Origin of the sequence: Kingella sp. (in: b-proteobacteria) (genome assembly GCF_030527935.1) — a bacterium.
Lineage (GTDB): Bacteria > Pseudomonadota > Gammaproteobacteria > Burkholderiales > Neisseriaceae > Kingella_B.
In genome coordinates, this window is sequence record NZ_JAUMZV010000007.1 from 1 (window position 1) to 56350 (window position 56350).

General features: G+C 53.8%; 52 protein-coding genes, 3 tRNA genes and 2 pseudogenes (1 of these 57 cut by a window edge). 29 read left to right on the top strand and 28 right to left on the bottom strand.

Translation table 11 applies throughout. From position 1 onward, the window contains the following. Window positions 1-184: 184 nt before the first annotated feature. Both dnaE and Q4A85_RS03395 read left to right on the top strand, forming a co-directional pair. Entirely contained in the window at window positions 185-3655 is a 3471-nt protein-coding gene (gene dnaE, locus Q4A85_RS03390; protein WP_303107756.1) for a DNA polymerase III subunit alpha, read from the top strand. A 288-nt stretch (window positions 3656-3943) separates the two neighbouring features. Next, window positions 3944-4408 carry a Fur family transcriptional regulator gene (locus Q4A85_RS03395; protein ID WP_303107757.1) on the top strand — a complete coding sequence of 155 codons (465 nt, stop codon included), beginning with the start codon at window positions 3944-3946 and terminating at the stop codon, window positions 4406-4408. Window positions 4409-4482: 74 nt separating this feature from the next. Here the strand turns inward: Q4A85_RS03395 and Q4A85_RS03400 are convergent, their stop codons facing one another. Beyond that, window positions 4483-4665 carry a hypothetical protein gene (locus Q4A85_RS03400; protein ID WP_303107758.1) on the bottom strand — a complete coding sequence of 61 codons (183 nt, stop codon included), beginning with the start codon at window positions 4663-4665 and terminating at the stop codon, window positions 4483-4485. Window positions 4666-4809: 144 nt separating this feature from the next. Here Q4A85_RS03400 and Q4A85_RS03405 point away from each other — a divergent pair, with 144 nt between their 5' ends. The 4 genes from Q4A85_RS03405 to Q4A85_RS03420 all read left to right on the top strand — a co-directional run bounded on the left by Q4A85_RS03405 (window position 4810) and on the right by Q4A85_RS03420 (window position 8642). Further along, a complete protein-coding gene (locus tag Q4A85_RS03405; RefSeq protein WP_303107759.1) occupies window positions 4810-5535 on the top strand; it encodes a metal ABC transporter ATP-binding protein in 726 nt (241 codons plus the stop codon). 148 nt (window positions 5536-5683) lie between these two features. Continuing rightward, window positions 5684-6565: a metal ABC transporter permease gene (locus Q4A85_RS03410; protein ID WP_303107760.1), complete on the top strand. Its 882-nt coding sequence runs from the start codon at window positions 5684-5686 to the stop codon at window positions 6563-6565. 22 nt (window positions 6566-6587) lie between these two features. Further along, window positions 6588-6746 (top strand): hypothetical protein, encoded by a 159-nt coding sequence (locus tag Q4A85_RS03415; RefSeq protein WP_303107761.1) that lies wholly within the window; start codon window positions 6588-6590, stop codon window positions 6744-6746. A gap of 252 nt (window positions 6747-6998) precedes the next feature. Beyond that, window positions 6999-8642, top strand: a complete 1644-nt coding sequence (locus tag Q4A85_RS03420) for a multidrug ABC transporter permease/ATP-binding protein (RefSeq protein WP_303107762.1) — start codon at window positions 6999-7001, stop codon at window positions 8640-8642. Between the two features lie 92 nt (window positions 8643-8734). On the opposite strand, the gene infB is transcribed toward Q4A85_RS03420, so the two are convergent. From infB to rimP, 3 genes are read right to left on the bottom strand one after another with little or no spacing between them, the layout of a single operon-like run. After that, window positions 8735-11662, bottom strand: coding sequence for a translation initiation factor IF-2 (gene infB, locus Q4A85_RS03425; protein WP_303107763.1), 2928 nt, complete (start codon window positions 11660-11662; stop codon window positions 8735-8737). A 12-nt stretch (window positions 11663-11674) separates the two neighbouring features. After that, the gene (nusA, locus tag Q4A85_RS03430; protein WP_303107764.1) at window positions 11675-13177 is read right to left on the bottom strand and encodes a transcription termination factor NusA; all 1503 of its coding nucleotides are present in this window, start codon (window positions 13175-13177) and stop codon (window positions 11675-11677) included. 17 nt (window positions 13178-13194) lie between these two features. Continuing rightward, on the bottom strand, window positions 13195-13632 hold the full coding sequence (gene rimP / locus Q4A85_RS03435) for a ribosome maturation factor RimP (RefSeq protein WP_303107765.1): 438 nt from the start codon (window positions 13630-13632) through the stop codon (window positions 13195-13197). Between the two features lie 313 nt (window positions 13633-13945). Between rimP and Q4A85_RS03440 the strand changes: the two genes are divergently transcribed. Next, entirely contained in the window at window positions 13946-14509 is a 564-nt protein-coding gene (locus tag Q4A85_RS03440) for a carbonic anhydrase (protein WP_303107766.1), read from the top strand. After that, a complete protein-coding gene (nadD, locus tag Q4A85_RS03445) occupies window positions 14506-15126 on the top strand; it encodes a nicotinate-nucleotide adenylyltransferase (protein WP_303107767.1) in 621 nt (206 codons plus the stop codon). The genes Q4A85_RS03440 and nadD overlap by 4 nt, the downstream gene beginning before the upstream one ends. 28 nt (window positions 15127-15154) lie before the next feature. Here nadD and Q4A85_RS03450 read toward each other — a convergent pair whose 3' ends face one another. After that, complete coding sequence (locus tag Q4A85_RS03450; RefSeq protein ID WP_303107768.1) at window positions 15155-15364, bottom strand: hypothetical protein; 210 nt, start codon at window positions 15362-15364, stop codon at window positions 15155-15157. A 109-nt stretch (window positions 15365-15473) separates the two neighbouring features. On the opposite strand from Q4A85_RS03450, the gene metE reads away from it, so the two are divergent. Further along, window positions 15474-17753 carry a 5-methyltetrahydropteroyltriglutamate--homocysteine S-methyltransferase gene (metE, locus tag Q4A85_RS03455; protein WP_303107769.1) on the top strand — a complete coding sequence of 760 codons (2280 nt, stop codon included), beginning with the start codon at window positions 15474-15476 and terminating at the stop codon, window positions 17751-17753. Between the two features lie 366 nt (window positions 17754-18119). Beyond that, window positions 18120-18968: a methylenetetrahydrofolate reductase [NAD(P)H] gene (metF, locus tag Q4A85_RS03460; RefSeq protein ID WP_303107817.1), complete on the top strand. Its 849-nt coding sequence runs from the start codon at window positions 18120-18122 to the stop codon at window positions 18966-18968. Window positions 18969-19170: 202 nt separating this feature from the next. Here the strand turns inward: metF and Q4A85_RS03465 are convergent, their stop codons facing one another. The 3 genes from Q4A85_RS03465 to Q4A85_RS03475 form a co-directional block, all read right to left on the bottom strand. After that, window positions 19171-19620 (bottom strand): PACE efflux transporter, encoded by a 450-nt coding sequence (locus tag Q4A85_RS03465; protein WP_303107770.1) that lies wholly within the window; start codon window positions 19618-19620, stop codon window positions 19171-19173. Further along, on the bottom strand, window positions 19613-21211 hold the full coding sequence (locus Q4A85_RS03470) for a peptide chain release factor 3 (RefSeq protein ID WP_303107771.1): 1599 nt from the start codon (window positions 21209-21211) through the stop codon (window positions 19613-19615). The genes Q4A85_RS03465 and Q4A85_RS03470 overlap by 8 nt, the downstream gene beginning before the upstream one ends. A gap of 342 nt (window positions 21212-21553) precedes the next feature. Continuing rightward, window positions 21554-22258 (bottom strand): hypothetical protein, encoded by a 705-nt coding sequence (locus Q4A85_RS03475; RefSeq protein ID WP_303107772.1) that lies wholly within the window; start codon window positions 22256-22258, stop codon window positions 21554-21556. An 11-nt stretch (window positions 22259-22269) separates the two neighbouring features. Between Q4A85_RS03475 and Q4A85_RS03480 the strand changes: the two genes are divergently transcribed. Continuing rightward, window positions 22270-22401, top strand: coding sequence for a hypothetical protein (locus tag Q4A85_RS03480; RefSeq protein ID WP_303107773.1), 132 nt, complete (start codon window positions 22270-22272; stop codon window positions 22399-22401). Window positions 22402-22508: 107 nt separating this feature from the next. After that, window positions 22509-23912, top strand: coding sequence for a DEAD/DEAH box helicase (locus tag Q4A85_RS03485; protein ID WP_303107774.1), 1404 nt, complete (start codon window positions 22509-22511; stop codon window positions 23910-23912). Between the two features lie 99 nt (window positions 23913-24011). Here Q4A85_RS03485 and Q4A85_RS03490 read toward each other — a convergent pair whose 3' ends face one another. The 6 genes and pseudogenes from Q4A85_RS03490 to tpiA all read right to left on the bottom strand — a co-directional run bounded on the left by Q4A85_RS03490 (window position 24012) and on the right by tpiA (window position 26894). Continuing rightward, entirely contained in the window at window positions 24012-24491 is a 480-nt protein-coding gene (locus Q4A85_RS03490) for a DUF523 domain-containing protein (RefSeq protein ID WP_303107775.1), read from the bottom strand. Continuing rightward, entirely contained in the window at window positions 24491-24961 is a 471-nt protein-coding gene (locus Q4A85_RS03495; protein WP_303107776.1) for a hypothetical protein, read from the bottom strand. The genes Q4A85_RS03490 and Q4A85_RS03495 overlap by 1 nt, the downstream gene beginning before the upstream one ends. 5 nt (window positions 24962-24966) lie before the next feature. Then, the gene (locus Q4A85_RS03500) at window positions 24967-25326 is read right to left on the bottom strand and encodes a hypothetical protein (RefSeq protein WP_303107777.1); all 360 of its coding nucleotides are present in this window, start codon (window positions 25324-25326) and stop codon (window positions 24967-24969) included. An 85-nt stretch (window positions 25327-25411) separates the two neighbouring features. Next, a tRNA-Leu gene (locus tag Q4A85_RS03505) sits at window positions 25412-25497 on the bottom strand. A 334-nt stretch (window positions 25498-25831) separates the two neighbouring features. Beyond that, window positions 25832-26113: pseudogene (gene secG, locus Q4A85_RS03510) on the bottom strand (preprotein translocase subunit SecG); the annotation flags it as partial. 4 nt (window positions 26114-26117) lie between these two features. Beyond that, window positions 26118-26894, bottom strand: a complete 777-nt coding sequence (gene tpiA / locus Q4A85_RS03515; protein WP_303107778.1) for a triose-phosphate isomerase — start codon at window positions 26892-26894, stop codon at window positions 26118-26120. 411 nt (window positions 26895-27305) lie between these two features. Here tpiA and dnaK point away from each other — a divergent pair, with 411 nt between their 5' ends. Continuing rightward, window positions 27306-29231, top strand: a complete 1926-nt coding sequence (dnaK, locus tag Q4A85_RS03520) for a molecular chaperone DnaK (protein WP_303107779.1) — start codon at window positions 27306-27308, stop codon at window positions 29229-29231. A 156-nt stretch (window positions 29232-29387) separates the two neighbouring features. Here the strand turns inward: dnaK and Q4A85_RS03525 are convergent, their stop codons facing one another. Then, on the bottom strand, window positions 29388-30491 hold the full coding sequence (locus tag Q4A85_RS03525; RefSeq protein WP_303107780.1) for an FUSC family protein: 1104 nt from the start codon (window positions 30489-30491) through the stop codon (window positions 29388-29390). 67 nt (window positions 30492-30558) lie between these two features. Between Q4A85_RS03525 and orn the strand changes: the two genes are divergently transcribed. Next, window positions 30559-31131 carry an oligoribonuclease gene (orn, locus tag Q4A85_RS03530; RefSeq protein ID WP_303107781.1) on the top strand — a complete coding sequence of 191 codons (573 nt, stop codon included), beginning with the start codon at window positions 30559-30561 and terminating at the stop codon, window positions 31129-31131. 7 nt (window positions 31132-31138) lie between these two features. Further along, a complete protein-coding gene (locus Q4A85_RS03535) occupies window positions 31139-31588 on the top strand; it encodes a chorismate--pyruvate lyase (protein WP_303107782.1) in 450 nt (149 codons plus the stop codon). A gap of 491 nt (window positions 31589-32079) precedes the next feature. Here Q4A85_RS03535 and Q4A85_RS03540 read toward each other — a convergent pair whose 3' ends face one another. After that, on the bottom strand, window positions 32080-33021 hold the full coding sequence (locus tag Q4A85_RS03540; protein WP_303107783.1) for a metal ABC transporter solute-binding protein, Zn/Mn family: 942 nt from the start codon (window positions 33019-33021) through the stop codon (window positions 32080-32082). Window positions 33022-33402: 381 nt separating this feature from the next. Between Q4A85_RS03540 and miaA the strand changes: the two genes are divergently transcribed. Then, the gene (gene miaA / locus Q4A85_RS03545) at window positions 33403-34356 is read left to right on the top strand and encodes a tRNA (adenosine(37)-N6)-dimethylallyltransferase MiaA (RefSeq protein ID WP_303107818.1); all 954 of its coding nucleotides are present in this window, start codon (window positions 33403-33405) and stop codon (window positions 34354-34356) included. Window positions 34357-34451: 95 nt separating this feature from the next. After that, window positions 34452-34970, top strand: coding sequence for an RDD family protein (locus Q4A85_RS03550; protein ID WP_303107784.1), 519 nt, complete (start codon window positions 34452-34454; stop codon window positions 34968-34970). 87 nt (window positions 34971-35057) lie between these two features. Here Q4A85_RS03550 and Q4A85_RS03555 read toward each other — a convergent pair whose 3' ends face one another. The 3 genes from Q4A85_RS03555 to Q4A85_RS03565 all read right to left on the bottom strand — a co-directional run bounded on the left by Q4A85_RS03555 (window position 35058) and on the right by Q4A85_RS03565 (window position 37043). Beyond that, window positions 35058-35303 carry a BolA family protein gene (locus Q4A85_RS03555; RefSeq protein WP_303107785.1) on the bottom strand — a complete coding sequence of 82 codons (246 nt, stop codon included), beginning with the start codon at window positions 35301-35303 and terminating at the stop codon, window positions 35058-35060. A gap of 276 nt (window positions 35304-35579) precedes the next feature. Further along, a complete protein-coding gene (mltG, locus tag Q4A85_RS03560; RefSeq protein WP_303107819.1) occupies window positions 35580-36578 on the bottom strand; it encodes an endolytic transglycosylase MltG in 999 nt (332 codons plus the stop codon). A 261-nt stretch (window positions 36579-36839) separates the two neighbouring features. After that, window positions 36840-37043, bottom strand: coding sequence for a cold-shock protein (locus Q4A85_RS03565; RefSeq protein ID WP_003793400.1), 204 nt, complete (start codon window positions 37041-37043; stop codon window positions 36840-36842). A 200-nt stretch (window positions 37044-37243) separates the two neighbouring features. Between Q4A85_RS03565 and clpS the strand changes: the two genes are divergently transcribed. The 4 genes from clpS (at window position 37244) to Q4A85_RS03585 (ending at window position 40598) form a co-directional block, all read left to right on the top strand. Then, on the top strand, window positions 37244-37549 hold the full coding sequence (gene clpS, locus Q4A85_RS03570) for an ATP-dependent Clp protease adapter ClpS (protein ID WP_303107786.1): 306 nt from the start codon (window positions 37244-37246) through the stop codon (window positions 37547-37549). Further along, window positions 37546-39819, top strand: a complete 2274-nt coding sequence (gene clpA, locus Q4A85_RS03575) for an ATP-dependent Clp protease ATP-binding subunit ClpA (protein WP_303107787.1) — start codon at window positions 37546-37548, stop codon at window positions 39817-39819. The genes clpS and clpA overlap by 4 nt, the downstream gene beginning before the upstream one ends. Window positions 39820-39972: 153 nt before the next feature. After that, window positions 39973-40107, top strand: coding sequence for a hypothetical protein (locus tag Q4A85_RS03580; RefSeq protein WP_303107788.1), 135 nt, complete (start codon window positions 39973-39975; stop codon window positions 40105-40107). Between the two features lie 44 nt (window positions 40108-40151). Continuing rightward, window positions 40152-40598 carry a CopD family copper resistance protein gene (locus tag Q4A85_RS03585; RefSeq protein WP_303107789.1) on the top strand — a complete coding sequence of 149 codons (447 nt, stop codon included), beginning with the start codon at window positions 40152-40154 and terminating at the stop codon, window positions 40596-40598. Between the two features lie 606 nt (window positions 40599-41204). Here the strand turns inward: Q4A85_RS03585 and Q4A85_RS03590 are convergent. Then, window positions 41205-41280, bottom strand: a tRNA-Ala gene (locus Q4A85_RS03590). A 45-nt stretch (window positions 41281-41325) separates the two neighbouring features. Beyond that, window positions 41326-41402: transfer RNA gene (locus Q4A85_RS03595), tRNA-Met, on the bottom strand. Window positions 41403-41642: 240 nt separating this feature from the next. Here Q4A85_RS03595 and Q4A85_RS03600 point away from each other — a divergent pair. Then, entirely contained in the window at window positions 41643-43025 is a 1383-nt protein-coding gene (locus tag Q4A85_RS03600) for a Na+/H+ antiporter family protein (RefSeq protein ID WP_303107790.1), read from the top strand. On the opposite strand, the gene Q4A85_RS03605 is transcribed toward Q4A85_RS03600, so the two are convergent. Further along, on the bottom strand, window positions 42991-43143 hold the full coding sequence (locus Q4A85_RS03605; RefSeq protein WP_303107791.1) for a hypothetical protein: 153 nt from the start codon (window positions 43141-43143) through the stop codon (window positions 42991-42993). The genes Q4A85_RS03600 and Q4A85_RS03605 overlap by 35 nt on opposite strands. On the opposite strand from Q4A85_RS03605, the gene Q4A85_RS03610 reads away from it, so the two are divergent. Continuing rightward, window positions 43143-43367 (top strand): SlyX family protein, encoded by a 225-nt coding sequence (locus tag Q4A85_RS03610; protein ID WP_303107792.1) that lies wholly within the window; start codon window positions 43143-43145, stop codon window positions 43365-43367. The two genes, Q4A85_RS03605 and Q4A85_RS03610, sit on opposite strands and share 1 nt — an antisense overlap. 52 nt (window positions 43368-43419) lie before the next feature. Here the strand turns inward: Q4A85_RS03610 and Q4A85_RS03615 are convergent, their stop codons facing one another. After that, window positions 43420-43578 (bottom strand): hypothetical protein, encoded by a 159-nt coding sequence (locus Q4A85_RS03615; protein WP_303107793.1) that lies wholly within the window; start codon window positions 43576-43578, stop codon window positions 43420-43422. Window positions 43579-43733: 155 nt separating this feature from the next. On the opposite strand from Q4A85_RS03615, the gene Q4A85_RS03620 reads away from it, so the two are divergent. The 5 genes and pseudogenes from Q4A85_RS03620 (at window position 43734) to Q4A85_RS03640 (ending at window position 51196) form a co-directional block, all read left to right on the top strand. Beyond that, entirely contained in the window at window positions 43734-45653 is a 1920-nt protein-coding gene (locus tag Q4A85_RS03620) for an autotransporter assembly complex family protein (RefSeq protein WP_303107820.1), read from the top strand. Window positions 45654-45775: 122 nt separating this feature from the next. Then, a complete protein-coding gene (locus tag Q4A85_RS03625; protein ID WP_303107794.1) occupies window positions 45776-49663 on the top strand; it encodes a translocation/assembly module TamB domain-containing protein in 3888 nt (1295 codons plus the stop codon). Window positions 49664-49842: 179 nt separating this feature from the next. Beyond that, a complete protein-coding gene (locus tag Q4A85_RS03630) occupies window positions 49843-50118 on the top strand; it encodes a hypothetical protein (protein WP_303107795.1) in 276 nt (91 codons plus the stop codon). A gap of 292 nt (window positions 50119-50410) precedes the next feature. Continuing rightward, window positions 50411-50600 (top strand): annotated as a pseudogene (gene arfA, locus Q4A85_RS03635) (alternative ribosome rescue factor ArfA). Window positions 50601-50857: 257 nt separating this feature from the next. Beyond that, entirely contained in the window at window positions 50858-51196 is a 339-nt protein-coding gene (locus tag Q4A85_RS03640; RefSeq protein ID WP_303107796.1) for a hypothetical protein, read from the top strand. A gap of 67 nt (window positions 51197-51263) precedes the next feature. Here the strand turns inward: Q4A85_RS03640 and Q4A85_RS03645 are convergent, their stop codons facing one another. The 5 genes from Q4A85_RS03645 to Q4A85_RS03665 all read right to left on the bottom strand — a co-directional run bounded on the left by Q4A85_RS03645 (window position 51264) and on the right by Q4A85_RS03665 (window position 54755). After that, window positions 51264-51647, bottom strand: a complete 384-nt coding sequence (locus Q4A85_RS03645; protein WP_303107797.1) for an adhesin — start codon at window positions 51645-51647, stop codon at window positions 51264-51266. 346 nt (window positions 51648-51993) lie between these two features. Then, window positions 51994-52593, bottom strand: coding sequence for a hypothetical protein (locus Q4A85_RS03650; RefSeq protein ID WP_303107798.1), 600 nt, complete (start codon window positions 52591-52593; stop codon window positions 51994-51996). Between the two features lie 51 nt (window positions 52594-52644). After that, a complete protein-coding gene (locus tag Q4A85_RS03655; protein ID WP_303107799.1) occupies window positions 52645-53274 on the bottom strand; it encodes a nucleoside triphosphate pyrophosphatase in 630 nt (209 codons plus the stop codon). Window positions 53275-53359: 85 nt separating this feature from the next. Next, on the bottom strand, window positions 53360-53998 hold the full coding sequence (locus Q4A85_RS03660) for a DedA family protein (protein WP_303107800.1): 639 nt from the start codon (window positions 53996-53998) through the stop codon (window positions 53360-53362). 82 nt (window positions 53999-54080) lie between these two features. Then, complete coding sequence (locus Q4A85_RS03665) at window positions 54081-54755, bottom strand: trimeric intracellular cation channel family protein (RefSeq protein WP_303107801.1); 675 nt, start codon at window positions 54753-54755, stop codon at window positions 54081-54083. Between the two features lie 372 nt (window positions 54756-55127). On the opposite strand from Q4A85_RS03665, the gene Q4A85_RS03670 reads away from it, so the two are divergent. Then, a protein-coding gene (locus tag Q4A85_RS03670) for an MFS transporter (protein ID WP_303107802.1) crosses the window boundary here: on the top strand, window positions 55128-56350 show its 5' portion. Its footprint extends 190 nt past the window's final position; 1223 of the gene's 1413 nt are visible here — the first part of the coding sequence; it begins with the start codon at window positions 55128-55130; the stop codon falls past the right edge of the window.

Below are 56350 nucleotides of genomic sequence, written 5' to 3' on the forward strand. Positions count from 1 at the left end.
ATTTCCATTTTAAAACAATTGGTAAGAAGTAATTTATCCTAGTTATCTAGGACAGTCCCTTTTATAAAACACAAAAAACCATTCCCCCCAAAGGCAGCCTGAAAACCCACCCCCCATTTTCAGGCTGCCCCTTTATTCACATGATAAAATCCCACTCATCGCAACCCATCCCCGCAGCCCCATCATGACCTCCATCCCCCTACGCGCCCATTCCGAATTTTCCATCACCGACAGCATTATCCGCATTGGCGAGTATGTCGCCGCCGCACGCGCCGCGCATTATCCCGCGCTCGCGCTCACCGACCTGATGAACACCTTTGGGCTGCTCAAATTCTACAAAGCCTGTCGCAAAGCAGGCATCAAGCCCATTTGCGGCGCAGACGTGCGCATAGAAAACACCGAGCAGCCTGAAAAGCCCCACCGTGCCGTGCTGCTGATACGCAACGAGCAAGGCTACATCCGCCTGAACGAACTGCTCACCGCCGCCTTTGAAGCCGACGACCGCAACAAACACACCCCGCAAATCAACCAAGCATGGCTTGCCCAAGGCGACAACAGCGGCTTGCTGTGCCTATCGGGTGCGCACATGGGCGAAGTGGGCAGCCATTTAATGCTGGGCAACGAAGACAAAGCCCGCGCCGCCGCGCAAAAATACGCAGCATGGTTTCCCAACGCCTTTTATTTGGAACTGCAACGCCTGCCCGAAAAGCCCGACTGGGAAACCAGCGTTTCAGGCAGCCTGAAAATCGCCCAAGCCCTACAACTGCCCGTGGTTGCCACCCATCCCACCCAATTTTTGCAACAAGGCGACTACAAAGCCCACGATGCCCGCGTGTGCATCGCAGGCGGCTGGACGCTCATTGACCCCAAACGCCCGCACGACTTCACCCCCAGCCAGCATTTTCTCGCCCCTGCCGATTTCGCCACCCGCTTCGCCGACATCCCTGAAGCCCTAGCCAACAGCCAAGAAATCGCCAAACGATGCAACCTCACGCTCACGCTGGGCAAAAACTTTCTGCCGCTGTTCCCCACGCCCGATGGCATGGATTTAAACGACTACCTGCGCCATCTTGCCAACGAAGGGCTGCAAGAACGCCTAGCCGTGCTGTATCCCAACGCAGCCGAGCGCGCCCAAAGGCAGCCTGAATACCAAGCGCGGCTGGATTTTGAGCTAGACATCATCATCAAAATGCAGTTCCCTGGGTATTTTCTCATCGTGCAAGACTTCATCAACTGGGCAAAAAACCACGGCTGCCCTGTTGGGCCGGGGCGCGGCTCAGGCGCAGGCTCGCTGGTGGCGTATTCGCTCAAAATCACCGACCTAGACCCCTTAAAATACGCGCTGCTGTTTGAGCGGTTTCTCAACCCAGAGCGCGTGTCCATGCCCGACTTTGATATTGACTTCTGCCAAGCCAATCGCGGGCGCGTGATTGAATATGTGCGCGAAAAATACGGCAAACAAGCCGTGAGCCAAATCGTAACCTTTGGCGCGATGTCGTCCAAAGCAGTGGTACGCGATGTGGGGCGCGTGCTGCAACTGCCGTTTGCCCTGTGCGACCGCTTGTCCAAACTTATCCCGCTGGAAGCCAACAAGCCGCTGCATCTGAAAGACGCGCTCGCCGCCGAGCCCGAAATTGAACAAATCATCCGCGAAGAAGAAGCCGATGAGCTGCTCAATCTTGCCATGAAGCTGGAAGATTTAACCCGCAATTTGGGGATGCACGCGGGCGGTGTGTTGATTGCGCCGAGCAAAATTTCCGATTTTTGCGGCGTGTATCAAGCCGATGAAAACGCATCGCCCGTGTCTATGTTTGACAAGGGCGATGTGGAAGAAATTGGGCTGGTGAAGTTTGACTTTTTGGGGCTGCGCAACTTAACCATTATTGAAATGGCGCAAAACTTCATCCGCCAAACCACAGGCGAGCAAGTGGATGTGAACAACATTCCGCTGGACGACCAAACCGCTTATAAAATCTTCCGCGATGCCAACACCACCGCCGTGTTCCAGTTTGAATCCAGCGGCATGAAAAAAATGCTGGCGCAAGCCAACACCACCAATTTGGAAGAAATCATCGCCTTTGTGTCGCTGTATCGCCCCGGTCCCATGGATTTGATTCCTGACTTTATTGAACGGATGAAAGGTGCGAAGTTTGAATACATGCACCCGCTTCTGGAACCTGTGTTAGAGCCAACCTACGGCATCATGGTGTATCAAGAGCAAGTGATGCAGGCAGCGCAAGTCATCGGCGGCTACTCGCTGGGCGGCGCGGATTTGCTGCGCCGCGCGATGGGCAAGAAAAAGCCCGAAGAGATGGTAAAACACCGCGAAATTTTTGCCGAAGGCGCAGCAGAACAAGGCATCAGCCGCGAAAAAGCCGATGAAATTTTTGACTACATGGAAAAATTTGCGGGCTACGGCTTCAACAAATCGCACGCGGCGGCATATGCCTATGTGTCGTATCAAACCGCGTGGCTCAAAGCGCATTACCCCGCCGAATTTATGGCGGCAACCATGTCATCCGAATTAGACAACACCGACCAGCTCAAAGTGTTTTTTGATGACGCGCAAAGCAAGCTCAACGGCATCCGCTTTTTGCCACCCGATGTAAACGAATCGTTTTACCGCTTTATCCCCAACGCGCAAAAACAAATCCGCTACGCGTTGGGCGCAATCAAAGGCACAGGTGAAGCGGCGGTCAACGCCATTGTTGCCGCGCGAGAAAGCGGCGGCAAGTTCACCGATTTATTTGATTTTTGCGAACGCGTGGGCAAGCAACACGCCAATCGCCGCGTGCTGGAAGCCCTGATTCGCGGTGGCGCGTTTGACAGCATAGAGCCCAACCGCGCCATGCTGCTGGGCAATATTGACCTTGCCATCGCCCAAGCCGAGCAAAAAGCCGACAACGCCAACCAAGGCGGCTTGTTTGACATGGTGGAAGACGCGCTGGCGGATGTGCCGCTGCAATACATTGAGCCGTGGAACGAAGCCACCAAGCTCGCCGAAGAAAAGCAAGCCATTGGTTTTTATTTAAGCGGGCATCCGTTTGCGCCCTATGCCAGCGAAGTGCGTGCCTTTGCGCCCACGCCATTAGGCAGCCTGAAAGCCAAAGACGGCACGCAACGGCTGGCAGGCTTTGCCACATCCATCCGCAGCATCATGACCAAAAACGGCAAAATGATTGCCCTGCTGCTGGAAGACGACACCGCCAAGCAAGAAGTCATCATCCGCAGCGATTTGCTGGACGGCATCCCCAAAGAAACGCTAAAAGCCGACCAAATCCTGATTTGCGATTGCAGCGTGCGCGAAGACCGCTTTAACCCCGATGGCGGCTTGCGCATCAATGTAGCCAACATCGGCAGCGAAGAGCAAAAACAAGCAGGCATCCACAGGCTCAACGAAGCCCGCTCGCGCTTTGCCATCAGCCTAACGCTCAACCTGCGCCCCGAACACGACATCGCCGCCCTTGCCCAACTGCTGCGCCCGCACACGCAAGCCACAGGCAACAAAATCCCGCTTATCTTTACCTACGCCAACGACCGCGCCCACGGCACATTGCTGCCCAACGCCCAATGGCGGCTGGTGTTGAGCAACGAATTGCTGGATGGCTTGGTGGCAATGCTGGGCGAACGCGCCGTAGCAACACGGTTTAGGTAGAGCAGGGTAGGGCGCAAGCGGTTTCAGGCTGCCTATGTTGCTACCTGTTTGCCTAATAAAGGCAGCCTGAAAACGAGTGGACGGTGTTCTAAAAAGTATGCTGACGTTATTGTTGCGGACAGCAAGCCATTCAGTCATCTGTTCCTTCCCCCGCTGGCGGGAAAAGGCTAGGATGGGGTGGCAGGTTAAACAGCCCCCCGCCATAACTTCACTCACGCCGTTATTTAAACATCCCCCCCACATTCTTAGCGTACAATCCCCGTAACGCTCCCCAAACGAAAGACAGCCATGAACATCAAACAAAACATACTCGCCCAATGCCGCGCCCAAAATGTTCAAGTAACCCCGCTGCGCGAACACGTTTTAGACATCGTATTGCAGCTAGACGGCGTGATTAAAGCCTACATCGTGCTGGCGCAAATGCAGCGCGAAAGCGACAACGTGCTCGCCCCGCCCACTGCCTACCGCGCCCTAGACTTCTGGGCAGAGCAAGGCGTGCTGCACAAAATCCCCGCCGTAAACGGCTACATCCTATGCAGCCATGTGCAACACGAATGCAACAGCCATTGCCACAGCGATGCCCACAGCCACAACAGCAGCTTTATTCTTGTGTGCACCCAATGCGGCACGGTGGACGAACAAAGCCTGAACCGCGAATGGCAAGCCCTGCACCAAGCCGTAGAACAAACAGGCTTCGCGCTCAACGAAGAACACGTTGTGCTTACAGGCGTATGCGGCAAATGCCGCGCGTAATCGTTTGCGCCACGATGCTAAACCCATTTTCAGGCTGCCTTTGCGATGCCCAAAGGCAGTTTGAAACGTTTGCGCTACGGCAATGGAAAGAGTGGGTATGGCGGCGATACGCCATGTTCTGTTTCAGGCTGCACCAATGCTTGGGGCAGCCTGAAAAGCATATCGCGTTGGGTGCTTTCAGGCTGCCTAAAAGCGTGCATCACCAACACGCCTGCGCGTCCACATTTCTTAACACACGCGCCCTGCTTGTTATACAATATCGTCCTTTTTCTCAGGCAGCCTGAAAGCGTGTTTATGAAATCTCCCTTTTCCTTGCTGCTCGCCAGCTTATCGCAACGCCTTGCCATCGCCGCCGCTGTGCTGCTGGTGGTGTGTGGCGTGTATTTTTGGGCGGTGGCGGCATGAGCATTGTTATCCAAAATTTGACTGTGAGCTATCAGGCGCGCCCTGCAGTGCATCATGTGGACATGACGTTTGCCAAGGGCTGTATGTATGCCATTTTTGGCCCGAACGGGGCGGGCAAATCTACGCTGCTCAAAGCGGTGATGGGGCTGCTGAAACATTCGGGCAGCGTGGCGTGGCAAGACTTGTCGCGCTGCGATATTGCTTATCTGCCGCAGCAGTCGGATATTGACCGCAGCCAGCCTTTGACGGTGTTTGAGTTGGCGGCGATGGGGCTGTGGTATGAAATCGGCTTTTTTGGGCGGCTAACGGCGGTGCAGCGCGAGCGGGTGTATCACGCGCTGGCGCGGGTGGAGATGGCGGATTTTGCGCAACGCCAAATCAGCGCGTTGTCCAATGGGCAGTTTCAGCGGGTGTTGTTTGCGCGTATGCTGGTGCAAAACGCGCAATTTTTGCTGTTGGATGAGCCGTTTAACGCGGTGGATGCCAAAACCACTTACGCGCTGCTGGATTGGCTGCGCCAAGAAAATCAAGCGGGGCGGGCGGTGATTGCGGTGTTGCATGATTATGAGCAGGTGCGGGCGTATTTTCCGCATACGTTTTTGCTGGCGCGGGAAAAGGTGGCGGATGGCAAGACCGAAGCGGTGCTGACCGATGAGCTGTTGCTGCGTGCCAATGCGTTGGCGCAAAAGGCGGAAGATGAAGCGCAATGGTGCGAAGTGTAGGCAGCCTGAAAACTGCATCGCCCTGTTTTACTCATATCCCCCAAGGCAGCCTGAAACGACCTTCCCCTGTTTACATAAATAAAATCCCCACCGCCCTATCCTTTTTCAGGCTGCCTAACATCCCAACCACTCCACCCCATCCCCAACCATGACCGACCTATTCATCACCCCGTTTACCGAATTTGCCTTTATGCGCTACGCCCTAGCGTCTGTTGTGTTCCTTGCCTTATCCGCTGCGCCTGTGGGCGTGTTTTTGGTGATGCGCCGCATGAGCCTGATTGGCGACGCGCTGAGCCACGCTGTGCTGCCAGGGGCGGCGGTTGGCTACATGATTGCGGGGCTCAGCCTGCCTGCGATGGGGCTGGGCGGCTTTATTGCGGGGATGCTGATGGCGTTTTTCGCGGGCATTGTGAGCCGCTTCACCGAGCTTAAAGAAGATGCCAACTTTGCCGCGTTCTACCTAACCAGCCTTGCCATCGGCGTGCTGCTGGTGAGCTTGGGCAACAACAGCGTGGAGCTGCTGCATTTGCTGTTTGGCTCGGTGCTGGCGGTGGATTTGGGCTCGCTGCGGCTGATGGGCGGCGTGGCAAGCTGCACCATCATCGCGCTGGCGGTAATGTTTCGCCCCTTGCTGCTGGAAAGCATAGACCCGCTGTTTCTGCGCTCGGTAAACGGACGCGGCGGCTTGTGGCACGTCGCCTTTTTGATTTTGGTGGTGATGAATTTGGTGGCGGGCTTTCAGGCATTGGGCACGCTGATGTCGGTGGGCTTGATGATGCTGCCCGCCATCGCCGCACGGCTGTGGGTGAAAAGCATCGGCGCGTTGATGCTGGTTTCCGCCATCAGCGCGTTGCTGTGCGGCTATGCGGGGCTGTTGCTGTCGTACCACCATCCCGCCAACCTGCCATCGGGCCCAACAATTATCCTGTTCTGCGGCGTGTGGTATCTCATCTCCGTGCTGTTTGGCACGCAAAGCGGGATTGTGGTCAAACTGCTGCGCAAGCGGCATCATGTGATTCATGTGAAATGATTTTTGGCTTTTCAGGCTGCCTATGTTCCCCCCGCATAGGCAGCCTGAAAAGCCAAAAACGCATCCAAACCACTCGGGCGATTTTCTTACCCATATTATTCAAGCTATTTCCCACCATCCCATTATGTCCAACGACCAACTAAGAACCTGTATTCACTATTTCCATAGGCAGATTTTATGACATAAAAGCGCGGATACAAGGCAAAAAGCACAGCAAGGTTGGACACCTTGCGAGCATTTTTAACGCAGTAGCCGCGTTTTTAGGGCATAAAAGATGCCTATGAGAATAGTGAATACAGGTTCTAACAATCTGTTCCTGAAACTACGGCGGCGTATCGCTCTCTTATTGAAATCAGAACCCCCAAAGGCAGCCTGAAACCCGTTTTTCCACTACAATCCCGCCATCTCCGCACCATCACACCATAAGAAAATCATGGATTTAATCAAACTCATCTACACCCGGCACCGCCGCCCGTTTTTGCAGATGCTTGCGCTGACTACCCTTTCTGGCGCGCTGGGCGTCGGTATTTTGTCCTATCTCAACAGCCAGCTCTTGCAGGGCAAGGGCGGCGGGCTACTGCCGTTTCTGCTGCTGGTTGCGCTGTATTTTGCCGCCGCCAATTTCGCCCAAGTCCAGCTGGCCAGAATCGGGCAGAATTTCGTGTTCCAAATGCAGACGCAGCTGGTCAAACGCATCATGGATTCGCACGAAGAGCAAATCCAGCTGATTGGCAAACCCAAAATTCTCGCCAGCCTGAGCAGCGACATCCGCAATCTGTCCTTCTCGTTCACGCGGCTGCCCGAATTGGTGCAGGGCGCGCTGTTTGTGCTGGCGTGTTGTGTTTACATGATGGTGCTGTCGGCCAAGCTGTTTGCCGTTACGCTCGCCATGATGCTGCTGATGGTGGCGGGCACGCATTTTGTGGTACAGCGGCAATACGCCAGCTTCCGCCAGATGCGCCACAGCGAAGACGAAATCCAACGCCACTACGAAACCAGCCTGAACGGCCACAAAGAACTCGCGCTCAACCGCCACCGCGCCGAACGTTTTTATCAACAAGAAGTCCTGCCCGCCGCCGCCGAACGCCGCGACACCCATATCCGCGCCGATGCCTACAACGCCATCTCAGGCAATTGGGGCAACAGCATCATGCTCACCACCATCGGCATCATCTACTACCTTGCCAACTACCACGGCTGGGCGAGCCCCACCGATGCCGCCGTTATCAGCATGACCCTGCTGTTTATGCGCGCCCCCATCAACGCCACCGTCAGCGCCTATCCCGTGCTGATGCAGAGCAAAGTCGCCCTGCAAGCCCTTGCCGATTTGGGTCTTGCCGACTACACCACCACCTTCCACAGCCCTTTCAGGCTGCCTGAAAACTGGCAGACTATCCGCCTGGAAAATGTAACCTACGCCTACCCGCAGCAAGGCGGGCAAACCTTCGCGCTGCAACCCGTCAACCTTACCATCCATCGCGGCGAAACCCTGTTTCTGATTGGCGGCAACGGCTCGGGCAAATCCACCCTATCCATGCTAATCGCAGGGCTGTACGCCCCCGCAACGGGCAAAATCTTCGTGGACGACACCGAAATCACCGCCGAAAACCGCCCCGCCTACCGCCAACTGTTCGCCAGCGTGTTCACCGACTTCCACATCTTCGAGCAACTGGTGGACGGCATCGGCGCAGACGTTGCCCAAGCCCAGATAGACCACTGGCTCGCCCATCTGCAACTGGACGAAAAAGTCAAAATAGAGCACAACCGCATCCTGAACCGCAAACTGTCGCAAGGGCAGAAAAAACGGCTCGGACTGCTCGCCGCCGCGCTGGAAAACCGCAGCATCATCATTCTCGACGAATGGGCCGCCGACCAAGACCCGCAGTTTCGCCGCATCTTTTACGAACAACTGCTGCCCCTGCTCAAACAAAGCGGCAGCACCGTCTTTGCCATCAGTCACGACGACAAATACTTCCACCACGCCGAACGGATTATCTCCATGAAACAAGGCGTATTGAGTGAATACGACAGCGAAACGGCGAAAACCGTGGCGGACGAGCACAGCAGGGCGCAATGACAAGGCAGCCTGAAAACGAGCGAAGCGCGTTTCAGCGAAGCTAAAACGGTTTCCCCATTTTCAGGCTGCCTATTTCAATCAACAAGCGGTATTTACAGCGTGCGTGCCACTTCAATCACATCAAAGCATTCCAACACATCGCCTTCGGCAATGTCGTCATAGCCTTTAATCATCAAGCCGCATTCAAAGCCCATGCGCACTTCTTTCACATCGTCTTTGAAGCGTTTGAGCGACGACAATTCGCCCGTGTGGATGACCACATTATTGCGGATGATGCGCACATGGCTGTCGCGTTTGACCACGCCATCGGTAACCATGCAGCCCGCGATGTTGCCCACTTTGGACACGGTAATCACTTGGCGGATTTCCACCGTGCCTGTTTGCTGTTCTTTCTCTTCGGGGGCGAGCATACCGCTCATCGCGGCTTTCACATCGTCAATCGCGTCATAAATAATGTTGTAGTAGCGGATTTCCACGTCTTCGTTTTCGGCGAGCTTGCGGGCTGAACCATCGGCGCGCACGTTAAAGCCGATAATCAACGCGCCCGAAGCAATCGCCAAGTTCACATCGCTTTCTGAAATGCCGCCCACGCCGCTGTGCAACACGCTCACTTTCACTTCATCGGTGGACAATTTTTGCAAGCTGCCCGCCAAGGCTTCGTAAGAACCTTGCACGTCTGCTTTGATGATGACCGCCAAATTTTGCGCCGCGCCTTCGCCCATGTTGTTGAACATATTTTCCAGTTTGGCGGCTTGTTGCTTGGCAAGGCGCACATCGCGGTATTTGCCTTGGCGGAACAGCGCCACTTCACGCGCTTTTTTCTCGTCTGCCAACACCAGCGCGTCTTCGCCTGCGTTGGGCACGTCCGACAAGCCCAAAATTTCCACGGGGATAGACGGCGTGGCAACATCAATCGGCTTGCCTGTTTCGTCCAGCATGGCGCGAACCTTACCAAACGCCGTGCCCGCCAGCAGCATATCGCCTTTGCGCAGCGTGCCGCTTTGCACCAGCAGCGTTGCCACCGCGCCGCGACCTTTGTCCAACCGCGCTTCCACAATCAGACCTTTGGCAGGCGCATCCACAGGGGCTTTCAGCTCCAACACTTCGGCTTCCAGCAACACGGCTTCCAGCAATTTATCAATGTTGGTGCCTTGTTTGGCGGAAACGTCAATAAACTGCACATCGCCGCCCCATTCATCGCACACCACTTCGTGTTGCGTTAATTCTTGGCGAATGCGCTCGGGGTTGGCGGCTTCCTTATCAATTTTGTTCACCGCCACCACCAACGGCACGCCCGCCGCTTTGGCGTGGGCAATCGCTTCCACCGTTTGCGGCATCACGCCATCATCGGCGGCGACCACCAAAATCACAATATCGGTCGCCTGCGCACCACGCGCCCGCATCGCGGTAAACGCTTCGTGCCCCGGCGTGTCCAAAAAGGTAACCACGCCTTTGGGCGTTTCCACATGATACGCGCCGATGTGTTGCGTGATGCCGCCTGCTTCGCCCGCCACCACTTTACTGCGGCGGATGTAGTCCAATAGCGAAGTTTTACCGTGGTCCACGTGGCCCATCACCGTTACCACAGGTGGGCGTGGCAGCAATTCGGCGTTGCTGCTGGCTTCTTCGCCCAAGAAAGCATCGGGGTCGTCGATGGCGGCAGGTTTGCCGATGTGTCCCATCTCTTCCACCACAATCAGCGCGGTTTCTTGGTCTAGCGATTGGTTGATGGTAACCATCATGCCCATTTTCATCAGCGTTTTCACCACTTCCACGCCTTTGACCGCCATTTTGTGCGCCAAATCGGCAACGGTAATGGTTTCGGGTACTAATACTTCATGCACCACAGGCTCGGTAGGTGCTTGGAAGCCGTGTTGATTGGGTTCCAGTTTCAGTTTTTTGCCTTTTTTGCCGCCGCGCACGCGTTCGTCATCGCCACCGCGATTGCCACGCGCATCTTTGCCGCCTTTGCCTTTGCCGCCACGGCTGCCGCGCATTTCGTCATCATCGCGGCTGCTGCGGCGGTCGTCTTTTTTGCGACTGCCGCTGCTGGGGTTTTCAGGCTGCCCTTGTTGATGGGCAGGCGCAGCAGTTTTCAGGCTGCCTGATGCGTTGCCTGATTTGCCGCCTGCTTTTTGTTCCGCTTTTTGGCGTTTGGCTTCGGCGGCTTTTTTCTCTAATTTTTCTTCGCTTGGCTTGGCGATGCGTTGCCCTTTGCCGTCTTTGCCTTCTTTTTTGGCGGCGGCGGCTAAACGCGCTTCTTCTGCCGCTTGCAATTTGGCTTCTTCGCGACGTTTGCGGCGTTCTTCGCGCTCGGCTTTTTCGCGGGCAAGCTGCTCTTGCGCTTCGCGCAATTTGGCGGCGCGGTCGGCTTCTTCGCTGCGGCGTTCTGCTTCGGCGGCGTTCACCACTTCAACAGGCGTGGGCAAAGGCTCGGGCGCAGCGTCTTTTTTCTTGTTGCGATTGCGTTTTTTCTTGTCGCCTTCGCTGGCGGTGTTTTCAGGCTGCCCTTTGGGTTGGGCAGCGGGTTTTTTGTCTGCGGCGGTTTCAGGCTGCTTTTGCGTTTCGGCTACGACAGCGGGGGCTGCGGGTTCGCTTGCAGGTTCTGCTGACGCAACGGCTGTTTCCGCCGCTTCTGCTTTTTCAGGCTGCTTATCGGCTTTGGCAGATTTGCCCGCGCGCACGCGCTCGGCTTCGGCTAAGGCGGCGCGGCGTTTTTCTTCGCGCTCGGCGGCTTCTTGCTCAGCGGTGGGTTCGGCAGTTTCTGGTTTATCTGCCGCGTTTTCAGGCTGCACCTGAGCGGTAGATTGTTGCGCGGCTGATTGCGCAGCAGCGGGTTCATCCGTTTTCAGGCTGCCTACTGCTTCGGCGGCGGCTTCTGTTGCCGCTGCGGCGTTTTCAGGCTGCCCTTCTTGCTCGGCTTTAAGCTGCGCCAACAACTCTTCTTTGGAAACGGCGCGGCGGCGTTTTTTTACAACCACTTCGGTGTCGGTTGTGGACACGGGTTTTCGGTTAGTCATCTTGTGTATTCCTTATGCGTTGTCTTCTTCAGCGAACCAATGGGCGCGGGCAGCCAAAATGGCGGTTTCGGCTTCTTCGTGGCTCACGCCTGTGATTTCAATCAACTCGGCGATGGAAAGCTCCGCCAAATCTTCGCGGTTGGTGATGTTGGCTTCTGCCAAATCGCGCAGCATATCTTCGTCCACGCCATCCAAGGTGCGCAAATCTTCGTCAATCTCGTTGAGCTTGGCTTCGGCTTCTTCGGCAGCTTTAAGCACCACTTCGCGGGCTTTGGCGCGCAGGCTTTCTGCCAATTCGGCATCAAAGCCTTCCACTTCCAGCAATTCGCTGGCGGGCACATACGCCACTTCTTCCACGCTTTCAAAGCCTTCGTTGACCAGTGCATCGGCGATTTCTTCCGACACTTCAAGCTGTTCCACAAACAAATTCCGCGCTGCCGCGCTTTCGGCAGCCGTGCGCTCTTCGGCTTCTTGCAGCGTCATAATGTTTAACTGCAAGCCTGTTAATTCTGCCGCCAAGCGCACGTTTTGCCCGCCGCGCCCAATCGCCAGCGCAAGCTGGTCTTCGGCAACGATGACATCCACCGAGTTCAACTCGTCATCAATCACAATGCGGCTCACTTGCGCGGGCGAGAGCGCGTTAATCACAAACTGCGCGGTATCATCCGACCACAGCACCACATCAATGCGCTCGCCGCCAATTTCGTTGGACACGGCGTTCACACGCGAACCGCGCACGCCAATGCACGTTCCTTGCGGGTCTATGCGTTGGTCGCGCGCCAGCACGGCGATTTTGGCGCGTTGCCCAGGGTCGCGGGCGACTTCTTTAACCTCCAACAAGCCATCGGCGATTTCGGGCACTTCCAGCGCAAACAGTTCGCGCACAAAATCGGGCGCGGAACGGCTGAGCAACACTTGTTTGCGCCCGCCGTTAAATTCTTCCAGTTTCCAAAACAGCGCACGAATGCGGTCGCCGCCGCGATAGTTTTCGCGTGGCAGCATTTGCTCGCGCGGAATCAGCGCGTCCAGCTTGGGCGCAAGCTCCACCACAATGCCGTGGCGTTCCATGCGTTTGACCGTGCCTGTTACAATGTTTTCATGCGATTCCAAAAATTGATTCAAAATTTGCTCACGCTCGGCATCGCGGATGCGTTGCAAAATGATTTGCTTGGCGGTTTGCGCGGCTTGTCGTCCAAAGGCTTCGTTGGGCAGTTCTTCTTCGTAATAATCGCCCACGCTGATTTGGATTTCAGGCTGTTCTTCTTGGATTTGCTCAATGGTTTTTTCCAGCTCGGGATAGGTGTAATCCAAGTCTTCTACGATGAGCCATTTGCGGATGGTTTTGTAGTCGCCTGTTTCGCGGTCAATGCGGATTTCCAAATCCATTTGCTCGCGGTCGGCTTTTTTCTTGGCGGCGATGCCCAAGGCGGTTTCTAGTGCTTCAAATACGATTTCGTTGCTGACGTTTTTTTCGCTTGCCAAGGCTTCGGCAAGTAGCAATATCTCTTTGCTCACGTGGGTTCTCCTAATGTTTAAAATTTAAATTCGGGTTTCAGGCGGGCTTTGTCTAGGTTGCTCAATTCTATTTCGGCGGTTTTGCCGTCAAATGAGAGCGTGAGCGTTTGCGTGTTTTCGTTAAACGCTTCTATGCGCCCGATGAAGTTTTTTTGCCCATCCACGGGCAAGCGGGTTTTGAGCTTGACTTGGCTGCCTGCAAAGCGGATGAAATCGGCGGCTTTTTTCAGCGGTCTATCCAACCCAGGGCTGGAAATTTCTAGGTTTTTATAGTCAATGTCTTCCACCATAAACACGCGGCTTAGGTGGTTGCTCACGGCGGCGCAGTCGTCCACGGTGATGCCGCCTTCTTTGTCAATAAACACGCGCAAGGTGCCTTGCGCGGTGAGTTCGTAATCCACCAGCTCGTAGCCGAGCCCGGGCAGGGTGGTGTCTAAAATGCTTTGAATATCCATGTTTGCTTGTTTACAAAGGGTATAAATACAAAAAAATGACCGCTGGGGTCATTTTTCGCTTGGGGGATGAAAAATTGGCGCAATTATACGGCTTTTTGCTTGAAAAGAAAAGGATGTTTTGCGGTAGGCAGCCTGAAAATGGGCGGTTTTGGGGCAGCCTGAAAAGGGGAAATGGGTTGGACTGTGTTGGGGCGCGATTTATATATTTAGTTGTGTGTTTGGCTTGCGCGGGACGATTTTCAGGCTGCCTAAATGGCTAAATACCTGCATAATGCGCGTTTTGTTGTGTTTTGTTGTTTTCAGGGAGCAAGCAATGTCGGAACTGGATAAGATTTTGGCTTACAACGAGTCGTTTGTGGACGCAGAGCAGTATGCGGCGTATCAAACCAATAAATACCCCGAGCGCAAGCTGGCGATTTTGTCGTGCATGGACACGCGGATTGTGGAGCTGATTTACGCGGCTTTGGGGGTGAAAAACGGCGATGTAAAGATGATTCGCAACGCGGGGGCGGTGGTGGCGCATCCTTGGGGGTCGGTGATGCGTTCGCTGCTGGTGGCGGTGCTGGAATTGCGCGTGGAAGAGATTATGGTGATTGCGCATTTTGACTGCGGAATGCGCGGGCTGAACGCGCAATCGGTGCTGGCGGCGGCGCAGGCGCGGGGCATTCCCGCTGACCGCATTGAAACGCTGCGCCATGCGGGGATTGATTTGGATGGCTGGTTTACGGGCTTTGATAATGTGGAACAGAGCGTGCGCCACACGGTGAGCATGATTCGCCATCATCCGCTGATGCCGAGCAATGTGGTGGTGCATGGGCTGGTGATTCATCCGAGCACGGGCAAATTAACGCTGATTGATAAGGGGGCAACGCGATGAATAAGCTGGGGCTGTTTGGCGGCAGTTTTGACCCGATTCACAACGGGCATTTGCACATTGCCCGCGCATTTGCCGATGAGCTGGGCTTGGATAGCGTGATTTTTCTGCCTGCGGGCGAGCCGTATCACAAAAATGCCCCGCGCACACCTGCGACGCAACGTTTGGCGATGGTGGAAGCGGCGATTGCGGGCGATAGCCGTTTTGCGGCGAGCGATGTGGACATGGTGCGCGGCGGGGCGACGTATAGCGTGGACACAGTACAGATTTTTCGCCAGCATTTTGCCGATGCCGCGCTGTGGTGGCTGATGGGCATGGATAGCTTGCTGCAACTGCACACTTGGAAAAACTGGCGCACCTTTGCGCGGCTGACTAACATTGCGGTGGCGGCGCGCGCGGGGCAGTCGCTGGGTCATGCACCGCGCGAGTTGCACGCTTGGCTGGGGCAGGCATTGCAAGATGGCAGACTGAAAATCTTGTCTGCGTCGTTGCGGGATGTGAGTTCCAGCGCAATTCGGCAGCGGGTGGCGGCGGGGGAGAATATTGCGGATGATGTGCCTGATGCGGTGGCGCGGTTGATTGCGGAGTGGGGGGTGTATCGGGGGCAGCCTGAAACTTGAAACAGGGTTGATGCGTTTTCAGGCTGCATCAATCATACGCTTGGCGGGAAACAGAGCATGGCGTATCGCCGCCATACCCACTCTTTCGGTTGCTGTGGCGCAAGCGTTTCAGGCTGCCTTTGGGCACGGCAAAGGCAGCCTGAAAAATAAAACCGCTTGGTGTTGCGCCAAACGTTTTTTTGCTGGATGGATTAGGTTTCAGGCTGCCTAAACACACTTCATCATTAAAATTATTCATACCAACGCAACAAATATTTCACTTGTATTCATGCAAAAGCAAGCGCAATATGCGTGCTTTCCTGTTTTCAATGGTTTCTTAACCCCAGACCTCTATACGGAGACCCACCATGACCACCTTCCACCTATCAGGTTATCCCCGCATTGGCGGCAAACGCGAGCTCAAATTTGCCACCGAATCCTTCTGGAAAGGCGCGACCAGCGAAGCCGAGCTGCAAAACGTTGCCGCCGAAATCCGCCGTGCCAACTGGGCAACCCAACACGCCGCAGGCGCAGATTTGCTGCCCGTTGGCGATTTTTCGTTTTACGACCATGTATTAGATTTGTTGTGCGCGGTGGGCGCGATTCCTGCGCGATTTGGTTTTCAGGCTGCCGACTTAACCCTGCCGCAATACTTTGAACTGGCACGCGGCAACGCCACCCAGTTTGCCATGGAAATGACCAAATGGTTTGACACCAACTATCACTACATCGTGCCCGAATGGCACGCCGACACCCAATTCTTCGCGCACCCCGAGCGCATCATCGCGCAAATCCGCGAAGCCCAAGCGCAAGGCTATGCGGTAAAACCCACGCTGGTTGGCCCGCTCACGCTGCTGTGGCTGGGCAAGAAAAAAGAAGACTTCGGCTGCCGCATCAAAACGCTGATGCCCAAGCTGTTGCCCGTTTACCAACAATTATTGCAAGCCATCGCCGAAGCAGGCGTGGAATATGTGCAAATTGACGAACCGATTTTGGCGGCTGATGCGGGCAAACCTTGGCTGGAAGCCTTTCCCAGCACTTATCAAGCCCTTGCGCAAACGCCTGTTCGCATCATTTTGGGCACTTATTTTGCCAGCGTTGCCGAACACGCCACCTTGCTAAACAGCTTGCCCATCAGCGGCGTGCACATTGATTGCGTGCGCGCGCCCGAGCAGCTGGCGGCGTTTGTGGAACAATTGGACAGCAGCAAAATCCTATCCGCAGGCGTGGTGGACGGTCGCAATGTGTGGCGTGCCAACTTGCGCCAAGTGGTTGCCAACTTGCAAGCGGCAAAAGCCAAATTTGGCGACAAGCTCTGGGTTGCGCCCAGCTGCTCTTTGTTACACAGCCCGCAAGACCTTGCGCTGGAAGAAAAACTAGACCCCGAAATCAAATCTTGGATGGCGTTTGCCGCGCAAAAATTGGTGGAACTGGGCAACATCAAACAAGCCTTGCAAGGCGGGTTAGACAGCATTCAGGCTGCCTTAGCCGCATCCGATGCCGCCCAAGCCGACCGCGCCAGCAACAGCAAAATCCACAACGCCGCCGTGCAAACGCGCATCGCCAATCTGCCCAAAGGCGCAGACCAACGCGGCGCACCGTTTGCCGAGCGCATCAAAGCGCAGCAAGCCCAGCTTAACCTGCCCTTGCTGCCCACCACCACCATCGGCTCATTCCCGCAAACCACCGAAATCCGCCAAGCGCGCGCTGCGTTCAAAAAAGGCGAACTTTCTGCTGCCGATTACGATGCAGCGATGAAAAAAGAAATCGCCTACTGCGTTGCCGAGCAAGAAAAACTGGGCATTGACGTGTTGGTACACGGCGAAGCCGAGCGCAACGATATGGTGGAATATTTTGGCGAGCAGTTAGCAGGCTATTGTTTCAGCCAATTTGGCTGGGTGCAAAGCTACGGCAGCCGCTGCGTGAAACCACCCATCATTTACGGCGACGTGTCTCGCCCCAACCCGATGACGGTTTACTGGTCTAGCTACGCGCAAAGCCTAACCAAACGCCCAATGAAAGGGATGCTCACAGGGCCTGTTACCATGTTCAAATGGTCGTTTGTGCGCGATGATGTGCCGCTTTCCACCGTTGCCAAACAAATCGCGTTGGCGTTGAACGATGAAGTGCTGGATTTGGAACGCGCGGGCATCACCGTGATTCAAATTGATGAACCTGCCATCCGCGAAGCCTTGCCGTTGAAAAAAGCGCAGTGGAATGAATACTTGGCTTGGGCGTGCGAGAGCTTCCGCCTTGCCAGCGTGGGCACGGCTAACAGCACGCAAATCCACACCCATATGTGTTACAGCGAGTTCAACGACATTCTGCCCGCCATCGCCAGCATGGATGCGGATGTGATTACCATTGAAACTTCGCGCTCCGATATGGATTTGCTGACCGCGTTTGGCGAGTTCAAATACCCCAACGACATCGGTCCGGGCGTGTACGACATCCACAGCCCGCGCGTGCCCACCGAAGCTGAAGTGGAACATTTGTTGCGCAAAGCCATCAGCGTGGTGCCGCTGGAACGCTTGTGGGTGAACCCCGACTGCGGCTTGAAAACACGCGGCTGGGCAGAAACCATTGAGCAGCTGCGCGTGATGATGGCTGTAACCAACAAGCTGCGCAGCGAGTTTGCCGCGAAGTAATCCGCGCAACAGGGTAGGCACAGCTTGCCGCCCTTTGCTCGCATCAAAGGCAGTCTGAAACTTGCTTGACTCGTTTTCAGGCTGCCTTATTTCTGTCGCAAAGTAGGGTGTGTGGTTTTATTTCATACACGCTACTTGTGCCGTTGTTGTAGCGAAATAAATAAAGCAATATTTGATTTGCGATGTAGGGTGTGTGCCGCCGGCACGCACGCGGTGTGTCGTGGCATTAGGAACAGCGTGCGTGGCATAGCCACACACCCTACTCGTGTTGTTTTTATTTCGGTTCACTATTTGGTTTACTGCATTTTCAGGCTGCCCCATCCGTTTAGCCAAGGCAGCCTGAAAACCCCATTAAGGAATCCCACCATGTCCACCCCACGCAACATCAGCTTTGAATTTTTCCCCACCCGCACCCCCGAAGGGCGCGCCAAACAAATCCTTGTGCGCCAGCAGCTCAAACAGCTCAATCCGCAATTTTTCTCCTGCACATCAGGCGCAGGCGGCTCAACGCGTGAAGGCACGCTGCAAACCGTGCGCGATATTTTGAACGAGCAAACCCCCGCCGCCCCCCATTTGCCCTGCATCGGCATGCTGGAAAACGAAATTGTTGAATTGCTGCAACAATACAAAGACATCGGCGTAAACCGCCTGATTGCCCTGCGCGGCGACATTCCATCGGGCACAGGTTTTGGCATGGAAGGCTTGCGCTACGCCAATGAACTCGTCGCCCTAGTCAAACAAAAATTTGGCGACCACTTCCACACCATTGTCGCCGCCTATCCCGAATATCATCCCCAATCGCAAAACGCCGCCGACGATTTGCGCTACTTCGTGCAAAAAGTGAACGCAGGCGCAGACAGCGCCATCACGCAATATTTTTTCAACGCCGATGCCTATTTTCACTTTGTGGACGATGCCCAACGCGCAGGCGTAACCATCCCCATCATCCCCGGCATCATCCCCGTGGAAAGTTTCACCAAGCTGGTGCGCTTTTCCGATATGTGCGGCGCGGAAATCCCCCGCTGGCTGCGGCTCAAACTGTATTCCTATGCCGACGATGCCGAATCCATCCGCGCTTTCTCGCTGGATGTGGTAACCCAGATGTGCGAACGCTTGCTGCAAGGCGGCGCACCGGGCTTGCATTTTTACACGCTCAACCGCGCCGATTTGGCAACGGAAATTTGCCAACGGGTGTATGGTACGCCAGCGGCGTAGGCAGCCTGAAAATGGAACAGGCAGCCTGAAAAGCAAAATTGGGCTTTTCAGGCTGCCCATTCGTTTCAGGCTAAAACCTTTGCAAAACCTGTAACCGATGGAGTGTCGGCGGCTCGCCGACATCTTGGTAAATCAATAATGCCTTGTTTAATAGACAATTTGGCGACGAGCCGTCGCCGCTCCATTTTGGGTTTCAGGCTGCCTACTTATCCGCCCGTCGCCGCACAATCTCCGCCCGCGCATGGTCGTAACACCAATGAAACACCACCGTGTAGCCCATCACCGCCAGCGTCATGCCGATGTCCATCGCCACCGCTTCCCACCAGCCCATATCCATCAGCCACGCGATAATCGGCACGGTCAGCAGCATCAGCCCGCCTTCAAACAGCACCGCGTGCAGCAGCCGCACCTTTGCCCCGCGTTCTATGCGCGGCGCGGTAAACCAGCGGTCAAACCCTGCGTTAAACACCACATTCCACGCCAGAGCCACCAGCGCAATCGTTATCATGGTGAGCGTGGTTTCGCCCGCCTGATGCGCCGTCAGCAGCACCACCGCGATGCTGGACAACGCCACCAGCAGCACTTCAAACAACACCGCCTGAAAAATCCGCTCGCGCAAGGACATTTCAGGCTGCCTTTCTGTTTCAATCATTCAATTTCACCGAATGCTCGCGCGTTTCGTGGAACACAATATCTTTCCAACGCTCTTCGGTTAAATTCAAATTCACGCGGTTGGGCGCGAGATAGGCGAGATTGCCTCCTGCGTCCACCGCCAAGTTTGCCGCGTTGGCTTTTTCAAACTCCGCCAGTTTTTTCTTGTCATCGCACGACACCCAGCGCGCCGACCAAATCGCCGCGTTGTCAAACACCGCTTCCACGCCGTATTCGTTCGCCAGCCGCGACGTTACCACTTCAAACTGCAACACGCCCACCGCGCCCAAAATCAAATCTGCGCCGCTCATCGGTTTGAAGACTTGAACCGCGCCTTCTTCGCCGAGCTGTTGCAAACCTTTTTGCAGTTGCTTGATTTTAAGCGGGTTTTTGATGCGAACGCTGCGGAACAGTTCGGGCGCGAAGAAGGGGATGCCGGTGAACGCCAGTTGTTCGCCTTCGGAGAAACTGTCGCCGATTTGGATGTTGCCGTGGTTCGGGATGCCGATGATGTCGCCCGCAAACGCTTCTTCCACCAGCTCGCGGTCGTGCGACATAAACGTAACCACGCTGCTGGCGGCGATTTCGCGGTTGATGCGCAGGTGCTTCATCTTCATGCCGCGCTCAAACTTGCCCGAGCAGACGCGCAAAAAGGCGATGCGGTCGCGGTGTTTCGGGTCCATATTGGCTTGGATTTTGAACACAAATCCCGAAAACTTGGCTTCATCGGGCGCAACTTGGCGCACGGTGGCATCGCGCGGCTGCGGCGCGGGTGCCCAGTCAATCAGCGAGTTCAAGATTTCCTGAATGCCGAAGTTGTTAATCGCCGAACCGAAGAACACGGGCGTGAGTTCGCCCGCCAAAAATTCGTCCAAACTGAACTCGTTGGACGCAGCCTGAACCAGCTCAATCTCGTCGCGCAGCTGCTGGATTTCCAGCGGAAAGCGTTGTTCCAGCTCGGGATTGTTGATGCCTTTAATCACGTCAAATTCGTGCGGCAGCCGCTCGCCACCCGCTTCAAACAGGTAAATCTCATCGTTGAGAATGTGGTACACGCCCTTGAAGTTTTTGCCCATGCCGATCGGCCAAGTAACGGGCGCGCAGCGGATTTTTAAAATATTTTCTACTTCGTCCAAGAGTTCCAGCGAATCGCGCACTTCGCGGTCGTATTTGTTCATAAAGGTTACGATGGGCGTGTTACGCAGGCGGCAGACGTTGAGCAGTTTGATGGTTTGCGCTTCCACGCCTTTGGCGGCATCAATCACCATCAATGCGCTGTCCACAGCCGTGAGCACGCGGTAGGTGTCTTCCGAGAAGTCTTGGTGGCCGGGGGTGTCCAGCAGGTTGACGGTGTGGTCGTGGTAGTCAAACTGCATCACGCTGGACGCAACGGAAATGCCGCGCTGCTTTTCAATCTCCATCCAGTCGGACGTGGCGAACTTGCCGCTTTTCTTGCCCTTGACCGTGCCCGCGCTTTGGATTGCGCCCGAAAACAGCAGCAGCTTTTCCGTGAGCGTGGTTTTACCCGCGTCGGGGTGGGAGATGATGGCGAAGGTGCGGCGGCGGCGCACGTTTTCTAGAATTTCAGACATAGGGACTCTTTGTTTAAACGGGTAATAATGATTTTCAGGCTGCCTTTGGCATCAGGCAGCCTGAAACGGGAAAAATGAAAGGGCGTATTGTAAACGTTTTTGGCGTTTCAGGCTGCCTGTGCGGGGAAACATAGGCAGCTTGAAACCTTAGAACCTGTATTCACTATTTCCATAGACATCTTTTATGCCCTAAAAACGCGGCTACTGCGTTAAAAATGCTCGCAAGGTGTCCAACCTTGCTGCGCTTTTTGCCTTGTATCCGCGCTTTTATGTCATAAAATCTGCCTATGGAAATAGTGAATACAGGTTCTTATTTTCAGGCTGTCCTAAATGCCGGCAAGGCTAGCAGAAGCTGATGCTGTGCCGCCCGCCGTTTTGCTGTTTCAGGCTGCATTCTTGGGCGAGTGCGTCGAGCCATCTTTGGCTGTTGGCAAACGGGGCGAAGCGGTGGTGGCTGACTCTGCTGATGTCGGCAATAAAGCGGCACACGGTGGTGAAATGGGCGTGAAATAGGCGGGCGGTGTCGCGCAGGGCGTTTTCGCGGTTCATGTGTAAGGCAAAGCGCAGCATCGCCTGCTCGGCTTCGTTCAAACCGAGCCTGCGGGCAACAAAGTCGATGTTGCAGTAGGCTTGGGTGTAGTCGAGGTTGTCTGAATGCAGATGCTGGATTTGCTGGCGCCACGCAGTAAGCAGCTTGCGGGCGATGTGCTGTTTATCGGGATGCTCTTCCAGTTCGTCGGCCAGCCCGAGCGACTGGGTGATGTCGGTATCCCAGTTGCTGTTGTTGAGAAACGAGTAGGACAGTTTGTAATCAAGCCGCCGCCGCTGTATCATCTGCTCGGCATACAGGCTGATGGCGTGCGGGGTTGTGGGCGAGATTTTTTTGAATGCTGGACATGGCTTGCTCCTTGTTGGAATACTGCCATTATCCGCAGGGACGCGACGGATAGTATTGCAGAGAAGAAAGGCAGCCTGAAAAGGCAAAGAACGGCAACATGCGCCTAACGCAATCAACAAGCGCAGCAACAGCAAGACCGTTCGCAGCAAGCAGCGAATGTTTGATAAAATGGCGCATGATTTTTCAGCCTGAAATCTTTTCAAACCACCCAATCTATTCACATCATTATTCCCGCCTGCGTAGGAATAACGACATTTATCCGTTTCAGGCTGCCTTTAAATCCAACCAATAATAGGCAGCCTTGCCCCTTTGTCCAAATCTTTGATTTGGGTATAAAGGGGTATACCGCAGCGCAACGCGCAAGGTTGAAAACCAAAATAACCAAGAAAGACCCCCACCATGACCGCATTTACCGAACTGGGCTTAGGGCACGAAATCGCCACCGCCCTAGCCGCGCAAAACTACCAAACCCCCACCCCCATCCAAACCGCCGCCATCCCCAAAGCCTTAGCAGGGCACGACCTGCTCGCCGCCGCGCAAACAGGCACAGGCAAAACCGCCGCCTTTATGCTGCCCAGCCTAGAACGGCTAAAACGCTACGCCAACGCCAGCGCATCGCCCGCCATGCATCCCGTGCGGATGCTGGTGCTCACCCCCACGCGCGAGCTTGCCGACCAAATTGACCAAAACACGCAAAACTACATCAAAAATCTGCCGCTGCGCCACACCGTGCTGTTTGGTGGCGTAAACATGAACAAGCAAACCGCCGATTTACGCGCAGGCTGCGAAATCGTGGTGGCCACCGTAGGGCGACTGCTTGACCACGTTAAACAAAAAAACATCAATTTGAGCAAAGTAGAAATCGTGGTGCTGGACGAAGCCGACCGTATGCTGGACATGGGCTTTATTGACGACATCCGCAACATCATGCAAATGCTGCCCAAGCCGCGCCAAACGCTGCTATTCTCCGCCACCTTCGCCCCCGCCATCCGCAAGCTGGCGCAAGACTTTATGAACGCGCCGCAAATCGTGGAAGTTGCCGCGCAAAACACCACCAATGCCAATGTGGAAGAACACGTTATCTCCATTGACAGCCACCGCAAACGCGAGCTTTTGGAGCGGCTGATTGTGGATTTGAACATGAACCAAGTCATCGTGTTCTGCAAAACCAAACAATCCGCCGACCAAGTCTCGCGCGATTTGGTGCGCCGTAGGCTGTCTGCCAACGCCATTCACGGCGACAAATCGCAGCAAACGCGGCTGGATGTGCTCAACCAGTTTAAATCGGGCGAGTTGCGCGTGTTGGTGGCAACAGACGTTGCCGCGCGCGGCTTAGACATCGCCGAGCTGCCGTTTGTGGTGAACTACGAACTGCCCACCCAAGCTGAAGATTATGTGCACCGCATCGGGCGCACAGGACGCGCAGGCGCAGACGGCGTGGCGATTTCGCTGATGGACGAGACCGAGCAAAAAATGTACGAAGCCATCAAAGCCCTAACAGGCAACGAATTGCCGATTTCGCGCATTGAAGGCTTTGAGCCACGCTGGGAACAAGCACAAGCAGAAGGCAGCCTGAAAAACGAAAACAGCGCGCGCCCATCATCACGCCGCAACGACCGCGAGCCACCAGAACGCAGCGAGAAAAACGACCGCCGCACATCGCGCAACGAGCGCAACAATCGCAATCAAGAAATCCCCACCGTGGATGCCAGCAGCATCCCCCCGCGCACCAGCAGTCGCCGTCGTGGCAGAGAACGGCGTACTTGCGCCTTGCTGCAACGCAATTTTGGCGTGGAAGCGTAGTTGGTTGCGCAATAAAAGGCAGCCTGAAAACGAGCGAAGTGAGTTTCAGCGAAGCTAAAACCACATCACACGTTTTCAGGCTGCCTTTTATTGTTCACACTACACATCTTCCACATCCACCACCTCAATCCCCAACTCCCGCAGCCGCTGCGCAAACAACCCGCTGCCCGCCACCAGCTTCCCCGTAAACAAGCCATCGTACACATTATTCACACCGCAAGTTGGGCTGCGCGATTGCAACACCGCATGGCTAATCTTGCGCTGCCCAATCGTCGCAATGGCTTGCGCTACTCCATGCTGGTAAATCTCGTGCACATCGCGCCCCGAGCATTCCGTTACCCTGCCGTTGATGAGTTCCGCAGGTTCGCGCGGCGTGGGCAAGCCTGCCAATATTTCGGGACAAATCGGCAACACTTTCTTCCCCGCCAAATACGCCGCCGCGCGTGCGCTGTAATTGTTTTTGCCGTTGAATTTGCAGTTTGCGCCCAAAATGCACGCGCTCACCAGTACGCAAGGCTGCTCGTCTTTCATCTTTTGCTCCGTTGAATAGCGTTTCAGGCTGCCTTTTATACTGCGCATCAAAACATCCCCTTGCGCGGTTTGCGCACGCCAATCTCCATTCCCGTGCGCCGCTTAATCTGCGCCCGCGTGGGCTGCCCATATTCCAGCCACAGCCGCAACTGGCGAAACGCCGCTGCATCGGTGGCATCGTAGAACACGCATTGCCAAAACGTCGCATCCATCGTCTGCCAATGGATAAAGCACACCCAGCGCGTTGCAAGGCAGCCTGAAATCGGCTGCGCGGCAAAGGCTTCATCGCCGATAAACACCGCCGCAAAGCCCTGATTGTCCACCATCAAACGTTTCACATCGTAACGCGGTTTGCGCCATGCCGCCCACGCGCCGCACGCCGCAATCGCCGCCAGCAAACCACATTTCAGGCTGCCTGAAAAGTAAACGCATACCGCGCCAACCAGCAGCGCAGCATAGCCCAAAGCCAAGCCGCGCCCCACGCGCGAAGCCACAAAATCGGCGCGAAACGATTGCATCGCCGCTATGCCATGTTGTCAAACACAGGCGTGATTTGCAGCTCGGCTTCTTCCAAATCCAACACCGAATCGTGCACTTCCAGCTCAAAAAACTGCCAAAACGTTTCCAAATCCAAGTTTTTGGGATAGGTGGATTCGTCCAACGTCCAGCCCGCCAACTCGGCTTTGAAAATGCCCAAATAGCGTTCATCAAAATACGCCACCGCTTCTTCTGGCTCATCAAACACAGGAATCAAAAACACGCTGCAATTAGCGCGCAACTGCGCCAGCGTTAAATCGGGCATATCGTCTTGCGTGCTGTTTAGCCACGCTAGGAAATGTTCGGTGGGTTTAAGCACCACCGCGCTGCGGTCCACAAAATACATGATTTATCCTTTCTGAACAAAGGCAGCACAAGGCAGCCTGAAAATAGATAAAAGGAAAAGCAGCTAAAAATAGCTGCTTTCGTGTTGGTGCCGACAGCGAGACTTGAACTCGCACGAGCTAGGCTCACTACCCCCTCAAGATAGCGTGTCTACCAATTTCACCATGTCGGCGTAAAGTTTATTTTTTCTCTTGCTTGCCAGCGGGTTTGGCATTTTTGTTTTTGCTGGCGTTGTTTTTATGGGCATCGGCTTTGGTTTTGCTTTTAGCAGGCTCTGCCTTTTTGCTATCTTGTTTTGTGGCAGCGGGCTCGCTGGCGGTTTGTTTAGGCTCGCTGGCTGCTGCACTCGCTGCTACGGGCGCAATGGCTGCCGCACTTGCCGAAGCAGAAACTGTTTCGCTTGCTGATGATGCTAATGCTGCATTGCTGGCGACAGGAGCGGCTTGTTGTGGCATTGCGGCTGGCGAAGCATTGGTGCTAACTGGCGCAGAAGCAGCAACAGGTGTGCTTTGTTGCACGTTGCTAAAATCAATGCCTTGATTGCGGTTGCTGCTGTGCACATAGCCTAACGCTAGGCTGGACGCAAAAAATATGGTGGCAAACACAGCCGTCATGCGGGTAAGAAAGTTTGCGTTACCCGCTGAACCAAACACGCCTTGCGCACTGCCTGAGCCACCAAAACCTGCGCCCGCGTCTGCGCCTTTGCCTTGTTGCATCAGCACAAGGCAAACTACGCCGATAGACGAGAAAATATTGATAACTAAGATAAGTGTTTTAAAGGCTGCCATTGGTTTATTGAGTGTTTTGTGCGGCTTGGATGATGGCGGTAAAGGCATCGTATTTGAGCGATGCGCCGCCAACGAGTGCGCCGTCAACGTGGGGTACGCTAAAAATTTCGGCGGCATTGGTATCGTTTACGCTGCCGCCATAAAGAACGCGGATATTAGCATCGTTGCCACATAATGACAAGATTTCGCTGTAAATAAATGCGTGCATATCGGCAATTTGTTCTTTTGTTGCGACTTTTCCTGTGCCAATCGCCCATACGGGTTCATAGGCAACGGCGAAGTTTTGGGTTTTCAGCCCTTTGAACACGGAAAGCTGGTAAGCAACGGCTTCTTTTTCGCGCCCGTCTTCGCGCTCTTTCAGGCTTTCGCCCACGCACAGCAGCGGAATTAAGCCTACGTTTAACACGTTTTCTATTTTTAGACGTTGCACGTCGTTTTTTTCGTTGAAATAAAGGCTGCGCTCGGAGTGCCCGATGAGCACAATGTCCACGCCCACATCGCGCATCATTTCGGCGGAAACTTCACCTGTATACGCGCCTTTATCGGGGAAGCGGCTCACATCTTGGGCGCAAACGTGGATTTTGTTGTCCAGCACAATTTGCACGGCGTTGTGAACTTGCAATAAATAGACGGTGGGCGGGCTGATGCCGATGCACACGTTGGCGGCAGCGGGCAGTTGGCGCAGCTTGTGGACAAGATTGTTGTTGTTGTGGAGTTGTCCGTTCATTTTCCAGTTGCCGACAACCCATTTTTGTTGCCAGATGTTGATTTCTTGTTCCATGATTTTCCCTTTGTTGGAGCAGCCTGAAAGTGTTGGCTAGGGCGATTGTAGCGCAATTTGTGGTTTTCAGGCTGCCTTTGTTGCGCGGTTTAGGGGCTGCTGACAATCAACATTTTGGCGACTTTTACGCCCTAAAACGGCATCTGCTGCGTTAAAAATACTCGCCTATGGACGGCATAGGCTCGCATTTTTTCCTTGTATCTACCATTTTCTGACGGAAAATCCGCTGCAAAAATTGAATGTCAATAGCCCCTAGGCAGCCTGAAAATTTTGTTTGCCTACTCTTGAAAACCAAAAAACGCCCCTTATCTAGCAAGCCATCAAGGCGCGGCGATGGCTTTCAGGCAGCCTGAAAAGGCAGTTTATCCCGCGCACCATTTATTTTTAATTGCATTTAAGGAGCAAACAAACATGGCAAAAGTAATCGGTATTGATTTAGGCACGACCAACTCATGCGTGGCTATTTCCGAAAACGGTCAAACCAAAGTGATTGAAAACGCAGAAGGCGCGCGCACCACGCCTTCCGTGGTTGCTTATTTGGACGGCGGCGAAATCTTGGTGGGCGCGCCCGCTAAACGCCAAGCCGTAACCAACGCCAAAAACACCATTTATGCGGCAAAACGCTTGATTGGTCATAAATTTAGCGATACAGAAGTGCAACGCGACATTGAAACCATGCCGTTTGAAATCATCAAAGCCGACAACGGCGACGCATGGGTGAAAGCGCAAGGCAAAGAATTGTCTCCGCCACAAATCTCCGCCGAAGTGTTGCGTAAAATGAAAGAAGCCGCCGAAGCGTATTTGGGCGAAAAAGTAACCGAAGCCGTGGTAACCGTGCCCGCCTACTTCAACGACAGCCAACGCCAAGCCACCAAAGACGCAGGTCGCATCGCGGGCTTGGACGTAAAACGCATCATCAACGAGCCTACCGCAGCCGCATTGGCGTTTGGCATGGACAAAGGCAGCAAGGGCGACCGCAAAATCGCCGTGTATGACTTGGGTGGCGGCACATTTGATATTTCCATTATTGAAATTGCCGATGTGGACGGTGACAAACAATTTGAAGTATTGGCGACCAACGGCGACACTTTCTTGGGCGGCGAAGACTTTGACCAACGCATTATTGACCACATCATCGTCGAGTTCAAAAAAGAGCAAGGCATTGATTTGAAAAACGATGTAATGGCATTGCAACGCTTAAAAGAAGCGGCAGAAAAAGCCAAAATTGAATTGTCCAGCGGGCAACAAACCGAAATCAACCTGCCTTATATCACCATGGACGCAACCGGCCCGAAACACTTGGCGATGAAACTTACCCGCGCCAAATTTGAAGGCTTGGTGGAAGATTTGGTAGCGCGTTCTATTGAGCCGTGCAAAATCGCGTTGAAAGACGCAGGTTTGAGCGCGAGCGATATTGATGACGTGATTTTGGTGGGTGGTCAAACCCGTATGCCGAAAGTGCAAGAAGCCGTTAAAGACTTCTTTGGCAAAGAACCACGCAAAGACGTGAACCCTGATGAAGCGGTTGCCGTGGGCGCGGCGATTCAAGGCGAAGTGTTGGGTGGCGGTCGCGCAGACGTGCTGTTGCTGGACGTTACTCCATTGTCGCTGGGCATTGAAACCATGGGCGGCGTGATGACCAAACTCATCAACAAAAACACGACTATCCCCACCAAAGCATCGCAAGTATTCTCTACGGCGGAAGACAACCAACCTGCGGTAACCATTCATGTGTTGCAAGGCGAACGTGAACGTGCGTCTGCTAACAAATCGCTAGGGCAATTTAACTTGGGTGACATCGCGCCTGCGCCACGCGGTATGCCGCAAATTGAAGTTACTTTTGATATTGACGCGAACGGCATTTTGCACGTTTCTGCCAAAGACAAAGGCACAGGCAAGGCGGCAAACATCACCATTCAAGGTTCTTCTGGTTTGAGCGAGGAGGAAATTGAGCGCATGGTGAAAGATGCGGAAGCGAATGCGGAAGAGGATAAAAAACTGCATGAGCTGGTGCAAAGCCGCAACCATGCGGAAGCGTTAATCCATTCTGTGAACAAATCGTTGAGCGAACACGGCGATAAGCTGGACGCGGCGGATAAAGAGAAAATTGAAGCGGCGGTGAAAGCGGCGGAAGAAGCGGTGAAAGGCGACGATAAAGCGGAAATTGAAGCCAAAGCGGAAGCCTTGGGCGAAGCCAGCCAAAAATTGGGCGAAATTGTGTATGCCCAAGCACAGGCGGAAGCGGAAAAAGGCGCGGCAAGCGGCGCGGCTGCATCGGATAAGAAAGATGATGATGTGGTGGACGCGGATTTCCAAGAAGTGAAAGATGAGAAGTAATCGCTGATTAGTGGATAGTGTGGCAGCCTGAAAATGTGTAATAAGCGTTTTCAGGCTGCTTTTTTGCTTGAATAATATTGAAGGCAGCCTGAAACGATGATTTTCAGGCTGCCTTTGGCGCGTGTTCAAATGCAGCCTGAAAACGCATACATCGCCCTACTGCCCTACGCCCAATTTCTCTTTCTCCGCTGGTGTCAGCCATTTTTCACGTTGTGATTGCAGCAGGGTAAGCAGGTTGGCAAGTTCGCTGCGGATGTTCAGGCTCATCCACACGAAGCCTTGGGTTTCAAAGGGCAGCTTGGCGGCGATGGTGCGGATTTGGTCTTCTTCGGGGAATTGGATGCTGATGGGCTGTCGCCATTCGCCTTTGAGCAGCTTGGATGCGCGGTGTAGGTCGTGTTGCAGGGTGGCGAAGTGGCGGCTGAGCAGCTGTTCGTCTTCAACGCTTAGGCGGGCTTTGGGCAGCTTGGGCACGGTGGCGAGCATAAGGTTGATGCTGCTGACGATGTTGCGCTGGCTTTGTTGGATGCTGTCTAGCAGGGCAAGGTTGATTTTGCTTTCATGGGCGGTGGGGGCGAGCAGGCTGCGAGATTTGACCAGCCGCACGTTCAGGCTGCGTTGTTCTAGCCATAGGGCGGCTTGGGTTTCTTCGGATAGGGCTTTGTGTATGGTAATCAGCGAGAATTGGTGGGCGCAGGTGGCGAGATTGTCGGAGAGTAAAAATCGCCATGTGAGCATGGATTTGATGGAGATGAGCATGGAGGCAATCAACACAATCACCACGCCGATGATGACGTTTATTGCGCGGACGATGCCTGCGTGTAGCCAGTCGTTGCTCACATTGCCCAGCAGCATCGTCATGGTCAGCCCTGCGAGCATGGCGGCGTAGCCATAGTTGCCGAGCGTGTGCCAGCCGCTGATGCCGCTGACGATGGCGATGATGATGAAATAGAGCGGGTTGTTGTGCAGCATATTGTGGTTGAGCCAAATGAGCGCGATGCCGATTGCCATGCCCAGCACCGTGCCGATGGTGCGCTCGTAGGCTTTACTGTTGATTGCGCCTTGATAGGGCACGCTGCCGAGCAGCACGAATACGGTCATGGCAATCCACTCGCCGTGTTCAATGTTGCCCAAATGGGCGATGAGAATGGCGCACACCACGGCAAGCGATAGGCGGATGGCGTGCATGGCGCGGTGGTGTTGATAGCGTTTATAGGGGTTGAACCATTCTTTGAACCAGTTGGATAGACGATGGGGCATGATAGGCAGCCTGAAAAAGGGAATGGCGTATAATAGCGCGTTTTGTGTAGCAGAAAGTAGTCAATCAATGAAAGACCAAAACAATCTTTGCTGGCTGGATATGGAAATGACGGGGCTGAACCCCGAAACAGACAAGATTATTGAAGTGGCGATGATTATCACGGATAAAGATTTGAACGTGCTGGCGCAATCGGAAGTGTTTGCCATCCATCAAAGCGATGAGATTATGGACAACATGGACGAATGGTGCACCACCACGCACGCGCGCACGGGCTTAACCGCGCGGGTGAAAGCATCGCACTACACCGAAGCGGATGTGGAGCAAAAGCTGCTGGATTTTATGAGCGCGTGGCTGCCCGCCAACGCCACGCCGATGTGCGGCAACACCATTCATCAAGACCGCCGCTTTATGGTGAAATATATGCCGCGCTTGGAAGCGTTTTTCCACTATCGCAATTTGGATGTGTCCACGCTGAAAGAATTGGCGCGGCGTTGGCATCCTGCGGTGTATAAAGGCGTGGTAAAAAAAGGTTCGCACAAGGCGTTGGACGATATTTTGGAAAGCATAGACGAGCTGAAATATTACCGCGACACCTTTTTAAGGCTGCCTGAAAACGCATCCCAGCCCGCCGCTGAGTAGCCCGCGCATGATAACGTGGCACATCGATTTGCCTGCCAGCCCCATCGCCCGCGATTTGGCAACGGCGCAATCGCTCACGGCGGCGTTGTCGCAACGGGGCAATTTTGCCGTGCAACTGGATGAGCTGGGCGAAACGCAGGGCGGCGCAGGCGTTTTCAGGCTGCATCAACGGCAATTTGCGCGGCGCGTTACGCTGCTGCTGGATGGCGTGGCGGTGGTGCAGGCGCAAAGCGTGTGCGCGTTGGATTCGGCTTGGCGCGAGTGGCTGGATTGCGGCACAACGCCGCTAGGGCAGATACTGTTTTCAGGCTGCCTACCGCTCACGCGCAGCCCCTTGCAGTTTGCGCTTGCGCCGCCGTATGTGCTGGCGCGGCGGTCATCGTTTGATTACCACGGCGATAGGCTGGATTTGGTGGAAGGGTTTTTGCTTGCGGCGGCGGGGATTAAAGCAGCCTGAAGCTTTAGGACCTGTATTCACTATTTTCAGGTAGTGTCCTAAAAAGTATGCTGCACTGCTGTTCCTTCCCCCGCTGGCGGGAGAGAGAACAGATTGCGGAGTTTTTACCCAATACTGCTTGCTATCAACCATAATCAAGTCAGCATACTTTTTAGGACACCACCCTATTTTCATAGGCATCTTTCATGCCCTAAAAACGCGGCTGCCGCGTTAAAAATGCTCGCAAGGTGTTCAACCTTGCTGCGCTTTTTGCCTTGTATTCGCGCTTTTATGTCATAAAATCTACCTATGAAAATAGTGAATACAGGTTCTTAAACCATCCACAAAAAAACCTGTATCCCACCAGAGATACAGGTTTTCCATTTTCAGGCTGCCTATTGCGTTTCATCCTCTATACGGTTCAACTGCCAGACAAAATAGTCAAACCGCTCTCCTGTTTGTGTAGATTCACAACAAGGCAGCCTGAAAAAGCAGTGGGCAAGGTGGCGCGGTCACTTCATCGCCCCTGCCATTGTTTTCACGTTGTAGCGGAACATATCGGCATAGGTTTTGGCGGGCGCGCCTTTGGAGAGCGCGTCCGAATACAACACGCCGCCCACTTTTGCGCCTGTTTCCTGCGCGATGCGTTGCACCATGCGCCCGTCTTTGATGTTTTCGGTGAACACGGCTTTCACGCCTTGCTGTTTAATCTGGCGAATAATCGCGGCAACGGTTTTTGCCGAAGTCTCGCCCTCGGTGCTCACGCCCTGCGGCGCAAGAAAGGTGATGCCGTAGCGTTTTGCCATGTAGTTAAACGCATCGTGCCCTGTGAGCACTTTGCGCTTGTCGCGCGGGATGGCGTTGAACTGCTGGCGGGCGTAGCCATCCAGTTTCACCAATTCGCCTGAATAATTTTTAAACCGCGCTTGGTAATAGCTCGCACCTGCGGGGTCTGCTTTAATCAGGGCTTTGGCAACGTTTTCGGCGTATTTTTGCATCAACACGGGGTCACTCCACACATGGGGGTCAAATTCGCCATGGTCGTGGTGATGATGCTCTGCATGGTCGTGGTCATGTTCATCGTGGTCGTGGTGATGATGCGCGTGTTCTTCTTCGGCTTTCAGTGGCGTGATGCCTTGCGTGGCTTCGGCGTAGGGCACATGGCTTTGTTTTACCGCGCGCAGCACTTCGCCGCTTTCCAAGCCCAAGCCGTTAAGCAGCACCAATTTTGCGGCGGCAATTTTTTTCACATCGCCGCTGGATAGCTGATAGGCGTGCGCGTCTTGGTCTGCGCCCACCAAGCTGGTTACTTGCACGCGATCGCCGCCAATTTGCTGGGCAACGTCGCCCAAAATGCTAAAACTGGTTACTACGGGCAAAGCGTCTGCCCAAAGGCAGCCTGAAAAGGTTAAAGCCACAGCTAAAACGGTGGATTTGAGTGTGCGATGGGGCATGGTGTGTTCTCCTTGTGTAAATATGTAGCTGGTGGTTAAGACAAAACGGCGGCGATTATACACGGATTTTGTGTTATGGTATTACATTGTTTTAAACGACTGATGCGTAAGCAAAAATTGGTATGGCGCGATAAACGGTGCAGGCGCAAAGCCATACGGCAGGTTGATTGTTCACGCTGTTTTATTGCGCCACACCGCGTTTCAGGCTGCCTATTTGCACCCAAAGGCAGCCTGAAAAACAAAAAATACCATCATTTCTGCGCGGGAATGACGATAGTTGGGCAGATTGGGGGGCTTTGCAAAGGTTTCAGGCTGTCCATCCATCCCCCAAGGCAGCCTGAAAGCCCGTATAATCCGCCCCCTTTTGTTTACGCCACCATCATGCCCCATCCCAAAGCCTTTGCCATACTTGGCGCAACCGCCAGCGGCAAAACCGCCCTAGCCCTTGCCATCGCGCAACAATTTCCCTGCGAAATCATCAGTCTAGACAGCGCATTGGTGTACCGCGACATGAACATCGGCACCGCCAAGCCCAGCGCAGCCGAGCTGGCCGCCGTGCCGCATCATCTGATTGACATCATCAGCCCGATGGACGCATACAGCGCGGCGGATTTTGTGCGCGATTGCACACGGCTGGTAAACGAAATCCACGCCCGCCAACGCCTGCCGCTGATTGTCGGCGGCACAATGATGTATTACCACGCGCTCACGCAAGGCTTAAACGACCTGCCCGAAGCCAGCCCCGCCATCCGCGCTCAGCTTCAAGCCACCAAAGCCGAACACGGATTAGCCTTTTTATACAACGAATTGCAACGGCTAGACCCCGCCACCGCCGCCCGCTTGAAGCCCAACGACAGCCAGCGCATAGAACGCGCGCTAGAAATCCACCAGCTTACAGGCAAGCCGATGAGCCAACATCTTGCCGAATCTGCCACCGCCGCCGCGCCGCTCAATCTGCACACGCTCGCGCTGCTTCCCAGCGACCGCAGCCTACTGCACGCGCAAATCAACCAACGCTTTAACCAAATGATTGAACACGGTTTTTTAGACGAAGTGCGCCAATTGCGGCAACGCTATCCCGCGCTGCACCCCGATATGCCATCCATGCGCTGCGTGGGCTACCGCCAAGCGTGGCAACATTTAGACGGCGCAACCGACTTTGCCCAATTTGTCGCGCAAGGGCAAGCCGCCACGCGCCAGCTTGCCAAACGCCAGCTTACATGGCTGCGCAAAATCCCCGCCGATAGCGTGTTAGACCCGTTTGCCAGCGGGTATCACACCGCCGCGATTGCTGCTGTGCAACGGCATTTTAGCTTCGCTCCGCAGGCTGCCTAATCCATCCCATCACGCCAAAGGCAGCCTGAAAAAGGGGAGAACGACCATTCTCTTATCCCATTTTCAGGCTGCCTTACCCCACCACAGGACACCCCATGCGCCCCATTGCCCCGCTTAAACGCCGCTGCGCCGCCTTGCTGTATGAAAGCCTGCTGATTGGCTCGGTAACCATACTCGCAGGCATCGCCGCAGGCATTATCAACACCGCCATAACCCGCAACGCGCCCGCGCTTACCCCCGCCATCCCGCTGCTGACCAGTCTCGTTTTTCTGCTGGCATGGTGGCAATATTTTCGCCTGAACTGGCAGCGCGAAGGGCAAACGCTGCCGATGCGCGTGTGGCAAATTGGCTTAATCAACCTTGCAGGCAGCCGTCCCAACAAAAAGCAGCTCTTTATCCGCTTCGCATGGGCGTGCGTGCTGCTGGTGTTTCTCCCGCTGCTTGCCTACGCCGCTTTGCAACAACTTGGCTGGCACGGCAAAAACGCCGCCACCGCCGCGCTGTTTTGGTGGATATTGCCGTGGGGCTTTGCCCTGTTTAATCCGCGTAAACAGTTTTTGTATGACTGGCTGGCAGGGACGGAATTGATTGATTTGCGGCAGGTGGGCGAGTGAGCGGGCGTTGTAAACATAAAAAAAGGCAGCCTGAAAACTGAAAACGCATTCAACACATTTTCAGGCTGCCTTATTATGTTCACAGGCTTACTGCTTCGCCGCCCATTCCGCAGGCGTTGCCGCCACGGTGATAGACAGCGCGTGCAATTCATTGCTCGCCAGCTTTTCCGCCAAGCCGTCTTTAATCAAACGATGTCGCGCCAATCGCGCCTTGCCTTCAAACGAAGCCGATACAATCTTGGCAAAAAAATGATGCCCGTCGCCTTCCACTTCAATCAATTCGCAAGGGGTAACTTGGGCAATCAGCTCTTTAACTTGTTCTGGAAACAACATTTTAATCCTTAGTGGTGTGTGAAAAACGCGCGATTTTAGCACAATCAACAAATATTTCAGGCTGCCTTTGTTCCATCGCATAGGCAGCCTGAAACACAAGAAATGCCGTCATTCCCGCGTAGGCGGGAATCTTGTTTGATATTCAAAAATCTACGCAAAAACAAGCCATTGTGTAAATTTAGCTAAGATTCCCGCCTGCGCGGGAATGACGGAGCGTTTACTATTTCTTGTTGTGTTTTGGGTTTTGCAAAGGTTTTAGCCTGAAACCCATCCCGCTCACTTCTTCTTCAAAATATACTTCCGCACCGCCGCATTATGCTCATCCAGCGTGCGGCTAAACTGGCTGCGCCCCGTGTCGTCCATGCGCGAAACAAAATACAAATAATCGCTGTCGGCAGGGTTTGCCGCCGCCTGCAACGCCGCACGGCTCGGCAGCGCAATCGGCGTGGGCGGCAAACCATCGCGCGTGTAGGTGTTATACGGCGTGTCGCGCTGCAAATCCGCCTTGCGAATTTTGCCCTGATACGCCGCGCCCATGCCATAAATCACCGTCGGGTCGGTTTGTAAACGCATCCCCTTTGCCAAACGATTGCGAAACACCGCCGCCACATTGCCCCTGTCGTCTTCATGCCCCGTTTCCTTTTCCACCAAGCTCGCCATAATCAGCAAATCATACGGCTTTTGATACGGCAGCCCCGCTTGTTTACCATCCCAAGCCTTGTTCAACTCGCGCTGCATCGCCTTATAGGCAGCCTGAAAAATCTGCATATCGCTGCTTTCCGCCGCAATCTCATAGCTGTCGGGGAAAAACAGCCCTTCGGGGTTATCCGACACCGCATCGGGGTCAATTTTTTTCAGCAATTCCGCATCGCTCAACGCGCGCGTATCGTGCCGAATATTCTCCGCCTGATTCACCACGCGGCGCATCTGGCTAAACCGCATCCCTTCAACAATTTGCACCGAAACCAAATCAGGGCTGTTTTTGCGCAAATGCTGCAAAATCTCCCAGCTGGAAACGCGCCCATTGAAACGATAGCTGCCGCTGGTGAGCTTATCGTGCACGCCCAGCGCGTATGCCGCCGATAGCAACACATAGCGGCTGTAAATCTTGTCGTCCGCTGCCAATTTGCGCCCCACCGCCGAAATGCCTTGCCCCTTTTCCACCACCAAGCGATAAGGCGCGCCGTTGTTTTTAGGCGCAAACAATAAAGCGGCATACGCGCCGCCAATGAGCAACAGAATAACCAAAACAGCCAAAAAACGTTTAACAATCATAAAAATAAAAATATCGTTGAAAATAGAATTATAGCTTAAATCGGCAATATCCGTTTTAGCTGCGCAGAAGCTCGTAAACTCGCTTTCAGGCTGCCTTTGCGGATGGCGGAACAAGCAACCGCGCCCGCGCAAATATCGCCCAAGGCAGCCTGAAAACCGCAAAACCGCGCCAAACAATTGGCTATAAAAATCACCCACGAAAAAAGCAGATAACTTGCGGGTCATCTGCTTTGTGTTATCCGTTAAGCGGGTTAAACGCGATTACGCGCCTTGGATGTTTGCGGCTTGTTTGCCTTTTGGGCCAGTGGTTACATCAAAAGAAACTTTTTGACCTTCTTTCAATGTTTTGAAGCCTTCCATGTTAATCGCAGAGAAGTGAGCGAACAAATCTTCGCCGCCTTCATCAGGAGTAATAAAACCAAAACCTTTAGCGTCGTTAAACCATTTAACTGTACCAGTTGCCATAAATGCTACTTTCTTACAAAAATTAATAAACAAAAAGCAATCAGGGTAAGTTTAAAAGTAGTTCTCTGCGAAAAACGGTTCTGAACGCACCCTAAATGCTGTTTGACGTTTTACTCACTTTAACCAGAAGCGTCAAGTTTTGTTTAGGCAAAAACAAACTTTTTCATTAAAATAACAAAAAATACAACAGAAACGAAAATATGAGCCTATCGCAAACCACGCACCAATCGCAAAAAACCCAACTGGCGCCGCCCAAAAAATACGGCGTTTTTCTGTTAAACGATCATTACACGCCGATGGATTTTGTGGTGGATGTGCTGCAAGATGTTTTCAGGCTGCCTGAAAGCCGCGCTGTGAGCATCATGTTTGAAGTGCACCATAATGGCAAAGGCTTGTGTGGTGTTTATACGCGCGATATTGCCGAAACCAAGCAACAACAAGTGATGCTGCTTGCCGAAGAAGCAGGGCATCCGCTGATGTGTACGATTGAGGAAGTGTCTCTATGATTTCAAAAGAACTTGAACTGATTTTGCAAGATTTATACACCAACGCCAAAAACGCGCGGCATGAAATGGTGGGCTTGGAGCATTTGCTGTTGGCGATTGTGCAAGGTTCAGCCGATGTGAACGCAGCGTTGCAACATTGCGGCGTGGAAACGGCGCTGCTGATGGTGCAATTGCAAGAGAGCATTGATGAAAACACGCCTGCTTACCCTGCGGGGCAAACGGTGCACGAGCCGCAGCCAACGGTGGGTTTTCAGCGCGTGATTCAGCGGGCGATGATTCATGTGCAGCATTCATCGCAGGATAAGGTGTTGCCCGAGGATGTGTTGATTGCGCTGTTGGACGAGGGAGACAGCCCCGCGGTGTATTTCTTGCAGCTGCATTCGGTTAAACGCATTGATTTGTTGCGCTATTTCTCGCATCGTTCAGGCAGCCTGAATTCGGGTTCGCCGTCGCATTCGCGCGATGATGATGACGACAACAATCTTGCCGATAATCCGCTGGAAGCCTACACCATCCATCTCAACGCCGAAGTGAAAGCCGAGCGCATTGACCCGCTGATTGGGCGGGCGGCGGAAATGGAACGGATGCTGCAAGTGTTGTGCCGTCGTCGCAAAAACAATCCTTTGCTGGTGGGCGAAGCGGGCGTGGGCAAAACCGCGCTGGCAGAAGGTTTGGCGTATTTAATTGAGCAAAACCAAGTGCCCGAAGTGTTGGCAAAGGCGCAAGTGTATTCACTGGATATGGGCGCGCTCTTGGCGGGGGCGAAATATCGCGGTGATTTTGAAGCGCGGGTGAAAGCGGTGCTCAAAGCGCTGGCGGCGGTGCCTAATGCTTTGTTGTTTGTTGACGAAATCCACACTATGATTGGTGCGGGCAGCACGCAAGGCAGCGTGATGGATGCGTCCAACCTGCTCAAACCAGCGTTGGCAAAAGGGCAGCTACGCTGCATTGGCGCAACAACGTACGACGAATACCGCACCGTGTTTGCCAAAGACCACGCGCTCAACCGCCGTTTCCAAAAAATAGACATCGGCGAGCCCAGCGTTTCCGAAACCGTGCAGATTTTGCAAGGCTTGAAGCCGATGTTTGAAGCGCACCACAACGTGCATTACACCGACGATGCTTTTCAGGCTGCCGCAGAGCTGTCGGCAAAATACATCAACGAGCGTTTCTTGCCCGATAAAGCCATTGATATTATTGACGAAGCAGGCGCGGCGCAACGCATCGCGCAGCCTGAAAACCGCCAAGAGGAAATCGGCAAAAACGAGATTGAGCGCGTCATCGCCAAAATCGCCCGCATTCCCGAAACCACCGTGTCGCACGATGACAAAACCGTGCTGCGCCACCTTGCCGACACACTCAAAGCCAAAGTGTTCGGGCAAGACGAAGCGATTGATTTGATTACCACCGCCATCAAGCTCGCCCGATCGGGCTTGGGGCAGCCTGAAAAACCGATTGGCAGCTTTTTGTTTTCAGGCAGCACAGGCGTAGGCAAAACCGAAGTGGCGCGCCAACTTGCCAACGCGCTGGGCATCACGCTGCAACGCTTTGATATGTCGGAATATTCCGAGCCGTTTGCCGTAACCCGATTTATCGGCGCGCCCCCTGGCTATGTGGGCTTTGACCAAGGCGGCTTGCTCACCGAAGCCATCAACAAGCATCCGCATTGCGTGCTGCTGTTGGACGAAATGGAAAAAGCGCATCCCGATATTTACAACGTGTTCCTGCAAGTGATGGATGCAGGCAGGCTTACCGACAACACAGGCAAAAGCGCAGATTTTCGCAACGTAATCATCATCATGACCACCAACGCGGGCGCGCAAACGCTCAACCGCGCCAACTTTGGCTTCACAGGCAAACACGAGCGCGGCGATGAAATGGAAGCCATCAAAAAAACCTTCACCCCCGAGTTTCGCAACCGCTTGGATGCCATTGTGCCGTTTGCGCCGCTCACGCCCGAAATCATCCTGCGCGTGGCGGATAAATTCCTTGCCCAGCTTAGCGAACAGCTTGCCGCGAAAAACGTTGCCGCCACTTTTGGCAGCGCGTTGCGCGAACACCTTGCCGCCAAAGGCTTTGACCCGCAAATGGGCGCGCGCCCGATGCAACGCCTTATCCAAAGCGAAATCCGCCAAGCCCTTGCCGATGAACTGCTGTTTGGCAAGCTATCAAACGGCGGCAGCGTGGCGATTGATTGGGACAACGAAGCGCAGAAGGTGGTGTTAGAGATGAACGCGGCGAAAGTGGGGCTGGAAAAGGAAGCGGCGTAGGCTGTTTTCAGGCTGCCTGATGGGATGGCGTAGTATTCAGCACGTAACATGATTTTCAGGCTGAAACCTTTGCAAACCCCCTAACAGCAGCCTGAAATTGAAAATGGAGCGGCGACGGCTCGTCGCCAACACTTCAAACATTGCGCTACTGATTTGCCAAGATGTCGGCGAGCCGCTAACGCTCCATCGGTTACAGGTTTTGTAAAGGTTTCAGGCTGCCTTATCCATATTAGGCAGCCTGAAAACGCAAGCGATGCGGTAACCGTATTGCCACGAATGATTATTTAAACACGCGCCACCACGGCGCATCGGCAGCCTGAAAAGGAATACCCATGTCTGCTCTCTACCCCTATGCCCACATCATCCATTTATACTGCGCCATCACCTTTGTGGGCGGCGTGTTTTTTGAAGCCCTTGTGCTCAGCGTGATGCATAGCAAGCGCGTGTCGCGCGAAGCCCGCCGCGAAGTGGAACGCGCCTTGTCGTATCGCGCCGTGCGCGTGATGCCTTGGGTGGTAAGCGGCGTGTTTTTATCGGGGCTAACCATGGCGCATCGCTATGCCAGCGTGTTGCGCCATCCGTTTTCAGGCGGCTTTGCCACCATGCTGTCGCTCAAAATTTTGCTCGCGTTTTGCATTCTGGTTCATTTTGTTATCGCGGTTTACAAAATGAAAACGCATACACTTACGGTGGGGTGGTCAAAATACATTCACGCTGCGGTGTTCACGCAGATGGTGTTGATTGTGTTTTTGGCGAAAGCGATGTTTTATTTTGCGTAGATGATGGCAAACTGTGCGATTGGGGGTAGTGTCCTAAAAAGTATGCTGCACTGCTGTTCCTTCCCCCGCTGGCGGGAGAGGGAACAGATTGCGGAGTTTTTACCCAATACTGCTTGCTATCAACCATAATCAAGTCAGCATACTTTTTAGGAGACCACCCGATTGGGTTTTCAGGCTGCCTTTGTAAAACTTAGAACCTGTATTCACTATTTCCATAGACAGATTTTATGAAATAAAAGCGCGGATACAAGGCAAAAAGCACAGCAAGGTTGGACACCTTGCGAGCATTTTTAATGCAGTAGCCGCGTTTTTAGGGCATAAAAGATGCCTATGAGAATAGTGAATACAGGTTCTTAAACAGCAGCCTGAAATCAACAAATGCCGTCATTCCCGCGCAGGCGGGAATCTTGTTTGATGTTTAGAAAAAATTTTAAAAACAGACTGTTATTTGTATTGCCACAACTAAAAATGTCGGGCATCAATGCCCGACCTACGGTTTTGCCAATATTTCAGGCTGCCTTAATCCAGCCCAGCCAGTAAACAAGAGACAAATCAAATAAACAAACGCAAAAAATCCTAGCCATTGCAGCTAGGATTTCCGTTTTATGGTGGAGGTAAGCGGGATCGAACCGCTGACCTCTTGCATGCCATGCAAGCGCTCTACCAACTGAGCTATACCCCCGATTACTAAAATAAGTTGGAATGGATGATTCCAACTTATGTTGTTTGGTGGCGAATCAGGGATTCGAACCCCGGACACAAGGATTATGATTCCTCTGCTCTAACCGACTGAGCTAATTCGCCGTGAGAAGTCGCGCACTATACTGGGCTTGGGTTTTTTCGTCAAATGAAATTTTGCGTTTACGCTGGAGATGGATTGATTTTTAATGAAATTCTGTTGGCAAGGTGGGGCAGGGCAGCCTGAAAGTGTGTAAAGAGTAGGCTGGCGGGGATTTTTGATTTGTTATGTTAAGGGATGTTAAGGTATGATGCGTTTTTTTGTTTTCAGGCTGCCTATTGCTGGGCGGCGGGAGTTGTTGTGCAATGAATGCGGTAATTATTGGTGTTTTGGTGATGCTGGTGTTGTCGGTGTCGCGGATTCATGTGGTGTTGAGCTTGGTGATTGGGGCGTTTGCGGCGGGGCTGACGGCGGGTTTGCCGTTGTCGGATGTGAGCGATGCGGCGGGCAATGTGGTTACCAAGGGGGTGATGTCGCATTTTCAGGATGGTTTGGCGAATGGGGCGACGATTGCGTTGTCTTATGCGATGCTGGGGGCGTTTGCGATGGCGATTACGCATTCTGGGCTGCCGCAGCAGATGGCGGGGGCGATAATTCGGCGGATTTCTACTAATCAAACGCAGGATGCGATTCCGTCTGGCATCAATGGGGTGAAGTGGGGTTTGCTGTTGGCGTTGCTGGCGATGGGGGTGATGAGCCAGAATATTGTGCCGATTCATATTGCGTTTATTCCGATGATTGTGCCGCCTTTGTTGCTGGTGTTTAACCGTTTGCAAATTGACCGCCGTTTGCTGGCGTGTGTGATGACGTTTGGCTTGGTTACGACTTATATGTTTTTGCCTTATGGTTTTGGCGCGATTTTTTTGAATAAGATTTTGCTGGGCAATATTGAGAAGGCAGGGATGAGCGTGCAGCATATTAATGTGATGCAGGCGATGGCGATTCCTGCGCTGGGGATGGTGGCGGGCTTGCTGTTGGCGTTTGTGCATTATCGCAAGCCGCGTGTGTATCAAAATCAGCAGGTGGATTGGGATGCGGCTGATGATGCGGTGGGGCAGCCTGTGGTGTCGTCTTATCGCAGCGCGGTGGCGGCGGTGGCGATTTTGGTGTGCTTTGCGATTCAGTTGGTGTACAAGGATGCGCTGATGCTGGGGGCTCTGCTGGGCTTTGCGGTGTTTATGATGCTGGGGGTAGTGCGCCGTTCGGAAGCGGATTCGGTGTTTAATCGTGGGATGCAGATGATGGCGATGGTGGGCTTTATTATGATTGCGGCGCAGGGTTTTGCGGAAGTGATGAAGGCGACGGGGCAGATTGAGCCTTTGGTGCAGGCAAGCGCGAGTATGTTTGCGGGCAACAAAACGATGGCGGCGTTTGCGATGCTGATGGTGGGCTTGCTGATTACGATGGGGATTGGCAGTTCGTTTTCCACGCTGCCGATTATCACGGCGATTTATGTGCCGCTGTGCGTGAGCTTGGGCTTTTCGCCGCTGGCAACGGTGGCGATTATTGGCACGGCGGGGGCGTTGGGCGATGCGGGTTCGCCTGCTTCGGATTCTACGCTGGGGCCTACGATGGGCTTGAATGTGGATGGGCAGCATGACCATATGCGCGATAGCGTGATTCCCACGTTTATTCATTACAACATCCCGCTGTTTATTGCGGGGTGGATTGCGGCGGCGGTGTTGTAAACCATAGGCAGCCTGAAACGAAGTTCAGCGAAGCTAAAATGGATTTGGCTTTGCTCATTTTCAGGCTGCCTTTGGTTTGGATGATGGAAACAATGGATAACGAAGCAAGTGAGCCCAATGAACGAAAACGAATTAGAAAACTGCATCATAGAACTGGAAATCCGCCTTGCGCTGCAAGACGAGCTATTAGGCAGCCTGAACGACACAGTAGCCAAAATGCAAAACACGCTGGATTTGCAGCAGGCGCAGTTGCGGCTGTTATACAACAAAATCCAGCAGCAAAGCGAGAGCGCGGGGGATAAACCGTACAGTTTGGTGGATGAAGTGCCGCCGCATTATTAGCCATTAGCGCGGTATTGGGGCAGCCTGAAAAAAGGTTACACGTTTGGTAAGGCTAAAAAGAGTTTTCAGGCTGCCTTAATCCGCAAAGGCAGCCTGAAATCTTTATAAAGCCTGTAAACAATGGCGCATCCAAGGTTCGCTTGATATTTTCCCAGCCAGCAAAGCCTTGTTGAATACTACGCCATTTGGCGACGAGCCGTCGCCGTTCCATTTTTAGTTTCAGGCGGCCTCACTTAAAGGCAGTCAGAGAACCAATCAAACCCCATTGCGAAGCAAAATTGCACCCACTCACATTATGCTAAAATGCCGCCCATTTCCGTATTCCATTTGCCGCCCCAAGGCAGCCTGAAAACGCTATCCACAATGATGATTTTTCGCCCCACCGTTTTGTTCCCCTGCTTACTCGCCTTTATCAGCAGCCCGCTTTTTGCCGCACCCACCAGCAGCAATGCCAGCGAAGCCGCTTCCGCGCCCGCCAGCAGCGAAAACCCAACCGAAGCCTCCACCCCGCCGCTAAAAAAATCCGAAATCTCCCTGCGCAAAGACAAAAGCAAAAGCGAGCAAGGCATAGACGAAGAAGAGCGCGAACTCACCCCCAAATACCCCATCATCATCGAAGCCGACAACCCCGAAATCCAAAAAATGTTGGAGCGATACCTGCCGCTGATTGCCTACCAACGCAAAGAAGAGCTAGACAAAGAACAACTGGGCTACTTAGCCGAAGACGCGCCCAACGATGCGCGCAACATGATAAAAACCGAAGGCTATTTCAACAGCGAAATCAGCGTAACCCCCGAAGGCGAAGGCTATCGCGTGAAAGTCATCACCGGCAAGCGCACCGTGATTGACAATGTAAACGTCGCCATTTTGGGCGATATTCTGCAAGACGACACGCTGGACAGCTATTACAAAAACGCCTTTTCCAACTGGCAACTGCCCGTGGGCGCGCCATTTCGCCAAGAAGATTGGAGCGGCAGCAAAACATCCGTGCTCACCGCCGTAACCCGTAAAAAATACCCACTCGCCCAGTTCACAGGCACGCAAGCGGCGGTAAACCCGCAAACGCAAAAAGCCGATTTAACCGTAACCGTGGACAGCAAAAAGCCGATTTATTTTGGCGACTTCCAAATCAAAGGCAACCAACGCTATCCGCAAAGCGTGATTGCCAACATGGCGCAGTTCAAAACAGGCGATGTGTACGATTTGGACAAGCTGCTGGATTACCAGCAAGCCCTAGAAAACGACAGCCACTACACAGGCGCGTCCGTGCAAGCCGATTTTGACAATTTGCAAGGCGACCGCGTGCCCGTGAAAGTAGCCGTATCCGAAGCCAAGCGGCAAAAATTTGAAACAGGCATCAGCTTTGATTCCGAATACGGCTTGGGCGGCATGCTGGGCTACGAGCATTACAACATCTTCAATCGCGGCTATGTCGGCTCGCTGGCTTGGGAAATGGACAAATACCAAACCAAGCTCGGCATCGGCATCAGCCAGCCGCGCAACGGCACAGGGCATTTCAACACCGCCAACATCACCTACAACCGCAGCACTACGCAAAACCTAGAAAAACGCGGCATCACATCAGGCATTTGGCGCGTGCGCGACCGTGACAACATTGAATCGCGCATCGGCATAGAGTTTATCGCCGAAGACAGCAAAATTCCCAACGGCAACATCAACTTCGGGCGCAGCTACGCCACCATGCTCACCGCATCATGGAAACGCCAACGGCTAGAAACCCTGTTGCGCCCCGCCAATGGCTATTATCTAAGCGGCAAAGTTGGCACAACACTTGGCTCGCTGCTTTCGTCCGCACCGATGGTTCGTGTGCACGGCAGCGCAGGTTATTACTACACCCCCGAAAACAAAAAACTGGGCACATGGGTGGCGCGCGGCGAAATTGGCTATGTGCACACCAATCAAAAATTTGAAGACGGCAATGTGCCATCATCGCTGATGTTCCGCTCGGGCGGCGCAAGCTCCATTCGCGGCTACGAACTCAACAGCATCGGCAGAAAAGTGCCGCCCAGCAGCGCGGTCTTGCCCGAACGCGTTATGTTTGTTGCCAGCGCGGAATACCAATACCCCATCAAAAGCAGCTTCGCCCTTGCCGTCTTTCACGACATGGGCAGCGTTGCCCACAAACTCAAAGACATGACGCTCTACCACGGCACAGGCATAGGCGTGCGCTGGTTTAGCCCCGCCGCGCCGTTTTCGTTTGATATTGCCTATGGGCATCGCGATAAAAAATTGCGCTGGCATATTAGCTTGGGCACGCGGTTCTGAGCATAAAGCAGCCTAACCACCCGCATCATTGCTCACCACATCGGCAGCCTGAAACGCTGTTCAGCGTAGCTAAACCCCCATCCCCAAAGGCAGCCTGAAACCCCATTTTCACCCCAAACATCATGACCGAACCATCCCCCAATCCCCAAGCAACAGAAACCCCCGACGTTTCGCCATCGCCATCCCCCGCTCCCCAAAAAACCAAAAAACCCCGGCGCCTGCTCAAATACACCTTCGGCGCGGTGGTGGTTTTGCTGGGCGCAGGCGCGGGCGGCGCGGCGTGGCTGCTCAACACCAACAGCGGCTTGCGTTTTGCCGTGTATCAACTGCCCAAGCTCGCCGACATCCAAATCACATCCAAAACGCTCACAGGCAGCATCCTGCAAGGCATCAACGCCGATGAGCTGCGCATCATCACGCCCAGCGCGGATATTGACATCAGCAGCTTGTATTTCCAATGGCAGCCGCGCCAGCTTTGGCAACGCCATTTGCACATCAGCCAAATCAACGCGGGCGACATCCATATCCAATCCAAGCCCGCGCCGCCGCAGCCCAAAAGCCCGCCGCCCGATGAGCCAACCAGCATCAGCCTGCCGCTCACCATCGCCGTGGACAATATCGCCATCCACAGCATCACGCAAGGCAAAAAGCGCAGCAAAATCCTGCGCCAAGCCCAAGCCAGCTATGTTTACGACCACCAACAACACCGCATCACATTAGGCAGCCTGAAAAACTATTGGTCCAGCACCCACGGCGAACTCGCCGCCAGCACCACCAAGCCCTTTGCCCTATCAGGCAGCTTGCTGTCCGATGGCGAGCTAGATGGTATCGCCGTAACCAACACCCTAGCCCTATCAGGCAGCCTGAACAATATCATCATCAACACCGACCTAACAGGCAACGGCGTAGGCTTGCACGCCAACACCCAACTGCGCCCCTTTGCCAAGCGCATTGACGACCTAATCGGCAAAGTGAGCGTGATTGGGCAAGGCATCAACCCCAAAGCCTTTATGCCCAGCCTGCCCGAAGCCAACCTACACTTCACGCTCGGCATTACGCCCGATTTAGACGACCCCAAAGCCATGCTGCGCGGCGTACTCAACCTGCGCAACGAAATGCCCAAAACCGCCGACAACAACGGCATCCCCGTTAAGCTCATCAACGGCATTTTTAATATTGACGACAACGGCGCAGTCAAAATAGACCACATCCAAGCCAACCTGCTGCAAAAAGGCAGCCTGAAAATCGCAGGCGACATCCAAACCAGCGACCCCGCGCTCAATCTCACCGCCAACATCGCCCAGCTCACCAGCAGCGATGTCATCAGCACCGCCCTGCAACCCACGCTCAACGGCAGCATCAAAGCCACAGGCACATTCGCCAATCCACAAATCAACTGGCAGCTCACTACCGACCACGCCCAAAGCACAGGCAGCCTGAAAATCGCCACCGATACAAAAAACGCCCAACGCACCCTGCTGATAGAAAACGGCAGCATCAAAACCAACAACGGCGGCGAAGTTAAACTGGCAGGCAGCCTAGAACTCTTCCAAAACCAAAAGCTCGCCGTGCAACTTGCCAGCCAAAACTTCAACCCCAGCGCGCTCTACCCCAGCTTCCCGCAAGGCAATATCAACGGCAAAATCCAAGCCACAGGCGAAATCGCCCAACAACGCATCCACAGCGAACTCAACTTCGCCCCATCCGCCCTATCGGGCGCAAACCTATCGGGCAACGGCATCGTGGACTATCAAGACAACCACATCAGCCACGCCGACCTAGCCATCCACCTAGGCAACAACCACCTGAACACCCAAGGTGCGTATGGCAAACAAGGCGACAGTCTCGCCTTAGACATCAACGCCCCCAATCTCAACCTATTCGGCTTCGGGCTACAAGGCGCGCTCACCGCCAAAGGCAGCCTGAAAACCACCGCCAACAGCTACACCCAAGTAGATGCCAACCTAAACGGACAAGCCCACGGCTTTGCCCTAGGCGAAGCCCTGCGCATCCAAAACCTAGACTTCAAAATCCAAGCCAGCCCCAGCCCCACCGCCCCGCTCAACATCACGCTCAACGGCAACCACATCAGCGCAGGCGGCGCGGCCATCGACAACATCACCGCCAGCCTAAACGGCACGCAACGGCAACACCAATTTAAAGCCCAAAGCAGCCTGAAAATAGACAACAAACCGCTTACCCTACGCGCCAGCGCAAGCGGCGGGCTAAACGAGCAAACACAATGGCAAGGCAACATCAGCGAACTCAACATCGCAGGCGCGCTCAATTTGCGCCTGCAAAACACCATGCGGCTAGAAGCAGGCGCAGAGCGCGTGGCACTCAGCAGCGCAAGCTGGCAAGCACTCGGTGGCAGCCTGAATTTAGACCAGCTCACATGGAGCAAACAAACAGGCCTGATAACCAAAGGACGCGCCAACAACCTAAGCCTAGAACAACTGCATAACTTCTACACCCCGCCGATGGAACACAACCTAACCATCGCCGCCGACTGGGATTTAAGCTACACCCAAAGCCCGCGCGGCTACCTAAACCTGCGCCAACAAGGCGGCGACATCACCCTGCCCACCGCCCGCAAGCAGCCGCTCAATCTGCAAAACTTCGTGCTCAAAACCACGCTAGACGGCAGCGGCATCCACAACAACATCACCGCCGGCACCCGCTACGGCAAAGTATCGGGTGACTACAACATCCTGCAAGCCTTTGGCGGCGGCAAAATCACATCCGCCCCCGTCAGCGGCAAAATCCAATTTGCCAACGACAACCTAGAAAGCCTAAAAAGCATGATGCCCGTGGGGCACATCATCCAAGGCTCGCTGCTCGCCACCGCCCAAATCGCAGGCACAGTGGACACGCCCAAACTCAGCGGCACCGTAAACGGCGAAAACCTGTATTACCGCAACCGCCAAGTTGGCATTATTCTGGACAACGGCAGCCTGAAATCCCATTTAGACGGACAACGCTGGCACATTGATTCGCTGGTGTTTGACCGCAAAGGCGGCAAAATCAGCCTAACAGGCGATGCCGCCTATGTGAACAGCGCGCCCGATGTCAACGCCAAAATCACCGTAGCCCAATACCCCATCCTAGACCAAACCAGCCGCCATCTCACGCTATCGGGCAGCACCGACATCAGCTACAACAGCAACGGCATCACGCTCACAGGCAGCCTGAAAACCGATGTCGGACGCTTCGGCTTCCAAGAAAGCAGCGCGCCCACGCTGGATGATGATGTGATTATCGTTGGCGAAGTGAAACCCGCGCCCGCGCCGCCGTTGCCGCTCAAACTCAACCTAGACTTTGACCTAAACGACCGCCTGTTCTTCGTGGGCGAAGGCTTGCGCGTGTCGCTTGGCGGCAAACTCCACCTAAGCTCCAACACCACCGCCGATGTGCAAGCCGTGGGCAGCATCCACATCACACGCGGGCAATACAAAGCCTACGGACAAGATTTGGTGGTAAAAAAAGGCATCATTTCCTTTGTTGGGCCTTTAACCAAGCCCAATCTCAACATCCGCGCCGAACGCCGCGCATCCCCCGTGGGCGCAGGCGTAGAAGTGTTGGGCAACCTAGAAAACCCGCGCGTGAGCCTAGTTGCCGATGAACCTATGAGCGAAAAAGACAAACTCTCATGGCTGATTCTCAACCGCGCCAGCTCAGGCAACGACAGCGACAACGCCGCCCTAGCCACCGCCGCCAGCGCATATCTGGCAGGCAAGTTCAACGACAAAATGGGCTTTGTGGACGACTTCGGGCTCACCACCCAACAAACCCGCAACACCGACACAGGCGAGCTTAACCCCGCCCAGCAAGTGCTCACCTTCGGCAAACAGCTCACCCAAGATTTATACCTTGGCTACGAAGTCGGGCTGGGGCAAGCCAACCAAACCATCCAGCTCGTGTATCAACTCAGCCGCGCTTTCCAAGCCATCGCCCGCATCGGCACGCTCTCATCAGGCGGCGAGTTGAAATACATCAAACGGTTTGATTGACGATAAGGCAGCCTGAAAACGGTAAAACACGTTTTTCAACCTTGCGCATTGCGCTGCGGCATACCCCTTTGTCTCCAAATCAAAGATTTGGGCAAGGGGGCAAGGCTGCCGCAAAGTTGGCAACCCACTTGCTTGCAAGCTACAATCCCCTTTTCTCATCAACCCAAGAAAGACCCACCATGATTAACCAATTTGACATCAACCCCTACACCAAAAACCAGCTAACCGCCTATCTGGAAAGCAAAAACATCAACCTGCGCGAAGGCATGGACAACGAAGAAACCAACAAAGAAATCGCCGCCATCTTGCACGGCGGCTTCCCAAAAATGGTACAAAAAATTTACTCGCTGGCAAAATTTGAAAAATTCTTTTGGGAAAAACGCGAGCTATTGCACCAACACATCGCCAACCGCTTCGCCGCCATAGACGAAAAAGCCGCCAAAAAAGGCAAATAAGAACCTGTATTCACTATTTTCATAGGCAGATTTTATGAAATAAAAGCGCGGATACAAGGCAAAAAGCGCAGCAAGGTTGGACACCTTGCGAGCATTTTTAACGCAGTATCCGCGTTTTTAGGGCATAAAAGATGACTATGAAAATAGTGAATACAGGTTCTAAATATCCGATGTAGGGTGTGTGGCTTTGCCACGCACCGTAAGGCAGCCTGAAAATCTGTTTGACCATTAACTCGCTTCACTCGTTTTCAGGCTGCCACAACCACATCATTCATTCACAAGGAAACCCAACATGAGCCGAAAAGTTCAAATCAACAAAGGCACCATCCAAGACAACGCCTTAAAAGCCCTAGTCAAATCCAATCTTCTTCCGCCACAAAATAGAGCGCAACAAAAAAGGCAAAGGCAGCTACAACAGACAACAAGCAAAAAAATGGCAGGACGGTTCTTCGGAATCGTCCTGCTTTGTTTGGGCAGCCTGAAAATCAACATGGAGCAGCGATAGCTCGTTACCAAATGGCATATTCAATAAGGCTTTACTGGCAGGCAACATCAGCAAGCCTTTGCTGCACCATCGTTTACCAACGTCCCGCTTAATCTCAATCTATCTTTACAATCCGCTACGTTATATCAAAATAAAAAACAATTAATTTTCAAAAAGTTATTGATTTCTCTTCGCCAAATGTTTACAATGCGCGAGTAGTAATTTTTCACACAACCTAACTTAGGAGCAAACAAAATGACCGATTGTCAAACACACACAAACCACACCCACGTTCACGGCGCAAACTGCGGACACACCGCCATCCAACACGGCGACCATGTGGATTATCTACACGATGGGCATCTGCACCACGCCCACGCCGAGCATTATGATGAACACCGCTTGGACGTAACCGATGCCAACCCAGACGGCTGCCACCCCGTGCACACTTGCGGCGAACACCGCCACGGCGCAGGCTGCGGACACGAAGCCGTGCCACACGGTGACCACGTGGATTACTTGGTAAACGGTCGTTTGCATCATCAACACGGCGACCATTGCGATGACCACGGTCCTGTACAAATCGTCAAATAATCGCGCAATAAAAAACACGCTCGCAAAGCTCTGCGAGCGTGTTTTGCATTTTCAGGCTGCCTGAAAATTAGCGTGGGGCGCAATCTTTAAACAAAATCTCATCGTGTGGCGAAGTGATGGTAGCGATGTTGGCTTTGCGTGCGTTTTCGCTGGTGAGCATTTCCATGCTGATGCCGTAGCCGCGACCGCCGAAAATGGTGTCCACGTTGTCCGATTTGTTCAAATCGTATTGCATCACGCGGGTTGCGCCGTTCAATTTAGCAGTGGCGGTAACAGGAATGCCTGCGCCGTTAAAGTTGTATTTCACGGCAACGCGACCTTGTTGGCAAGTGTAGTTTACGGTGCGTGTGCTGGTGATTTTTTTCGCGTTAATCGGACCGCGTGGGGCGGCGATGGCGCTGCCTGCGATAACGGTTAAAGCCAAAACGCTCAAAATTTTTGCGATGTTCATATTTCTATCCTTTGCGGAAAATGAAGTGAATTGCTGCAAGGATTTGCAACAAGCGGCATCATAAATTTATCTTTTGCGTTTGTCTAGCGGGGCGATTGGGCGTTTTCATATTTTTTCACATGGCAAACGGCGGAACGGAGCGGGGCGGGTTTAGCCGTTTGGTTGGAGCGAATAGGCAGCCTGAAAAGCCATTTTGAAACTATGGCGCAACGACTAGCCCGCTTTAAAAATCCAACCGATGCCATCCAATATAAAGCAAGAGCACGGCTTGCAAGCAAGCCGTAGGGGCGCGCAAAACCATTTCAGGCTGCCTTATATTGCGCCCGCGTTTAGGCAGCCTGAAAAGCTAGTTCGCCTGCGATGCGCTGCGTTGGTGTTTTTCCCACTTGGCGCGGTGTTCGGAGGCGTAGGCAAGGTTAAGAATAATCAGACTTGGCATTTTGCTGTTTTCATTGACGCTAGCAGGCATGGCGAGTGCCAGCAAAGTACCTTTTTTAAATTGTTGTACGCCTGCTTGTTGCATGGATTGCTTACGACTTTCGGGCGTTTCGCTGGCAGCCATTTGCATGATGGCAAATTCATCGGCAGTTAAATCAGGATAGGGCGCGAAGCCTGCGGTTTTCAGGCTGCCTATTAGCGCGTCAAAATCGTTGTCGGCGCGTAAAAATAAGATAGATTGCAGCACTTTGCTGTCGCTATCAAAGACAAACATTTGCTGTGGCACAGTGCCTTTGATGTCGCGCATATAAATAACAATGTCGCCTGATTCTACTGTAATGATGCGGTCGCCATAGCCTAGATAACCGCTATCGCTTTGAATGATATCGGGGTAGATTTTTTTCAACTGCTCGGCGGTGGTGCTGCCGATTTGCACCTGCTGTAACACATCGCTTTCGCTGGCAACGATGTTGGATTGGGCGGCGGGCGTGATGTTGCCAACGCGCACATCGCAGGCGGCTAGGGATAGAGCGAGCAGGGGGGGCGATGAGATGAAGTTTCATGGCGATTTCTTGTGGGTGGGATGAAGTGAAGCGGCGGCAGCCTGAAACGGCGGCACCGCCGCGCCGCAGCGTTGCAACAGGGCGATGGTTTCAAACACAGGCAAGCCCATCACGCCGGTGAAGCTGCCCGCCAAATGCTGCACAAACACGCCACCGATGCCTTGAATACCGTATGCACCTGCTTTGTCCAGCGGCTCGCCTGTGGCGATGTAGGCGGCGATTTGCGCGTCGGTGAGCGGGCAGAATTGCACGTTGTTTTGCTGCACGATGGCGTGTTCGTGCGCGCCAAACGAAACACACACGGCGGTTAAGACTTGGTGCGTGTCGCCCGACAAACCGCGCAACATGGCGGCGGCGTGTTCGGGTGTGGCGGGTTTGCTGAGAATTGCACCGCGATGCACCACGCTGGTGTCCGCGCTGATGATGGGGAACTGGCTCGCCTGCGGGTTGGCTTGCCGCGCGGCGCGGTTTTTGGCGATGGCAAGGCGCAGCACATAATCGTGGGCGGATTCGTGAGCCAGCGGGGTTTCGTCAATTTCGGTGGCGATGTTGTGGATGGTGTAGCCCAAGTTTTGCAGGATTTCGTGGCGGCGCGGGCTGTTGGAAGCGAGATAGAGTTGGGGCATGGGTGTCCTTGTGGATGGTGATGGGCAGCCTGAAAACGAGCAAAGCGAGTTTCAGTAAAGCTAAAACGGCATCTGAAAATGGTTTTCAGGCTGCCTTATCCTTGCTCCACTTGGCGCGGATAATTTCCACCGCCATCGGGATAACGGAAAAAATCACAACGCCAATCACCAGCACGCCAAAATTATTTTTCACCAGCGGCACATTGCCAAAGGCATAGCCCAAATAGGCAAGCGACACCACCCACGCGATTGCGCCCACGATGTTGTAGCGCAAAAAATGCCCGTAGTGCATTTTGCCCATGCCCGCCACAAACGGCGCAAAGGTGCGCACAATCGGCACAAAGCGGGCAAGGATGATGGTTTTGCCGCCGTATTTTTCGTAAAACGCATGGGTTTTGGCAAGGTATTCGGGCTTGAAGATTTTGCTATCGGGGCGCGAGAACAGCTTTGCGCCGAAGTATTTACCGATTTCAAAATTGGATGCGTCGCCCAAAATGGCGGCGGCGAACAACACGGCAATGATGATGTGCACGTTTAACGCGCCAGCGGAAGCAGCGGCAACTGCGCCTGCGGCAAACAGCAGCGAGTCGCCTGGTAAAAACGGTGTCACCACCAAGCCTGTTTCGCAGAACACAATCAGAAACAAAATGGCGTAAATCCAGATGCCGTATTGCGCGGCAAGGACGATAAGATTTTGGTCTATATGGAGAATAAAATCTAGCATGGTTTAGGCAGCCTGAAAAAGGGTTGGATAATGGGGAAGGGATGGGCAGCCTGAAAAGGGTTGGGTAGGGTTTTCAGGCTGCCTATTTCTCGCGCCACCACGGCAGCGTAATATCGGGAAAATTCCAGCCGCGATACACCGCCAGCATCCGAATGGCAAAAATCAACACGATGGTGGACAAGCTGCGCAGCCAAGCATTCATGCCCGTTTGCAGCATCAGCAGATAATAGCCGCTGCCGATGATGGACGCGGTGATGTAAATCTCTTGGCGCAGCACCAGCGGGATTTCGCGGCACACCATATCGCGCATCACGCCGCCAATCACCGCGGTAAACGCGCCCATCAGCATGGCAATCGTTGCCGTCATGCCACGGCTCAACGCCGCTTCCACGCCAATCACGGTAAACGTCGCCAAGCCGATTGCGTCAAACCAACGGATAACATGGTTAATCCGCGCAAAAAAGCCGTAAAACATTTGCACCACCGTGCTCACCAGCAAAATGGTGTAGAAATAATTTAAATCGTGCAGCCAAAAAATGGGGTGGCGGTTAATCAGCAAATCGCGCAGCGTGCCGCCGCCTACGCTGCCCAGAAACGAAATCAGCACCGCGCCAAAAAAATCCAGTTTAAGCTGCTTGGCGAGCACGGTGGCGGCGATGGTGCAGGCAATCACGCCGATGATATCCAGCGCGTAGATGATGGCTTTGATTTCGGGGAGAACGATGGCGGCAGACATGGCTTGGCGGGTGGTGAACAAGATGGATGCGATATTAGCACAAGGTTTCAGGCTGCCCTATTGTTCTTATTGTTGATAACGCAAAAGGCAGCCTGAAACCCAATCTGAAAACTTTGCAAAACCTAAACCACAACAACGAAATAGTAACGTCCGTCATTCCCGCGTAGGCGGGAATCTTGGCTAATTCAAAACAATAGCTTGTTTTTACACGAGTTTCTTAATATCAAACAAGATTCCCGCCTACGCGGGAATGACGGCATTTCTTATTTTTCAGGCTGCCTTCGCAATATGCAAAGGTTTTAGCCTAACCCCCCAAAAATGCTATAATCCGCGCTTCTTTTGCCTAGCGTTTTTTCAAACCGCGTTTCAGGCTGCCACACACACGGAAATCCCATGCAAGCTAAACCGCCCAAAATCGCCCTGTTGCCCCAAGAATGGTGCGCCGCCACGTCTTTGGCGGGCGTGTATGCCTTGCGGATGCTGGGGATGTTTTTGGTGTTGCCTGTGCTGGCGTTGCACGCGCATGATTTGGCGGGCGCAAATGCCGCCAACGCGCCGAAAATGGTGGGCTTGGCGATGGCGATGTATGGCTTAACCCAAGCCTTGTTGCAGCTGCCATTGGGCATGCTGTCCGACAAAATTGGGCGCAAAAAAGTGATTTACATCGGCATGGGCGTGTTTGCGTTGGGCAGCTTTTGGGCGGCAACGGCAAACGATGTACACACGCTGATTATGGCGCGGGCGGTGCAGGGCGCGGGCGCGGTGAGCGCGGCGGTAACCGCGTTGCTGGCGGATTTAACCCGCGAAGAAGTGCGCACTCGCGCCATGTCGTTGATTGGATTGAGCATTGGGCTCACTTTTTCCATTAGCTTGGTGCTGTCGCCGATACTCAGCCGCTGGCTGGGCGTGAACGGCTTGTTTGCGCTGATGGGCGCGTTGAGCCTTGCCAGCATCGCGCTGGTGGCGTGGTACACCCCCAATCCCACCAGTGCGCAATCGCGTTTGCATGAAGATGCGCAATTGCAAGTGGGGTATATTGGCGAAGTGTTGAAAAATGGGCAGCTTTTGCGGCTCAATTTTGGCATTTTTGTGTTGCAAGCGGGGCTGATGGCGATGTTTACCACGCTGCCGTTTGCGCTGAAAGATTTGGGCTGGGACAAGGCGAGCCATTGGCAAATCTATCTGCCCGCCACCGTTATCGGCTTGGTGTTGATGATTCCCGCCATCATCATCGGCGAAACGCGCAATAAGCTCAAACCCGTGTTTTTAATCGGCATCGGCTTAACCACAGCCGCGCAGTTCGCGCTATTAGGCAGCCTGAACGCGGCATGGCTGATTGGATTGAGCTTGGTGGTGTATTTTATCGGCTTCAATATTTTGGAAGCGAGTATGCCATCGCTGGTTTCCAAAATCGCGCCCAGCAATTTAAAAGGCACGGCGATGGGCGTGTACAACACGCTGCAATCGGTGGGCGTGTTTTCGGGCGGCATCATCGGCAGCCGTTTATACGCGCAGTATGGTTTTAACGGCGTGTTTATTTTTTGTGGGCTAATCGGCATCATATGGCTGCTGCTGGCTGCCCGCGCGCCTGCGCCCAAGCCTGTGAAAAACATGAT

Bases quoted from the DNA above. Each gene is read 5' to 3' on its own strand.
- dnaE (WP_303107756.1), top strand. From the start codon at position 185: ATGACCTCCATCCCCCTACGCGCCCATTCCGAATTTTCCATCACCGAC.
- Q4A85_RS03395 (WP_303107757.1), top strand. From the start codon at position 3,944: ATGAACATCAAACAAAACATACTCGCCCAATGCCGCGCCCAAAATGTT.
- Q4A85_RS03405 (WP_303107759.1), top strand. From the start codon at position 4,810: ATGAGCATTGTTATCCAAAATTTGACTGTGAGCTATCAGGCGCGCCCT.
- Q4A85_RS03410 (WP_303107760.1), top strand. From the start codon at position 5,684: ATGACCGACCTATTCATCACCCCGTTTACCGAATTTGCCTTTATGCGC.
- Q4A85_RS03415 (WP_303107761.1), top strand. From the start codon at position 6,588: ATGTTCCCCCCGCATAGGCAGCCTGAAAAGCCAAAAACGCATCCAAAC.
- Q4A85_RS03420 (WP_303107762.1), top strand. From the start codon at position 6,999: ATGGATTTAATCAAACTCATCTACACCCGGCACCGCCGCCCGTTTTTG.
- infB (WP_303107763.1), bottom strand. From the start codon at position 11,662: ATGACTAACCGAAAACCCGTGTCCACAACCGACACCGAAGTGGTTGTA.
- rimP (WP_303107765.1), bottom strand. From the start codon at position 13,632: ATGGATATTCAAAGCATTTTAGACACCACCCTGCCCGGGCTCGGCTAC.
- Q4A85_RS03440 (WP_303107766.1), top strand. From the start codon at position 13,946: ATGTCGGAACTGGATAAGATTTTGGCTTACAACGAGTCGTTTGTGGAC.
- nadD (WP_303107767.1), top strand. From the start codon at position 14,506: ATGAATAAGCTGGGGCTGTTTGGCGGCAGTTTTGACCCGATTCACAAC.
- Q4A85_RS03450 (WP_303107768.1), bottom strand. From the start codon at position 15,364: ATGAATAATTTTAATGATGAAGTGTGTTTAGGCAGCCTGAAACCTAAT.
- metE (WP_303107769.1), top strand. From the start codon at position 15,474: ATGACCACCTTCCACCTATCAGGTTATCCCCGCATTGGCGGCAAACGC.
- metF (WP_303107817.1), top strand. From the start codon at position 18,120: ATGTCCACCCCACGCAACATCAGCTTTGAATTTTTCCCCACCCGCACC.
- Q4A85_RS03465 (WP_303107770.1), bottom strand. From the start codon at position 19,620: ATGATTGAAACAGAAAGGCAGCCTGAAATGTCCTTGCGCGAGCGGATT.
- Q4A85_RS03470 (WP_303107771.1), bottom strand. From the start codon at position 21,211: ATGTCTGAAATTCTAGAAAACGTGCGCCGCCGCCGCACCTTCGCCATC.
- Q4A85_RS03485 (WP_303107774.1), top strand. From the start codon at position 22,509: ATGACCGCATTTACCGAACTGGGCTTAGGGCACGAAATCGCCACCGCC.
- Q4A85_RS03490 (WP_303107775.1), bottom strand. From the start codon at position 24,491: ATGCGCAGTATAAAAGGCAGCCTGAAACGCTATTCAACGGAGCAAAAG.
- Q4A85_RS03495 (WP_303107776.1), bottom strand. From the start codon at position 24,961: ATGCAATCGTTTCGCGCCGATTTTGTGGCTTCGCGCGTGGGGCGCGGC.
- Q4A85_RS03500 (WP_303107777.1), bottom strand. From the start codon at position 25,326: ATGTATTTTGTGGACCGCAGCGCGGTGGTGCTTAAACCCACCGAACAT.
- tpiA (WP_303107778.1), bottom strand. From the start codon at position 26,894: ATGGAACAAGAAATCAACATCTGGCAACAAAAATGGGTTGTCGGCAAC.
- dnaK (WP_303107779.1), top strand. From the start codon at position 27,306: ATGGCAAAAGTAATCGGTATTGATTTAGGCACGACCAACTCATGCGTG.
- Q4A85_RS03525 (WP_303107780.1), bottom strand. From the start codon at position 30,491: ATGCCCCATCGTCTATCCAACTGGTTCAAAGAATGGTTCAACCCCTAT.
- orn (WP_303107781.1), top strand. From the start codon at position 30,559: ATGAAAGACCAAAACAATCTTTGCTGGCTGGATATGGAAATGACGGGG.
- Q4A85_RS03535 (WP_303107782.1), top strand. From the start codon at position 31,139: ATGATAACGTGGCACATCGATTTGCCTGCCAGCCCCATCGCCCGCGAT.
- Q4A85_RS03540 (WP_303107783.1), bottom strand. From the start codon at position 33,021: ATGCCCCATCGCACACTCAAATCCACCGTTTTAGCTGTGGCTTTAACC.
- miaA (WP_303107818.1), top strand. From the start codon at position 33,403: ATGCCCCATCCCAAAGCCTTTGCCATACTTGGCGCAACCGCCAGCGGC.
- Q4A85_RS03550 (WP_303107784.1), top strand. From the start codon at position 34,452: ATGCGCCCCATTGCCCCGCTTAAACGCCGCTGCGCCGCCTTGCTGTAT.
- Q4A85_RS03555 (WP_303107785.1), bottom strand. From the start codon at position 35,303: ATGTTGTTTCCAGAACAAGTTAAAGAGCTGATTGCCCAAGTTACCCCT.
- mltG (WP_303107819.1), bottom strand. From the start codon at position 36,578: ATGATTGTTAAACGTTTTTTGGCTGTTTTGGTTATTCTGTTGCTCATT.
- Q4A85_RS03565 (WP_003793400.1), bottom strand. From the start codon at position 37,043: ATGGCAACTGGTACAGTTAAATGGTTTAACGACGCTAAAGGTTTTGGT.
- clpS (WP_303107786.1), top strand. From the start codon at position 37,244: ATGAGCCTATCGCAAACCACGCACCAATCGCAAAAAACCCAACTGGCG.
- clpA (WP_303107787.1), top strand. From the start codon at position 37,546: ATGATTTCAAAAGAACTTGAACTGATTTTGCAAGATTTATACACCAAC.
- Q4A85_RS03585 (WP_303107789.1), top strand. From the start codon at position 40,152: ATGTCTGCTCTCTACCCCTATGCCCACATCATCCATTTATACTGCGCC.
- Q4A85_RS03600 (WP_303107790.1), top strand. From the start codon at position 41,643: ATGAATGCGGTAATTATTGGTGTTTTGGTGATGCTGGTGTTGTCGGTG.
- Q4A85_RS03610 (WP_303107792.1), top strand. From the start codon at position 43,143: ATGAACGAAAACGAATTAGAAAACTGCATCATAGAACTGGAAATCCGC.
- Q4A85_RS03615 (WP_303107793.1), bottom strand. From the start codon at position 43,578: ATGGAACGGCGACGGCTCGTCGCCAAATGGCGTAGTATTCAACAAGGC.
- Q4A85_RS03620 (WP_303107820.1), top strand. From the start codon at position 43,734: ATGATTTTTCGCCCCACCGTTTTGTTCCCCTGCTTACTCGCCTTTATC.
- Q4A85_RS03625 (WP_303107794.1), top strand. From the start codon at position 45,776: ATGACCGAACCATCCCCCAATCCCCAAGCAACAGAAACCCCCGACGTT.
- Q4A85_RS03630 (WP_303107795.1), top strand. From the start codon at position 49,843: ATGATTAACCAATTTGACATCAACCCCTACACCAAAAACCAGCTAACC.
- Q4A85_RS03640 (WP_303107796.1), top strand. From the start codon at position 50,858: ATGACCGATTGTCAAACACACACAAACCACACCCACGTTCACGGCGCA.
- Q4A85_RS03645 (WP_303107797.1), bottom strand. From the start codon at position 51,647: ATGAACATCGCAAAAATTTTGAGCGTTTTGGCTTTAACCGTTATCGCA.
- Q4A85_RS03655 (WP_303107799.1), bottom strand. From the start codon at position 53,274: ATGCCCCAACTCTATCTCGCTTCCAACAGCCCGCGCCGCCACGAAATC.
- Q4A85_RS03660 (WP_303107800.1), bottom strand. From the start codon at position 53,998: ATGCTAGATTTTATTCTCCATATAGACCAAAATCTTATCGTCCTTGCC.